This is a genomic window from Kitasatospora sp. NE20-6 (assembly GCF_045862635.1).
This window is the reverse complement of sequence record NZ_BPRL01000044.1, coordinates 1-57,671: the sequence shown is the minus strand read 5'-3', so window position 1 is coordinate 57,671 and position 57,671 is coordinate 1. Positions and strand designations below refer to the sequence as shown.

General features: G+C 70.1%; 43 protein-coding genes and 5 pseudogenes. 30 read left to right on the top strand and 18 right to left on the bottom strand.

Annotated features, from left to right (window positions below; translation table 11 throughout):
- Positions 1–438: 438 nt before the first annotated feature.
- Positions 439–1,380, top strand: a complete 942-nt coding sequence (locus tag SNE206_RS27015) for a GNAT family N-acetyltransferase (RefSeq protein WP_407916107.1) — start codon at positions 439–441, stop codon at positions 1,378–1,380.
- A 130-nt stretch (positions 1,381–1,510) separates the two neighbouring features.
- On the opposite strand, the gene SNE206_RS27010 is transcribed toward SNE206_RS27015, so the two are convergent.
- A complete protein-coding gene (locus SNE206_RS27010) occupies positions 1,511–1,681 on the bottom strand; it encodes a hypothetical protein (protein ID WP_407916106.1) in 171 nt (56 codons plus the stop codon).
- A 99-nt stretch (positions 1,682–1,780) separates the two neighbouring features.
- Here SNE206_RS27010 and SNE206_RS27005 point away from each other — a divergent pair, with 99 nt between their 5' ends.
- Positions 1,781–2,002, top strand: a complete 222-nt coding sequence (locus SNE206_RS27005) for a hypothetical protein (protein ID WP_407916105.1) — start codon at positions 1,781–1,783, stop codon at positions 2,000–2,002.
- Between the two features lie 64 nt (positions 2,003–2,066).
- Here the strand turns inward: SNE206_RS27005 and SNE206_RS27000 are convergent.
- Positions 2,067–2,264: pseudogene (locus SNE206_RS27000) on the bottom strand (IS5/IS1182 family transposase); the annotation flags it as partial.
- Between the two features lie 67 nt (positions 2,265–2,331).
- Between SNE206_RS27000 and SNE206_RS26995 the strand changes: the two are divergent.
- The 3 genes from SNE206_RS26995 (at position 2,332) to SNE206_RS26985 (ending at position 4,638) form a co-directional block, all read left to right on the top strand.
- A complete protein-coding gene (locus SNE206_RS26995) occupies positions 2,332–2,790 on the top strand; it encodes a MarR family winged helix-turn-helix transcriptional regulator (protein WP_407916104.1) in 459 nt (152 codons plus the stop codon).
- A complete protein-coding gene (locus SNE206_RS26990; protein WP_407916103.1) occupies positions 2,787–4,235 on the top strand; it encodes an MFS transporter in 1,449 nt (482 codons plus the stop codon). The genes SNE206_RS26995 and SNE206_RS26990 overlap by 4 nt, the downstream gene beginning before the upstream one ends.
- A gap of 109 nt (positions 4,236–4,344) precedes the next feature.
- Entirely contained in the window at positions 4,345–4,638 is a 294-nt protein-coding gene (locus SNE206_RS26985; protein WP_407916102.1) for a DUF1330 domain-containing protein, read from the top strand.
- Positions 4,639–4,897: 259 nt separating this feature from the next.
- Here the strand turns inward: SNE206_RS26985 and SNE206_RS26980 are convergent, their stop codons facing one another.
- Positions 4,898–5,725 (bottom strand): PucR family transcriptional regulator, encoded by an 828-nt coding sequence (locus tag SNE206_RS26980; RefSeq protein ID WP_407916101.1) that lies wholly within the window; start codon positions 5,723–5,725, stop codon positions 4,898–4,900.
- Positions 5,726–5,764: 39 nt separating this feature from the next.
- On the opposite strand from SNE206_RS26980, the gene SNE206_RS26975 reads away from it, so the two are divergent.
- Entirely contained in the window at positions 5,765–6,796 is a 1,032-nt protein-coding gene (locus SNE206_RS26975; RefSeq protein ID WP_407916100.1) for an ABC transporter substrate-binding protein, read from the top strand.
- A gap of 405 nt (positions 6,797–7,201) precedes the next feature.
- On the opposite strand, the gene SNE206_RS26970 is transcribed toward SNE206_RS26975, so the two are convergent.
- On the bottom strand, positions 7,202–8,026 hold the full coding sequence (locus tag SNE206_RS26970; protein WP_407916099.1) for a helix-turn-helix domain-containing protein: 825 nt from the start codon (positions 8,024–8,026) through the stop codon (positions 7,202–7,204).
- A 183-nt stretch (positions 8,027–8,209) separates the two neighbouring features.
- Between SNE206_RS26970 and SNE206_RS26965 the strand changes: the two genes are divergently transcribed.
- The gene (locus SNE206_RS26965; protein ID WP_407916098.1) at positions 8,210–9,250 is read left to right on the top strand and encodes an SDR family oxidoreductase; all 1,041 of its coding nucleotides are present in this window, start codon (positions 8,210–8,212) and stop codon (positions 9,248–9,250) included.
- A gap of 447 nt (positions 9,251–9,697) precedes the next feature.
- Here SNE206_RS26965 and SNE206_RS26960 read toward each other — a convergent pair whose 3' ends face one another.
- Both SNE206_RS26960 and SNE206_RS26955 read right to left on the bottom strand, forming a co-directional pair.
- A complete protein-coding gene (locus SNE206_RS26960) occupies positions 9,698–10,354 on the bottom strand; it encodes a DUF6461 domain-containing protein (protein ID WP_407916097.1) in 657 nt (218 codons plus the stop codon).
- Positions 10,355–10,624: 270 nt separating this feature from the next.
- Entirely contained in the window at positions 10,625–11,326 is a 702-nt protein-coding gene (locus SNE206_RS26955; protein WP_407916096.1) for a transglycosylase family protein, read from the bottom strand.
- A 1,368-nt stretch (positions 11,327–12,694) separates the two neighbouring features.
- Here SNE206_RS26955 and SNE206_RS26950 point away from each other — a divergent pair.
- The gene (locus tag SNE206_RS26950; RefSeq protein ID WP_407916142.1) at positions 12,695–13,117 is read left to right on the top strand and encodes a MarR family transcriptional regulator; all 423 of its coding nucleotides are present in this window, start codon (positions 12,695–12,697) and stop codon (positions 13,115–13,117) included.
- Positions 13,118–13,392: 275 nt separating this feature from the next.
- Here the strand turns inward: SNE206_RS26950 and SNE206_RS26945 are convergent, their stop codons facing one another.
- From SNE206_RS26945 to SNE206_RS26935, 3 genes are all read right to left on the bottom strand, one after another.
- Positions 13,393–14,874, bottom strand: coding sequence for a DHA2 family efflux MFS transporter permease subunit (locus tag SNE206_RS26945; protein ID WP_407916095.1), 1,482 nt, complete (start codon positions 14,872–14,874; stop codon positions 13,393–13,395).
- A gap of 324 nt (positions 14,875–15,198) precedes the next feature.
- A complete protein-coding gene (locus tag SNE206_RS26940; RefSeq protein WP_407916094.1) occupies positions 15,199–15,360 on the bottom strand; it encodes a hypothetical protein in 162 nt (53 codons plus the stop codon).
- Positions 15,357–15,641 carry a hypothetical protein gene (locus SNE206_RS26935; protein ID WP_407916093.1) on the bottom strand — a complete coding sequence of 95 codons (285 nt, stop codon included), beginning with the start codon at positions 15,639–15,641 and terminating at the stop codon, positions 15,357–15,359. The genes SNE206_RS26940 and SNE206_RS26935 overlap by 4 nt, the downstream gene beginning before the upstream one ends.
- Positions 15,642–16,241: 600 nt before the next feature.
- Here SNE206_RS26935 and SNE206_RS26930 point away from each other — a divergent pair.
- The 4 genes from SNE206_RS26930 to SNE206_RS26915 all read left to right on the top strand — a co-directional run bounded on the left by SNE206_RS26930 (position 16,242) and on the right by SNE206_RS26915 (position 20,369).
- Positions 16,242–16,484 carry an ABC transporter permease gene (locus SNE206_RS26930; protein WP_407916092.1) on the top strand — a complete coding sequence of 81 codons (243 nt, stop codon included), beginning with the start codon at positions 16,242–16,244 and terminating at the stop codon, positions 16,482–16,484.
- Between the two features lie 60 nt (positions 16,485–16,544).
- Complete coding sequence (locus tag SNE206_RS26925) at positions 16,545–17,285, top strand: PQQ-binding-like beta-propeller repeat protein (protein ID WP_407916091.1); 741 nt, start codon at positions 16,545–16,547, stop codon at positions 17,283–17,285.
- Positions 17,286–17,336: 51 nt separating this feature from the next.
- Positions 17,337–19,817, top strand: a complete 2,481-nt coding sequence (locus tag SNE206_RS26920; protein ID WP_407916090.1) for a hypothetical protein — start codon at positions 17,337–17,339, stop codon at positions 19,815–19,817.
- Positions 19,818–20,204: 387 nt separating this feature from the next.
- Positions 20,205–20,369 carry a hypothetical protein gene (locus SNE206_RS26915; RefSeq protein ID WP_407916089.1) on the top strand — a complete coding sequence of 55 codons (165 nt, stop codon included), beginning with the start codon at positions 20,205–20,207 and terminating at the stop codon, positions 20,367–20,369.
- 250 nt (positions 20,370–20,619) lie between these two features.
- Here SNE206_RS26915 and SNE206_RS26910 read toward each other — a convergent pair whose 3' ends face one another.
- Entirely contained in the window at positions 20,620–20,823 is a 204-nt protein-coding gene (locus SNE206_RS26910; RefSeq protein WP_407916088.1) for a hypothetical protein, read from the bottom strand.
- 317 nt (positions 20,824–21,140) lie between these two features.
- On the opposite strand from SNE206_RS26910, the gene SNE206_RS26905 reads away from it, so the two are divergent.
- From SNE206_RS26905 to SNE206_RS26890, 4 genes are all read left to right on the top strand, one after another.
- Positions 21,141–23,018: a hypothetical protein gene (locus tag SNE206_RS26905; protein WP_407916087.1), complete on the top strand. Its 1,878-nt coding sequence runs from the start codon at positions 21,141–21,143 to the stop codon at positions 23,016–23,018.
- Between the two features lie 425 nt (positions 23,019–23,443).
- Positions 23,444–24,259, top strand: a complete 816-nt coding sequence (locus SNE206_RS26900) for a hypothetical protein (RefSeq protein ID WP_407916086.1) — start codon at positions 23,444–23,446, stop codon at positions 24,257–24,259.
- Between the two features lie 188 nt (positions 24,260–24,447).
- Complete coding sequence (locus tag SNE206_RS26895; RefSeq protein ID WP_407916085.1) at positions 24,448–25,398, top strand: hypothetical protein; 951 nt, start codon at positions 24,448–24,450, stop codon at positions 25,396–25,398.
- A 262-nt stretch (positions 25,399–25,660) separates the two neighbouring features.
- The gene (locus tag SNE206_RS26890) at positions 25,661–26,251 is read left to right on the top strand and encodes a hypothetical protein (RefSeq protein ID WP_407916084.1); all 591 of its coding nucleotides are present in this window, start codon (positions 25,661–25,663) and stop codon (positions 26,249–26,251) included.
- Here SNE206_RS26890 and SNE206_RS26885 read toward each other — a convergent pair.
- Complete coding sequence (locus tag SNE206_RS26885) at positions 26,169–26,999, bottom strand: IS5 family transposase (RefSeq protein WP_407916083.1); 831 nt, start codon at positions 26,997–26,999, stop codon at positions 26,169–26,171. The two genes, SNE206_RS26890 and SNE206_RS26885, sit on opposite strands and share 83 nt — an antisense overlap.
- 293 nt (positions 27,000–27,292) lie before the next feature.
- Positions 27,293–28,101: pseudogene (locus SNE206_RS26880) on the bottom strand (transposase family protein).
- Between the two features lie 200 nt (positions 28,102–28,301).
- On the opposite strand from SNE206_RS26880, the pseudogene SNE206_RS26875 reads away from it, so the two are divergent.
- A pseudogene (locus SNE206_RS26875) lies at positions 28,302–28,574 on the top strand (YrhB domain-containing protein); the annotation flags it as partial.
- Between the two features lie 181 nt (positions 28,575–28,755).
- On the opposite strand, the gene SNE206_RS26870 reads toward SNE206_RS26875, so the two are convergent.
- The gene (locus tag SNE206_RS26870) at positions 28,756–29,523 is read right to left on the bottom strand and encodes a hypothetical protein (RefSeq protein WP_407916145.1); all 768 of its coding nucleotides are present in this window, start codon (positions 29,521–29,523) and stop codon (positions 28,756–28,758) included.
- A 545-nt stretch (positions 29,524–30,068) separates the two neighbouring features.
- A complete protein-coding gene (locus SNE206_RS26865) occupies positions 30,069–30,452 on the bottom strand; it encodes a hypothetical protein (protein ID WP_407916082.1) in 384 nt (127 codons plus the stop codon).
- Positions 30,453–30,730: 278 nt separating this feature from the next.
- Here SNE206_RS26865 and SNE206_RS26860 point away from each other — a divergent pair, with 278 nt between their 5' ends.
- Positions 30,731–31,198, top strand: a complete 468-nt coding sequence (locus SNE206_RS26860; protein WP_407916081.1) for a hypothetical protein — start codon at positions 30,731–30,733, stop codon at positions 31,196–31,198.
- 737 nt (positions 31,199–31,935) lie between these two features.
- Here the strand turns inward: SNE206_RS26860 and SNE206_RS26855 are convergent.
- The gene (locus SNE206_RS26855) at positions 31,936–32,430 is read right to left on the bottom strand and encodes a hypothetical protein (RefSeq protein WP_407916080.1); all 495 of its coding nucleotides are present in this window, start codon (positions 32,428–32,430) and stop codon (positions 31,936–31,938) included.
- Positions 32,431–33,116: 686 nt separating this feature from the next.
- Here SNE206_RS26855 and SNE206_RS26850 point away from each other — a divergent pair.
- Positions 33,117–34,307: an IS110 family transposase gene (locus SNE206_RS26850; protein WP_407916079.1), complete on the top strand. Its 1,191-nt coding sequence runs from the start codon at positions 33,117–33,119 to the stop codon at positions 34,305–34,307.
- Positions 34,308–34,357: 50 nt separating this feature from the next.
- Here the strand turns inward: SNE206_RS26850 and SNE206_RS26845 are convergent, their stop codons facing one another.
- From SNE206_RS26845 to SNE206_RS26835, 3 genes are all read right to left on the bottom strand, one after another.
- Positions 34,358–35,596 carry an IS256 family transposase gene (locus tag SNE206_RS26845; RefSeq protein WP_407916078.1) on the bottom strand — a complete coding sequence of 413 codons (1,239 nt, stop codon included), beginning with the start codon at positions 35,594–35,596 and terminating at the stop codon, positions 34,358–34,360.
- A 264-nt stretch (positions 35,597–35,860) separates the two neighbouring features.
- Positions 35,861–36,217 carry an ATP-binding protein gene (locus SNE206_RS26840; RefSeq protein WP_407916077.1) on the bottom strand — a complete coding sequence of 119 codons (357 nt, stop codon included), beginning with the start codon at positions 36,215–36,217 and terminating at the stop codon, positions 35,861–35,863.
- 80 nt (positions 36,218–36,297) lie between these two features.
- Complete coding sequence (locus tag SNE206_RS26835) at positions 36,298–36,459, bottom strand: hypothetical protein (RefSeq protein WP_407916076.1); 162 nt, start codon at positions 36,457–36,459, stop codon at positions 36,298–36,300.
- Between the two features lie 371 nt (positions 36,460–36,830).
- On the opposite strand from SNE206_RS26835, the gene SNE206_RS26830 reads away from it, so the two are divergent.
- The 11 genes and pseudogenes from SNE206_RS26830 to SNE206_RS26780 form a co-directional block, all read left to right on the top strand.
- Positions 36,831–37,430, top strand: coding sequence for a hypothetical protein (locus tag SNE206_RS26830; protein WP_407916075.1), 600 nt, complete (start codon positions 36,831–36,833; stop codon positions 37,428–37,430).
- Between the two features lie 138 nt (positions 37,431–37,568).
- On the top strand, positions 37,569–38,000 hold the full coding sequence (locus SNE206_RS26825; RefSeq protein ID WP_407916074.1) for a hypothetical protein: 432 nt from the start codon (positions 37,569–37,571) through the stop codon (positions 37,998–38,000).
- A 647-nt stretch (positions 38,001–38,647) separates the two neighbouring features.
- Entirely contained in the window at positions 38,648–39,556 is a 909-nt protein-coding gene (locus SNE206_RS26820; protein ID WP_407916073.1) for a LysR family transcriptional regulator, read from the top strand.
- A gap of 1,043 nt (positions 39,557–40,599) precedes the next feature.
- Positions 40,600–44,796: a LamG domain-containing protein gene (locus tag SNE206_RS26815; RefSeq protein ID WP_407916072.1), complete on the top strand. Its 4,197-nt coding sequence runs from the start codon at positions 40,600–40,602 to the stop codon at positions 44,794–44,796.
- Between the two features lie 135 nt (positions 44,797–44,931).
- The gene (locus SNE206_RS26810) at positions 44,932–51,897 is read left to right on the top strand and encodes a polymorphic toxin-type HINT domain-containing protein (RefSeq protein WP_407916071.1); all 6,966 of its coding nucleotides are present in this window, start codon (positions 44,932–44,934) and stop codon (positions 51,895–51,897) included.
- A 35-nt stretch (positions 51,898–51,932) separates the two neighbouring features.
- The gene (locus SNE206_RS26805; RefSeq protein ID WP_407916070.1) at positions 51,933–52,226 is read left to right on the top strand and encodes a hypothetical protein; all 294 of its coding nucleotides are present in this window, start codon (positions 51,933–51,935) and stop codon (positions 52,224–52,226) included.
- A gap of 681 nt (positions 52,227–52,907) precedes the next feature.
- Positions 52,908–53,129, top strand: coding sequence for a hypothetical protein (locus tag SNE206_RS26800; RefSeq protein ID WP_407916069.1), 222 nt, complete (start codon positions 52,908–52,910; stop codon positions 53,127–53,129).
- 353 nt (positions 53,130–53,482) lie between these two features.
- Positions 53,483–54,541 (top strand): ISAs1 family transposase, encoded by a 1,059-nt coding sequence (locus SNE206_RS26795; RefSeq protein WP_407916068.1) that lies wholly within the window; start codon positions 53,483–53,485, stop codon positions 54,539–54,541.
- A 168-nt stretch (positions 54,542–54,709) separates the two neighbouring features.
- Positions 54,710–56,478: pseudogene (locus SNE206_RS26790) on the top strand (reverse transcriptase/maturase family protein).
- 499 nt (positions 56,479–56,977) lie between these two features.
- Positions 56,978–57,103 carry a hypothetical protein gene (locus tag SNE206_RS26785; RefSeq protein ID WP_407916067.1) on the top strand — a complete coding sequence of 42 codons (126 nt, stop codon included), beginning with the start codon at positions 56,978–56,980 and terminating at the stop codon, positions 57,101–57,103.
- Positions 57,104–57,142: 39 nt separating this feature from the next.
- Positions 57,143–57,484, top strand: a pseudogene (locus SNE206_RS26780) (transposase); the annotation flags it as partial.
- Between the last annotated feature and the right edge of the window lie 187 nt (positions 57,485–57,671).

Genomic DNA, 57,671 nt, shown 5'->3' with positions numbered 1-57,671 from the left:
CCGTTCGCCGGGCGGCGGTGTGCGAGAACTACTTCCTCGAAGACCCGGCCCCGGCACGAGGGAGCGCCGGGGCGCGGTGGCGCTCGGTCGGTGTGGGTGGTGGTGCGGGCGGTTGTGGTCCGGCCGGCGGTTGCGGCGCCGAGGTCGTCGGCGAGCGGAGTGAGCTCGCGAGGCAGGTCGCCGAGTGCGCAGCCGGGCAGGGCGGCGGCGAGCACGCACACCGCGGCCGTCTCGGTCGGGGAAGGGCCGGGGTTCATGCCGTCGTCCGGGCGGTGCCGGTGCTGCGACTGCGGAGGCCCGTGCAGGTGGTGCGCTGCGACTGCGATCGGTTGCGCAGTTCTCGGCCGCACAGCCGGTCCGCGTTGCGATGCGTGACGCAGCCGACCGTGCTGACCTGCCTCGATCCGGCGACGGTGCGGGGAGCCGTCTGTGTGATCATTGCCGGATGTTCTTCCGCCTGCCACCGCACACCCCTCAGGCCTTGAGCGCGCGGCCGCCTACCCGGCCGATGGTCCCCTCCCCGCCCTGACCGCCGAGAAGGTCTGCGAGGAGCTCGCCGAGAACCGCATGCGCCCCGAGTGGACCTGGTTCGCCGAGGACGGGGACGGCGAAATCCTGGCCCGCGCCTTGTGGTGGGGCCGTGCCGACAGCGCGCGGCCCATCGCCCTCGACTGCCTCCAGGTCCGGGCCGGCGTGCCCGACCCGGCCGGCGTGGCAGCCGGGCTGCTCGCCGCCGGCCACGCCTCCTTCGGGAACCTCCCGGGCTACAACATCTCGCTGCCGCGCGGATGGCGCGCCGAGCCCCTCGTGACCGAGGCGGTCGCATGGCGCCAGGAGGCCGCGCACAAGAGTGGCCTGACGCGCGAGATCGAGCGGCTGCGCTACGAGTGGACCCCTCGGGCCGGGACCGCCGAGCCCACCGGGCGGCTCCTCTTCAGCGAGGGGACCGACGAGGAGTTCCTGGACGCCTTCGTGCGCCTGTCCCACGGCAGCCTCGACCTGGCGACGCAGAACGAGCTGCTCACCATGGACGCCGAGCAGCTGGCCCGCGAGGACTTCGACTTCTACCTCGGCTGCCCCGGCGAGCGCTCGTGGTGGCGCCTGGCGCATCTTCCGGACGGCGCCCTGGCCGGGATGGCCATCCCCTCGGCGACGCCCTACCACCGCAATGTGGGATACCTGGGCGTCGTACCGGAACAGCGCGGCCGGGGCCTGATCGACGAGATCCTGGCCGAGATCACCCGCTTCCACGCGGCGGCGGGCGCCGAGCGCGTCACCGCGACCACGGACACCGTCAACGTCCCGATGGCCGCGGCCTTCGACCGCGCCGGGTACGAGGTCACGGAGATCCGCCTCGTCCTGGAAAGCCCCCCTCGGTAATCCGCAGGCCCCGACCCGGACCGCGCGGACAACGCGGTTCCGGGACATTCCGAGGCTTTCGGTTCGGCGTTCTTGCAGCCCATGTCGGCCCAGGCCTTGCGGACGGTGGGACGGTCGGTGGCGATGGTGGTCAGCAGTTGCCGGCCGACGGCTTCGCCCTGGCCAAGGCGGGGCCGTCGTCGCTGATCTCCCTCTGTTTCTCCTTCGCTTGGATCTCCGACTCCGCGCGGAACTGGTTCTCCACGTGGGCAGGCACGCTCAATTTCGGCAACGTCTGGATCCTCCCCTCGAACACGGTCACCGTGCCGATCCAGGCGAACGCCGACTGGTGGTACGCGGCCGAGATCTGGGCCCCGTTCGGCGGGGGGCGGACGCGAGTGTCCAGATCTGGTGGTTCCCGATGAACACCACCGACGAGCCGACCTGCCGGCCGTTGTCGGACGAAGAACTCTCCGACGCACCGCCGCCACCGGTCCCGCCCTCCTTCCGCGTGCTCGGCGACCGGCGGGGGGAGCCCGCGTCGGCCGCGGCGGACTTCGTCGACCGGCTGACGGAGTCCTTGCGGGCCGACCTGACGGAGGAGCAGCGGGCCGACCTGACCAGACTGCTGGGCCGGCTGTAAGAGTCCCGGAGGCCGTCGCGGGCGCGGGCCCCAGTTTCTTGCATGCGCAGCGCACGAAGCCGGGGCCCTGGGGGGAGGTGGGGACGTTCGTGGAGGTCTTCACGCTCCGAGAGCCGACGATGCGGGCCGTCGGTTCGGGATTGCGGCCCTCGGCGGTGCGGACCAGGCGCCGCAGCAGGCCGCCTGGCTGCTCGAACACGCCGTCGCGCTGCCATGTGGCGAAGGAGACGCAGGCGGTCTCCCGCGGCGGGTGGTCGTGCGGTCGAGTGCCGCCGAACGCTGATCGGGAGATGCATAAAGGATTCATATAAATCCGCTATGCTTCAGGCATGAGTAGCCGAGACGCCGCGCACGGCGCTTCCGATGCCATCGGGTCAGCCCTCTACGGTCTGGCCACCAGGGCCGTGAGACGCCTTCCCCGCGACATGAGCCTGACGTCCGCCGCCACCTTGGCCACCCTGGACAAGACCGGCCCGCGACGGATCACCGATCTGGCGGTGGCCGAGGGCGTCACCCAGCCCGCGATGACCGTCCTGGTCCGGGTGATGGAGGAATCCGGGCTGGTCGAGCGGAAGGGCGATCCGTCCGACAAGCGGGTCACGCTGGTGTGCCTGACCGAGGCCGGCGCGTCGTACGTCCGGACGCGACGCCAGGCGGGCGTCGACGCGTACGCGCGGTTGATCGACGAACTCACCGGTGACGAGGTCGAGGCCTTGGCAGCAGCCCTTCCGGCGCTGCTGCACCTGGCGGAGCTCGAAAGCCACGCCCGAGAGGAGTCGGACCGGTGACCGCGGCCCAGGCCCATGACCGGCCCACGAGCACTGCCCCGATACGTTCCGAGGCACGTCTGCTGGTCCCCGCCCTGGTGTTCATCGCCCTGGTCGTGGCGGCGGTCGCCAGCCTCGGGACGCCGCTCATCACCAGCGTGGCGACCACGTTCCAGGTCTCCCTCGACAGCGCGCAGTGGACGCTGACCATCGCCCTGCTCAGCGGCGCCGTCGCCACACCCGTCCTCGGCCGGCTCGGAGCCGGTCCGCACCGGCGGGCCACGATTCTCACCACGCTGGCGATCGTCGTCGTCGGCAGCGCGCTCACCGTGCTGCCGCTGCCGTTCGCCTGGCTGCTCGTGGGCAGAGCGGCCCAAGGCGTCGGACTCGGCCTCACGGCACTGATGATGGGCGTGGCCCGCGACCACCTTCCCGAGGAGCGCAGCGCGGCCACGATCGCCCTGATCTCGGTGGTCTCCATCATCGGAGCCGGCGTCGGCTACCCGCTGGCCGCGCTGCTCGCCGAGTTCGGCGGACTGCGGGCCGCCTACGGCCTCGGCCTGCTCGTCACCGCCATCGCCTTCGTGACCGCGTGGCGCTCCATGCCCGCAGCTCCCGAAGGCCGCTCCGCTCACGTGAACGTGGCCGGTGCGCTCGTCCTGGCGGGTGGACTGCTCCTCGTCCTGTTCCTGGCCGGCGGGAGGAGCCTGTGGAGCCGGCACCTCGCCGTGGCGGTGACCCTTGCCGTCGTCGCCGTACTCCTGCTCTGCGTCTGGACCGTTTCCGAACTGCGGACCAGGACGCCCCTGGTCGACGTCCGGGCGGTGCGGCACCCGGCGGTCGCCGGGGCGAACATCGCCATGTTCGTCGGCGGGAGCGGCATGTACCTCCTGCTCACGCTCATCACCCGTTACGCGCAGACGCCGCACGGCGCCGGCTACGGCTTCGGACTGACCACCTTCGTGGCGGGGCTGGTCCTCATCCCGTTCTCCGTGCTGGGCTTCGTCGCCGGCAAGCTCACGCCGCGGGTCCGGACGCGGATCGACGGCCCCCTGCTCCTGGCCGGCAGCGCCGCCGTCGTCGGCGGCGGGTTCGTCCTGTTCGCCACCGCCCGGTCCAACCTGGCCGAACTGCTCGCGGCCATGGGCGTGCTGGGCTTCGGCGTCGGCAGCTTCTCGGCCGCCATGCCCGGCGTCATCCTGGCCGTCACCCCCAGGAGCGAGACGTCGAGCGCCATGAGCTTCAACTACGTCGTCCGCAGCGTCGGGTACTCCCTGGGCAGCGCCATCGGCGGTCTGGTCCTGGCCGCCGGCACCGCCACGGGCCGCCTCTTCCCGAACGACGACGCCTACACGACCGCGGCGCTGGTCGGCGTCGCCGCGATGGCGATCACGACGATGGTCAGCCTCGCCCTCGCCCGCCGACGTTCACCCGAGACCGATCCGATCGCGGCCCCAGCCGGTTGATCGGAGCCGTCCGGCTTCGACGCCGTCTGCGTCGGCCCGCCGGCCCGCGGCGCGCCGGTCATGGATCCGAGCATGCTTCCGATCATCGATTCCGAACACTGGAGGTACCGTGGCCAAGGGCTACTGGGTCAGCGTCTACCGCACCATCGCGGACCCCGGGAAGCTGGCTGCCTACGACAGGCTGGCCGGTCCGGCCGTCAGGGCCGCGGGCGGGCGGCCGCTCGCCCGCGACGGCCGGGTCGTCGCGCACGACGCCGGAATCGCCGGGCGCACCATCCTGATCGAGTTCGACAGCTTCGAACAGGCGGTCGCCGCACGCGCGAGTGCGGCCTACCAGGAGGCGCTGGCCGTACTCGCCGACGGCGTCGAGCGCGACTTCCGCATCACCGAAGGCCTCGGCTGACGACCGGGGCTGCGTCAGGGAGGAACCCGAAGCCGGCGGCGGGGAACACCCCGGCCCGGCGGCCCGGCGGCCCGGTGGCGCGGCGGCACGGACGTCGGCCTCGACGTCGGCGGGGGTGCGTTCGACGAGGTTACGGAGTGGTGCGGAGGTGGTCGAAGAGGCCTCCGGCCAGGACCGGGTCGAAGGGGCCGTGGTCGCCGCCCGGGCCCATCCGCGGCAACGGGCCCCGGTGCGGACGTGGCGGGGGTGGTGCTCGTGCTCAGCGGCCGGACTGCGGGGTGGTGCGGTGAGCGGTGATGTGCAGGTGCTGCAGGGCCCACCAGACGGTGACCGTGTCGTCCACGCGGTCGAGGTTCAGGCCGCTGATGTCCTCGAACCGTTTCACCCGGTAGCGCAGGGTGTTCGGGTGGAGGTGGAGGGCCTGGGCGGCCGGCCGGGCGTTCTTGTCGTGTGCGAGGTAGGCGGCGAGCGTCTCCTGGTACAGGGGGCGGTGCCGGTCCGGGATCGTTCCGAAGCACCGTTCGAGCACGTAGTCGCTCAGTTCCTTCTCGGCCATGACGGCGGCCTGGAGGGGAACGTCGGCGATGGAGATGCGGCCCGTCATCCCGAAGGCCAGTGCGACCGTCGGGGCAGTGGACGCCTGGGCGAAGGAAGTGGGGGCTGCGGCCAGGGGCAGTTCGTCCCCCACGGCGATCAGCTCGCTGCCGCGCATCTGCGGAAAGTGTGTCAGGAGCCCGGCGAGACCGCCTTCGTAGCTCTCCGCGAACCCGGCTTCGGTGAGGCGGCGACGGGTGTCCGGGTCGGTGCCCGCCGTGCGGAAGACGCGGTACGCACCGTCCGGATCGAGGCCGTGTTCGGCGGTGGACGCCTGGGGTTCGCCCGGGCCGAGGGTTCCTGAGAAGAGGCCGTGCAGGAAGGCGACGCGCTTGTCCTGGCGGTGGTGGATCAGTTCCAGCTCGACGGTGCGGTGCTGCTCGCTGGCGATGGCCAGGGCGTCGAGGACCCAGGCCCACTGCCGGGCGAAGAGTAGGTAGACCGTCTGCTGGCCCACGCCGTACCGGTCGGCCAGTGCCTGGGAGTGCTCCATGCCCAGGGTGGCGATCCTGCGGAAGCCGTACACCGTCGCGTGCAGCGGGACTCCCCGCCGGGCCCGCAGGGCTCCCGGTTCGGCGACGACCTCGTGTTCGGCCGCGTCGCCGTCACGCTCTCCCGGCCCGGCCCCGATCTGCCGACCATCCTCGCCGGATGCACCGGCATGATCGCCAACCCGGAGCGCCTCGTCGTTCCGGAGGAACTGGCCACCGTCATGGACGGCTCAGGCCCCTACCGGTACGACGCGGACGACAGCACACCCGGCTCCGTCTACGTCTTCCACCGCAGGAGCGGGTACTGGAACCCGGACTCCTACCCTTTCGAGAACGCCGTCTTCCGCGTCGTCCCCGACCCCGTCGCCCGGACCCCCTACCTCAAGGACGTGCGCGTCAGACGGGCCCTGAACCACGCCATCGACCGCGCCGCCGTCAACGCCGGACTCTTCGGGAACGCCGGCCGGCCCAGCGCCCAGATCATCCCCGCCGCCGCCACGGGCTACGACCCGGCCCTCGACAACGCGTACCCCCACGACATCGCCAAGGCGAAGCAGCTCCTCAACCAGGCCGGATACCCCAGGGGCTTCACCCTGCCGGTGCTGTCCACACCGAGCTTCCGGTGCGACACCGTCCTGCAAGCCGTCGCCGCCGACTGGGCCAGGATCGGCGTCCACGTCGATGTCACCGTGAAACCCTACGACGAGTACCTGCAGGCTCTCACCAGCCGCGCCTACCCCGCTGCCGTCCTGCCCCTCACCGGACTGCCGTCGTACACCGCTCTCGCCGAAACCTTCTCCGAACGCAGCCCGCGCAACCCCTTCCGCACCAGCGATGCCGCCCTCCTCGACGCGTTCCAGCAGGCCCACGACCCCACCGGCTCCGACGCGGCAGAAGGGCTGCACGCCCTGTCCGCCCGGCTGATCGACCAGGCCTGGTACGCAGGCGTCGGCTACGACTCTGTCCTCTGGCTCTGCAACCCGAGAAAAGTCACCGGCATCCGCATGCAACGCGGCGAGCCCGTACCGCACTTCTACGACTGGAAACCGCCGGCCGACCAGCTGCTCCGGTGATCCGGGCGAACCGCGGCGCAGGAGCTGCCGGCCGTGGACGAGAAGCCCGTCCGACGCACGAGAACAGCAGCTCGTCATCGAGACCGGGGCCACGCTTCGGACAGCACCGGGCACTCACCCGGGCCACCGCCGCAATAAGGGACTCATGGCCTGCACCGGGCCCGCGCGCACAGCCGTCACCGACGCCCTGGCCCGGACGCGCTCCGACGGACTGCTCCTCACCCAGGACGACCACCTCCCCGCGACACCGGGCCCCTGGTCCCGCGCCCGGTTCGATCGCGGCTCCACCGCTCACGGCCGTCCTGGTCACCTCGCGCGCCGCAGGGCGTCTTCGGCGCCGTCGCCGGAGGCGTCGGCCTCCTGCCGGGCCCGCCGACCGGCCTCGCGCGGCGGGGCGTGACGGGCTCAGGCCGGATGCCCGCTCATCGCCAGGAGCAGGGCCAGCTTGTCCTCGTCGGGAGTGCCGGGGGCCGGATGGAAGGCGACGAGCATCATGCCGTCGGTTCCGGTGATGTGGAGCTTCTCCCTGCTGAGGGTGATGTCCCCGACCTGCGGATGCCGGAAGCACACGGTCGCGCCGCCACGGGGACGGACATCGTGCCGGGCCCAGAGTCTCCGGAAGAGCGGGCTGGCGAGGGAGAGCTCCCCGACGAGTTCGATGCAGCGCGGATCGTCCGTGTCCGTGCCGACCGCCTCGCGGAAACCCGCCAGCAGCGCGGCCGCGGCCCCCTCCCAGTCGGGGAAAAGGCCCTGTTCGCCGGGGTCCAGGAACACGTCCCGCAGCCGGTTGCCACCCGTCACAAGGCGCGGGGAGAGGACGGTGGCGGCCGGGTTGGCGGCGAGGACGTCCAGGTGGCGCCCCTCGACGAACGCGGGAACCGGCAGCAGCGCCAGGAAGCGCGCCGTACTGGGCGGAACCGCTTCCCGCCGCCGGCGCCGGGCCCGGCGAGGACGGTCCGCGGCCAGGCCGAACAGGTGGGACCTGGTGTCGTCGTCGAGGCGCAGGACACCGGCGAGGGATTCGAGGACCTGCAGCGACGGGCGGCGGTCCCGGCCGCGTTCCAGGCGTAGGTAGTAGTCGGCACTGATGCCGGCCAGCATGGCCACTTCCTCACGCCGCAGCCCCGGAACCCGGCGTACCCCCACGACGGGGATGCCGGCCTCCTCCGGGGTGACGAGCTCGCGCCGGGCTCGCAGAAACTCTCCCAGCAGGTTCGGCTGTTCGCTCATGCCTTCACGCTATGCCGACCACGGCCCGCGTGAGGGGGTCCTGCCACTACCCCGGCTGCTCAGGGACCTGGCTCGGCACACCGGCCGGGAGCAGGATCGGAGCCGTCACCATTTCTCCGGTCGCCACCGGGCTGACCACCTGTCCCTGGCTGACCACCTGTCCCTGGAAGTGAGGCAGGCGCAATGCCGACCTCGGAACAGCGCGTCCTCGTCACCGGCGGGTCCGGCTTCATCGCCGGGCACTGCATCCTCCGACTGCTCGAACAGGGACACTTCGTTCGCACCACCGTCCGCTCCCCGGAGCGCGAACCCGCCGTGCGCGCGGCCCTCGCCGACGCAGGGATGACCCGCGGCGAGCGCCTCGAATTCGTCGCCGCCGATCTGATGAGCGACACCGGATGGGTCGACGCCGTGAGCGGATGCGACGCCGTCCTGCACGTGGCCTCGCCCGTGCACATCGGCAGGGTCAGGAACGAGCAGGACGTCATCGGCCCGGCCCGCGAGGGCACCCTGCGCGTACTGCGCGCGGCACGCGACGCGGGCGTCCGGCGAACCGTGCTGACCTCGGCGTTCCACGCGGTCGGCTTCGGGCACGGGCACACCGACCGCACGTTCACCGAGGACGACTGGTCGGTGCTCGACGGACCGGGCATGGACGCCTACGGCAGGAGCAAGACCCTGGCGGAGCGCGACGCCTGGGACTTCATGACCGCGCAGGGCGGCAGCATGGAACTCGTGGCGCTGCTGCCGGTCGCGGTCATGGGCCCCGTGCTGGGCACCCAGGTCTCGGGCGCCAACCACATCGTGCAGCGCAGCCTCAACGGTGACATGCCGGGCTATCCGAACATGTGGGTTCCCGTCGTCGACGTCCGTGACGTGGCCCTGGCCCACGTCACGGCCATGACCAGCCCCGCCGCAGCCGGCCGGCGGATCCTGCTCCCCGGTGGACCGGCGCTGTCCATGCACCGGATCGGATCGATCCTGCGATCGCACCTCGGCGACGCCGCCCACCGGGTGCCGACCCGCACCGTCCCCGATGTGCTGGTCCGGCTGGCCGCCCTCTTCTCCGCGGAGTTCCGGCCGGTCGCTGCGGACCTCAACCACGTCAAGAAGGTCTCGGACGACCGGGCCCGTCGTGTCCTGGGCTGGCAGCCCGGGTCGCCGGAAGAGGCCGTCGTCTCCTCCGCCCGCAGCATGCTCGACAAGAACCTCGTCAAGAACTGACGGCCGTACGACGCGACGCGGTGACGCCCGTCGGGGGAGGGGGCTGCACCAAGGGCGACGCCCGCGACCCCTCGTTGCCTTCTTCGTGGCTCCGCAACGGGGCTCCCGGCCTCCGGCCCGGCATGGCTGTTCCCCTCGGGTGTCCAGCCGACGGCGCTGTTCCGTGGCCGGCGGCGCGGACGGCGGTGAGGGTCGGACTCATCCGCGCCTCATGATCGCAGCCAGGCACACGGCGTCACCACCGACCAGGGGCTGTCTCTCTGGTGGTCTGCGGGCCCGGACGAGGATGGCGGCGAAGTGGGGTGCGGCTTGGTGGGGTGCGGCTTGGGGCGATGGCGAGTTCGTCGGTGCGCATGGCCGGGCCGCGCCACTGCTTGAAGCGGTTGATGCACCGCTCGACGGTGTGACGTCCACCGGTCGAGTCCGGTCGATCAACGGCTCGACCCGTCAAAGGGCCATGCTCTGGTCGGCGAGCAGGACGGCCGGCAGCGGGGCCTTCAGGACCATGGCCCGGGGGAGTGTCAGACCGAATTGCCGCTCCAGCACCCCCAGGGTGGTCCGGTGCACCTCCCGGTGCGCTCGTTCCTCGTCCGGCAGACCTTCTGTGCTCAGCAACTCCGTGACCTTGTCAACGAGTTCCGGGTCTCCGGCGACCTGGCCGTTGCCCCAGGAGTCGTCCAGGTGCAGATTGAACGAGCAGACCGTCCGGCCGTCCCGGTGGTAGTGGAAGGTCGGCGGCACCGGCTTGCCGTTCTCCTCCTCGTACTCCAGCAGGAAGACGTCGGCCCCGCCCTCGGAGATCGCCGGATCGTTCCGGAATTCCCCGAACCAGCCCCCGTACGCCACCGCGAAGGTCCACTCGCCGCTCACCCCCAGTCGCAGCCCGATCCCGTCCCAGGCGTCCCCGTACTCCGAGTCCAACTCCTCGACCAGCCCGTCCCCGGTGAGCTCCCCGACCGGCTCCACGGTCCGCTCCGACCACTGGGCCGAGGCCGCGATCCGCGCCGCCAGCACCTCCATCCCGAGCCCTCGGGCCAGGGTCACGCCGTAGCCGCCGAAGGCAATGCTCCGGGGCTCCGCGAGCCAGGCGATTCCGTCCGTCATGCAGGTGATCCTGCCGCACGACACCGACACGCCCGCCCCGGGCCGCCGGACTGCTCCGACCCGGCCGCCCGCCCGGCCCGATCAAGGAGACAGCTCCTGGGTCAGTCCGACTCCGGCTCCGACGATGATCCGCCGTGCAGAACCCAGGCGCCCTGCGACGCGCGGGCAGCGGCCGGCGCGCGGGTCCACGCACGGCGCTGGACACCCGCGGCCCACACGCCGGAGCCGGCCGCCCCTCGGAGGGGTGGCCGGCCGTGGTCCGACCAGGGGTCAGAGGTCCAGCACCTGGTTCGGGAAGATCAGGTCCGGGTCGCCGCCGATGGTCCGGATGTTCTTCGCGTACAGGCTCCGCACGTCGGTGCCGAACGTGACCGCTATCTCGCTCAGGGTGTCGCCGCTCTTGACGGTGTAGGTGCCGGTGGGGGCGCCGTTCCCCAGGGAGTTGACCGGGGCCGACGGCCCGGCCTGGGCGGGCCCGGACTCGGGAGCGGGCCTGGCCGGCTTCGGAGCCCGGGCCTTGGGCGCGGTCGGCTTGGCCGTGGTGGCGGTGTTGACCCGGGCCGGTGCGCCGCCCCTGGTCAGACCGGCCTTCCTGGAGCAGACCGGCCAGGCGCCGGGCCCCTGCGAGGCGAGCACCTTCTCGGCGACAGCGATCTGCTGCGCCCTGCTGGCCCGGTTCGCCTGCGGCGCGTACGCGGTTCCGCCGTACGCCCGCCAGGTGCCGGCGGTGAACTGCAGGCCGCCGTAGAAGCCGTTGCCGGTGTTGATCGACCAGTTGCCACCGCTCTCGCACCGGGCGACGGCGTCCCAGGTCGAGGCGGAGGCGGCCGAGGCCGAGGGGGCCGAGACGAGGCCGGCCACCGGCAGCGCCGCGACGGCGGCGCCGGCCACGACGGCCACGCGGACTCGGTTGCGCTTGGTGGTGGCCTTGGTGGAGGTGGTGGCAGGGGTGGTCTCGTGACCGGAAGTCATGAACATCCTCTCGACAAGCTCTGGGCAGGCATGGGGAACCAGGCCCCGGTGGGGCCCACGTTGCGCTCACCTCACTCGATGGGCGGCCGGGTACGTGTCCGACGTACCGTGCCGCCCCGGCCCCCCGCTCGCCGCCGGCCCGTTCCGAGCTCGGCCGGTCGGCGGGCACGGCCCTCGCACCGGGGGTCAGCCAGCGGGCCGTGCATCGGGGTGGACCCAGGTGGTGCTCGTTGCACCGCCCAAGAAGCTACGGGTGGTTGCGGTCAGTCATCAAGTAATTCCCTTACGTTGCAGGTCAGTTGATTGTTACCAGCGGTAAGGGTCGGGAAATCGGGCCGGAAATAACACCTTTTGTGAGGGTTTTCATGATCGAAAGGGCCGCCGATGCGCCCCCGATCACACCAATGCCCCGGCGAAGCCGCCCGCGTGCTCCACCCGAAGCGATCGTCATGTGACGATCCGTCACGGAATCAAGCGGAGTTCCGGATTCCGCCGCCTGCCTTGGTGGCACCGGCCACAGCCGTCACCCGTCGCGCCCGGAGAAGTCGCACAGCGTCATGGCCCGCCGGCCCGTACCCGGCGCAGCAGGTCAGCCGCCGCGCCTTCGGCGAGAGGCGCGCGCCCCGTCGACACCCCCCACCACCGCCAGGAACTGCTGCCACGTCAGCGAGGCCACGCACGCCCCGGCCACGAACGCGTCCCCGCCGCCGCACCACCCGGGCCGCCCCCCTCCCGTCACCGGCGCGGCGAAGTGCGGCGCCGTCGTCGGTCGACCGTCGTCAGGTCCGTGAACCGCAGGAACGTCCCCGCGGCGCCTCGCCCCAGCCCCCGTCGGACCCCGTCCCCGGCCTTCCGTCAGCCGCGGTGCCGGCCCCGCCGGGCACGGCCGCCGGCGCCTTCGTGGACGCCGGCCGCCGCAGCCCCGACAGTCCGTGCACCGCGACCACCACGGGCAGAAGCACCGCGACCGCCAGCGTCCACGGCTCCCACCCGGCGAGCGCCTCCGGCGGCGCGCCCCAGTACCGTCGCCAGCGCCGCGTCCAGGACGACGAAGCGACCGCGCACGCCGCGCCCACCCCGCGCGCCACCCCCGACGCCCCTCCTGCGCCACCAGCACCCCGACCGCGCCCGGCGGCACGGCCACTTCCGGGCCGCCGGGCCCTTCGAGGAGCTTGAGGTGATCCCGCGGCGACCATGCGTACCGCACGACGTCGCAGCTCAGCGGGGTAGGGGGAGGGACGTGCCGTGACCCGATCCCCTCAGGGAACCGAGTCTCCATCCGACCCGGTACGGTTCAGATCCGGATGGGCCGGATATAAGGTCGTTCGTGTGAACGGAGTGCAGCTTTTCCTGCTGGGGCGGACGCTGATGAAGATCGGTGAGGAGGCCATCCCCACCGACACCCTCGACGAACGGCCGATGAGTACACGGTCGGTGCTGATCGTGATGCTCGACATCTACGCGCACCCGGACACGACGGTCGGTGGGATCGCGGTCCGCTCCGGTCTGCCGCAGAGCGCGGTGTCCGCCTGTGTGGCCCGGTTGCGCGAGAGCGGGTCGGTGGTGGCACGGACCGATCCCCGGGACCGGCGCCGGACGTTGGTGCGGCGGAACCCCGAGGTGACCGACCGTCGTGCCGAGGTCGCCTCGACCCGTATCGACGACGCCCTCGCCACGGCGCTCGGGACCGGTGACCCGGTGGAGGTCGCCGAGGTCGTCGCCCTCCTGGAGACCCTGGCCCGGAGGTTGCCGCCGGACGTGTCGGCCCGGCTCGCGCCGGAGTCGGCCTGACCCGCGGGAGACACGGGGGCCGCGGTGAACCCCTGTTCGGCGGCGTACCGGTTCCCTGCGAGTGGTTTCACCCGGGAGCTGGTGTCCTCGACGTAGCGGGACCCGTTCCTCGGGCCCGGGTTCGAGCGTCGCAGGTCCGCCGCTGAGTATCACGTCGGGGCTCCGTGCGGTCATGGCGTCGTCTCCTCGGGGCGCAGATACGAAGGCGGTGACGTCACCGCCTGGACGGTGACGTCACCTGTGCGGCCAGGATCGGCCGTCCTGCTGAAGCAGCTCTAAACGCCGGTTGCCTTCGACGAGTCGGCGGATGCCCCGGTGGGTGCTGGGGCGGGTGTTGTCGTCGGTGTTGCGGTGGTGTTCGTCTCCTTGGCCCGGCCGCGTACCAGGAAGCAGGCCAGCGCGCCTGCCACGACCACCGTGATGGGCAGTGCCGCGGTCGTGTGCAGGGTCGCGACGAAGGCGTCCGCGTACGCCTTCCCGGTGGCCAGTTCCGCGGTGAGCCGGTTCTGGAGGAGGGCGCCCACGGCGGCCGCGCCGATGACCGAACCGATCTGCCGGATCGTGTTGTTGACCCCGGACGCCGCTCCCGCGAGCCGCGGATCGACGTTGCGCATCGCCTCGGCGGACATCGGCGCGATCACGCAGCCGATACCGAGACCGGTGACGACGGTGGCCGGGACGAAGGCGTACCAGGGGGAGGCGGGGCCGGCGATCAGCGCGATCGCCGCGATCCCCACCGCGTACAGGGTGAGTCCGGCCATCAGCAGGTACTTGCCGCCGATCCGGTCCGAGAGCCGGCCTGCGAAGGGGCCCACCGTCATCGACACCAGGGAGGACGGCGCGAGGACCAGGCCGGCCTTGATCGCGCTCAGGCCCAGGACGGACTGCAGGTAGAGGTTGAAGGGCAGAACCAGCCCGATCATCGCCATCGACACGAGGGCGACCAGCACCGTCAGCACGGAGAAGTTACGGTCCCCGAAGAGCGCGAACGGGACGAGCGGCTCACTGTCCTGACGGCCGCGCTGGTGGAGGAGGAACCCGGCGGCCAGCACCGCACCCGCGGCCGTCAGGGCCCAGATGCCCGCACCCCAGTGGTAGTGCTCGCCCTCCTGCAGCGCGAAGGTCAGGCAGAACAACGCACCGGTGGCCAGCAGCACGCCCAGGACGTCGAAGGTGTGCGTCCGGCCCGTCCGTACGTCGGGTACCAGCAGGAAGGTCAGCACCAGCGCGGCGATCCCGATCGGCACGTTCACCAGGAAGATCCAGCGCCATCCCACGGTCGAGACCAGCACCCCGCCCAGGGTCGGACCCGACAACGTGGCCAGTCCCGCCACCATGCCCCAGATCCCCATCGCCGTGCCGCGCCGCTGCGCGGGGAAGACCGACATGATCAGCGTCATCGTCTGCGGTGTGAGCAGTGCCGCGCCCAGGCCCTGCACGCCGCGGGCGGCGATCAGCATCCCCGGGCCGGTCGCCAGCCCGCAGGCGATGCTGGCGGCGGTGAACACCACCACGCCGGCGACGAGGAGGTTGCGCGGGCCCCACAGGTCGCCGAGCCGCCCGGCGGTGATGAGCAGCACCGCCAACACGAGGGCGTAGCCGCTGACGACCCACAGGGTCTGGTCCAGGGTCGCGCCCAGTGCGTCGATCATCTCGGGGATCGCGATGTTCACGATCGTCAGGTCCAGCAAGGTCATGAAGAACCCCAGTGACACGGTCACCAGTACCGCCCAGGGGTTCCCGGCCCACTTCCGCATGTGTCCGCTCCTCTCGTGCCGTTCGCCGGGAGCAAGCGTAATACATCTTTTTTGATGCATCAAGATAGATGGATATCGGAGGTGCAGGAACCCTGCCCCACCGCTCCGGCCTCACCCGGGACGTCACCGGACGAGGCCACCCGTACCGGGCCGACGGCGCACCGGACCGCCCTCGGCGCGGCCGACCCGCGGGCACACAGCCGACCCCGGAAGGCCGCCGGGCCGCCCTGCCGAGCCTGTCTGCCGGGCCCCGTCATCGCGGCAACAGCAGCAGCAGGCGGAGACGGCCCGGAGCGCCTCCGGCGGGCAACGCGCCGGGGCGGGTCAGCGCCAGTGGAGTCCGAGGTCGGCGAGTTGGTCGAGCCGGGCGCCGATGAGCTTCGCGCGGCGTGACTTCGTGGTGGAGGTCCACACCCCGAGTTTCACTTCGGCCACGCCGCTGTCGCCGTCGGGCAGCTCCTCGGTGTGGCCACGGGCGGCGGTCACCGTCCTGGTTCGCTCCCGGTGCCGGGCGAGCGCGGCCAGGCCGCGGTCGAAGGCGTTCGGTTCCCGGTGCCGGGCCTCTTCGCCGTGTTGTCCTTCTCGGCGGGGGCGGCATTCGGCCGGATGCCGAGTGCGGCCGGTCGGATCCGCTGTTCGTCCATGAGGACCTGCCGGACGATGTGCTGGCGTTGGCGTTCCATCCACCTCCCGACGTCCAGGCCGTGGACCGTCACGCCCGGCAGCAGGTCGGAGAGTTCGGCCCCGCCCTCGATGCACTCGACCACGGCCGCCCAGCGACGTTGCCAGTCGATCGGCCCGCACCAGGGTGTCCGTGAGTCCCGTCGTCCAGTGTCATCGCGCCGGCTCGGCCCTGGTCTCGCCGGCCGTCGTCGTGGCTGGGCCGACCGCCTGGACACCGAGCCGATTCCCGCCCTTTCCGGCCGCGCCGGTCGCCTGCCGTCCTGCCCCCGCCCGCTTGCCCCGCCCCCGTTCGCCTCGACCCACAGCCCCGGCGGCCGTACAGGCACCGCCTGACCTGCAAACTTGCGAGATCGCCGGACTTTGCAGCACCCCTGCCGTCCGTGATCGCGTCGCCCAGTCCCTGTGGCGCAGAACCCACCGGGCCATCGCTCGACAGATCCACTGCGAGCAACGACGCAGGAAGGCTCTCGAACCACCGCTGCAGTACAGGGCGGGGCGTTCCCGTGCGGAGCAGCAGTGAGTCACGGAAAAGGCTCGGCAAATACGCTGAGTCATCGTCACTCGCGGTGCATCTTGACAGGTGTGACAGGAGGGGCGCCTACTGAAATGGTGAAGCCACCTGCAGGCGGCAAGTCCGCCCCGGCTTTGCAGACAAAACCGTACACCGTACAAAAGGTGCGGAAATGAAAAGCAGAATGCGGCCACGGGGCTGGATCGAGACGTTCCTGGCCTTGGTGAGCGGAATCGCCTTCGTGGTAACGCTGGCCTGGCCCGACTGGATCGAATCGGTTTTCGGCGTCGACCCCGACCAGCACAGCGGCGCCCTTGAGTGGGTCATCGTCGCTCTCCTCTTCTGTGCCGCCGTCGGTTTCTCACTGCTGGCCCGCAGTGAATGGCGCCGACCCCGCCCGCTGCGCACCGAATAGACCGGAGCCGGGTTCCTTCGGTGAGCCACCGGACCCGCGCAGGTGATTGGGGGTCAGCTGGTGGAATTCCCCCGCGGGGTGGCCGACGAGCGCGGCCGACGTGCCGTGGTGCACGACCGCCACGGCACGCTCATCGCCCTGCGCCTGGTGGACGGTACGGAGCTGTGGCGCCACGGGCGGGAATTGCGGCCCCTCGCCGTGCTGGACCGGGTCGTGGTGGCCCTGCGCGTCGGCACCCAGGCCCCGGCGGCCGCGGTGGTGGTACTCGACGTCGACGACGGCGGCGAACGCTGGACCTCGCCGCCGCTGCCGCTGCCGGACTGGGTCCGGCCCACGCCGGACGACACACCCGCCTTCACGCTGCACACCGAAGCCCTCGGGCCCGACCGGCTCGCGCTCCGCTGGGTCGCACGGTCGTGGTACGGCGGGGGCGCGCCACCCGACCGGGAACGGCTGGCGGAGCAGACCCGGGAGGCGCGCGGCGGGATCCTGGTCGACCTGACCGGCCCGTCACCGGAGGTGTCCAGCGGCCTGCCCGACGCCGAGCAGGCCAACCGGGAGCCGCCGAACGCAGAACCGCCCGAGCCGGGACCGCTGGAGTCCGCCTCTGCCGGACAGCCTCCGCTCGCCCCCGACGTGGTGCGGGCCGCCCGGGTCGGCGATCTGCGGATGGAGCTCGCGGTCGGCCCGCACACCGGCGCAGTGCTGCTGCGCGCCGTGGACGTCCGCACGGACTCGACGAGGTGGGAGGTGGAACTGGACGCCACGACCGCCCGCCGTCCGCCCAGGCTTCGCCCGTAGCGGTGCCCGGGCGGCACCGCACGGCACGGCCCCACCATCCAGGAGCACGCCATGACCATCTCGGACCAGGAACTGGCCCAGGTCAAGAACATCAGCGTCGAGCAGGTCGAGTTCCTGCGCAGGAGCCGCGGCACGACCAACGACACGCTCTACGAACTGCCGGAGGCGACGCTGCGCCGGGCGCTGCTCAGGGTCGAATACCCCGACATGCCCACGGCCCGGGCACGGTTCCGGCTCCAGCAGGCCCGCGGTGACGACGGGGCCCTGCCACCGCCGAACGCCCTGGGCCGGGCGCGGGAGCAGCGGCGTTCCCTGGTGGAGCGTGTGGCCCCGCCGCCGCGGACGGCCGGTGTGCCGACCGCCGTTCCGGGCACCGGGCCCGTCGTGGGTGGGCCCGAACCGGTGGCCGGGCTGGCGCTGGCCGGTTGGAGGTGGCTCGGCCCGGGCAACATCGGCGGCCGCACCCGCGGCATCGTGGCGCACCCCGACGATCCGGAGCGGATGTGGGCCGTGAGCGCCGGCGGTGGCGTGTGGCACACGGAGGACGGCGGCAAGCAGTGGGCGGCCGTCGACGACTTCCTCGACAACCTGGCGTGCACCTGCATCGCGATGGACCCCTCGAACCCGGACACGATCTACGCCGGTACCGGGGAGGGCTTCGGGAACGTGGACGCCATCCGCGGCGGGGGACTGTTCCGCACCACCGACGGCGTCACCTGGGCACCGATCGCAGCCACCCGGAGCGCGGACTTCCGGTCCGTGAACCGGATCGCGGTCTCCTCCGACGGCACGGTGCTGCTCGTGGCCGGGGCGACGGGCCTGTTTCGCAGCTCCGACCCGGCGCGCACGACCTGGACGAAGGTACTGGACGCCAGGCTCGGGGACGTCAGGTTCGACCCCGCCGACAGCAGCCAGGCGGTCGCGGGCGCGGTGGTGGACGGCGAGGCCTGGTTCAGTCGGGACGGTGGCGTCACCTGGCAGGCCTCGGACCACGGCCCCTGGACGGGCCGGGTCGAACTGGCCTACGCGGTCAGGAACCCCGCGATCGTCTACGCCTCGGTGGAGATGAGGAGCGAGAAGAGCATCGGCCGGATCTGGAGGTCGACGGACGGCGGCGAGACCTACCGGCCCAGGCGCGTCCTGGCACAGGATGGCACCCGGGCCCCGTACCTGGGCTCGCAGGGCTGGTACAGCAACGCGATCTGGGCCGGTGACCCGACCAACGAGAACCTGCTGGTCACCGGGGGCGTCAACCTGTGGCACAGCACGGACGGTGGCGACCACCTGGCCGAGATCAGCACCTGGCAGGCCAGCCCCGAATCGGCGCACGCCGACCAGCACGCCATCGTCTCCCATCCCGACTACGACGGCGCCGGCAACCGCATGGTGTTCTTCGGGAACGACGGCGGCGTGTACAAGGCGGACCTCTCCCGGGCCGGCACCGAGCCGAAAGCACCGTTCCTGAAGGGATGGACCGAACTGGTCAACAACTACGGCGCCACCCAGTTCTACGGCGGCGCCGGCCACAGCGGTACCGGAACGATCGTCGGGGGTGCGCAGGACAACGGCTCGCTCTGCTTCACCCCCGCGGACGGAACCGAGCGCTGGACGGAGTTCTTCGGCGGCGACGGCGGCTGGTGCGCGTCGGACCCGACCGACCCGAACGTCTTCTACGGCGAGTACGTCTTCCTGAACATCCACCGCAACACCGACGGGGCGACAACCGACGACACCAAGGGCGACCGTTACATCAGCGGCCAGTTCTTCAACCGCGCGATCGGCGCATGGGACTGGAAGCCGCCACCGTTCCGCATCGAGGACGCCAGAACCAAACAAGCCCTGTTCATCGCACCGTTCGTGCTGGACCCGAACGACCCGGAACGCCTGTTCGCCGGCGGCGTGTCGCTGTGGCGGACCGACAACGCCAAGAAGCCGAACACCTTCACCTCGGGCCCCGGCTGGCAGGCGATCAAGCCCGGTACCAAGTCCCTGATCAACCCGCCGATGATGTCCCGGATCAGCGCGCTGGCGGTGACCCCCGGCGACTCCGGCACGGTCTGGGTGGGCCACGAGGACGGCCAGGTCTTCCGTTCCACCGATGCCACCTCGGCCACCCCCGCCTGGCAGCGCATGGGCGAGGCCGGCCCCGACCGGCTGCAGCCACAGCGCTACTGCACCTGCATCACCGTCCACCCGGCGCATCCGAACACCGTCCACGTCTGCTTCGGCGGCTTCGTGAACGGCAACCTCTGGGTCACCGAGGACGCCGGCGCGCACTGGCGCAACCTCGCCGCCCCGTTGCCCGCCGCCCCGATCCGGGCCCTCGCGGTGCATCCGCGCCACGATCGGTTCCTGTACTGCGGGACCGAGGTCGGCCTCTTCGCCAGTGAGGACGCCGGCACGACCTGGTCGCCGACGAACGAGGGTCCGGCCAACTGCTCGGTCGATGAGCTGTTCTGGATGGAGGACGATGCGAAGGACGTTCTGATCTGTGTGACCCATGGCCGGGGAATGTTCCGGATCGAGCTGTGACATCCCGGAGGCTGCGGCGCCGGAAGCCCTCGACCGGCCCGGGGCCGCCGCCGTAGCCGGCGTCCACGGAGACGGACTCGGCAGCCGTAGGTGAGGGCGACGCTGCCCGGGTTCGAGGCACTCGCCGACACGACGCCGTTCCGGCGCGGGGACGAACCGGGCCGGACCTGGGAGACCGGGAAGAACCGGGTGTTCGCCCACTGCAGCTGACACATCACGAACCGGTCGGAAGGGCGGCCACCAAAGATCGCGCAGGCCAAGGCCGGACCGCTCACGGGCCCACTGCCCTGCCCGGCGAGCTGCCCGACCGTCACCGACCACGGCCAAGGGCACCCCGGTGCCCCGGACCGCCCTGGACGCCGGCTCACCGGCACGGAGACCGTCATCGTGGTCGTCGTCCTGGTCATCGCCGCCGCGCCGACCGCCGCGCCGACCGCCGCCGGCCAGCCGATGTCCGGCACGATGGAACTCCCCGGTGCCGCCGCCTGCACCGCCTGCCGTACCGTCACAGGACTGCGCGAGCCCGGTCGGCCCGCCGCGGACGAGAACTGACGGACACCCATGGGACGGCGTGAGAACGCCGCCGCCGCGGGCACCAGGCAGTCCGAGGTGCTCGCAAGCCGGCTGCGCCGACACCGCGAGCGCCGCGGACTCTCCCACGTGATCGGATCCCGGCGCCAGTGTTCGAACTTCGTCGGGACAAGGTTCCACCCGTCGGACTCCGACGAGATCCCGGCCCCACCGGACCGGCGGCGGTCCCCTCGGGTGTGTGTCCGGGGGACCGCCGGTGCTTCTCCGTTTTCTAGAGGGCGGTCAGGAGGATGCCGATCAGGGCGAGGCCGAGGGTCATCGCGCTGAAGAAGGCGAGGGTGCCCCGGTCGACGGCTGCGGCCACGGGTGCGCCGCCCTGCCGGGCGGTGCCGTAGCCGAGGATGCCGATGACGGCGCTCAGCACGAGGAGCACGGTCAGGGCGAGGAACACCTGCAGGAGGGCGTGGGCGCTCATGCGGCACCTCCCCGGGTGCGGCTGCGGCGGGTCGGGCTGCTGGTGCGGAGCTGCTGCCCGTTGCCTGCGGGCGGCGTTCGGTCGAGCATGGCTGTTCCTCCCTTGTGAGGTGCGGGGCCCGCCGGGACGAAGGTGCAGGAGCCTTCCCGGCGAGCCTTGTGGGTGCTTCAGTTCTACGGTCCCGGGGAATGTCCACCAAGCCGGACAATGCTCTGACCTGGACTTTTGTGACATTGTCGAATGTCCTGACACGGGCTGGTGCCGGGGGCGAGGATTGTCCGGCGCCGCATCGGGCGCGGGAAGGCGGCGGACATTCGATGACGACGAGCCCAAGACGGAAGCCGGGGCCGAAGCTCAAGGAAGACCCGGCCGGGATGGGCTACGGGTCGCCCGAGGTCAATGCGCTCATCGCGAGGGTCCACCAGATCCTCAACCAGTCCGGCGCAGGCCCGACCTCGATCGCCAGGAGCCGGGGCATCGACAAGCAGCAGGCGGAGCGGCAGTTGCACGAGCCGCAGCCCGCCTGGCACCACATCGAGTTCGCCGTCCGGCACTGCATCGAACTGGTCGGCGGTCAGGACCGGCACGGCTGGCTGGAGGAGGTCCGCGGGCTCTGGACGAAGGCACAGCCCGCCGGCGGGCCCGCTCCGCGCACCGCCGCAGCTGCCACTGAGCCGGATTCCGGGTCCTTCACGGGGCCGGGGATTCTGGGGCCGTTGCTGGACCTTGTCCTCGAAGGGCGGCACGGCTTGGTGGCGGAGCAGGTGCTCGCCGCCATGCCCGGGACCGCCGGGGCGGTGGAGGTCCTGCAGGAGGTCGGGCGCCGCAGCCCGGCCGCCGCGGCCGCCGTGCTCCAGGAGGCGGCCGGGCAGGCGGGCCGGGAAGTGGCCGACGCCTGGATGGAGGCCCTCGCCGACAGCGCGCAGGACGTCGCCGCCGCGGTGCGGCGACACCTGCCGCCCGACGAGCCGGAGCCGGCCGAGCCGGCCGAGCCGGTCGCGCCCGCCGTGAGCGTTGCCGACCTGGACCCGCTGGCCTTCGACGGCCGGCGCCTGGCGCTGCTGGTGCGCCGTGGCGAGACGGCCCGGGCCGTCACGGACGTCCTCCTGCAGACGACGCCCGAACCGACGGACGACGACGCCCGGCCCCGGCGGCGGACGGGCCTGGACGAGGCCACGGCACGGGCGGCCATCGGTCACGAAGGTGTCCGTACCGAGGACGCCACCCGCCTGGTCCTGGCCCTGCGCCAGGGCGACGCGCACGACGCGGGCACGCTGGCCGCCGTCCTCGGGGAACTCGTCGTGCGCGACCACACCGAACTCGCAGCCCTCGTCCTGCAAGAGCTCCACCAGGAGGAGGAAGCCCTCACGGCGGCCGTCCTGCGGGACGTCCCCCGCCCCCGCGCGCTCGCCGTCCTGGCGGCCTCGACCACCACACGCCGCGGCAGGCACGGCGCCACCAGGGCGCTGGTCGTCCAGGCTCCCCCGACGGTTGCCGCCGACTTCCTGCTCGCCGCCGCGAACGCCAGCAAGACGGCGAAGGAGCCGGTCGACCTGCTGCTGGAGATGCCGCACCAGGCCGCGGTCCTGCAGCACATGGCGGCGGGCGATTACCAGCAGACCGCCCGGGTCCTCAACGCCGTGGCCGAGGACTGGGACCTGACCGGCGACGACACGCCCGAGCGGCTGATCGCCCGGTCGTTCCTGCACGTCGCCCGCACCGACCCGCCCGCGGCCGCCCGGGTCCTGCTCCAGTTCCTGCGCTTCAGCACCCGCAGCGCGGCGGACCTGCTGTTCCTCATGGAGACCGCATCCGCCGAGCGGGACGCCACCACGGTGATCGCCCGCACCGTCACCTGCACCCTCGAACTCGACCCGCAGAGGGCCGCCGTCCTGATCGCCCGCATGGCCTGCCGGGTGGACTTCCCCATCCGCCTGCTGGAACGGGTCGCCATCGGCAACCCCGCCCACAACCGCCTGCTCGCCGCCGGAATGATCGCCCAAGACCTTCCGCACGTCCGCTCCCAGATCCCGGCCATGATCCGCCAGCAGGCGATTACCCTCACCACCGAACTCCTGCAGCACCTCGGCCGACTGGAACCCGAAGCCCCCTGGAACCTGATACGCCAGGCCCTGACGGACGGAGCCACCCCAGCAGCCCTCGCCAACGCCGACGCCTACGTCGCAGGACTGTGAACGCCACGGCGGTCCATGAGCAGCACACCGGCTACCGCGGCGTGACCGCCGAACCACGCCGCGGCACAGGACACTCCTGCCGTACGTGAGCCGGCCCGACCCGGCACCACCGGAAGAGGAAGCACCCCCGCCAGGCCGGGCCCTTGAGCACAGGCCCGCCCCGGTCCACACCACGACACACCGGTCCGCCGGATCTGTCAGCGCTCGACGCGGCTGCGCACCGCGAGGGCGGCGAGGCCCAGCGTCAGGCCGTCGAACCGGCCGCCCACCGGCCCGCACCCACCCACACCGGCCCCGTACCGGCCGCCGTCCGAGCTTGTCCTTCAAAGCCGAACCGGGCCGGTTGCGGCGTGCAGCATCGGGCGGCCGACCGCCCCGCGCAAATCCGTTGGCACCGACAGCCTTCAGATGGCAAGACTGCACCGGTGAACACTCTGCCGCCGTTGCCCGGCCCGCTCCCTCTGCCGGCACCGGACGTGCGTGCCCGCCACGTCGTTCCTGACTATGCGGACATGCACGCCTTGGTGGCCGACCTGGTACTGCCCGCCGACGCGCCGATGTACGTCATGAGCGCACTGGAAACGACCCGCGAGCTCATCCGGCACTCCTACTACCGGTACGAGTTCGCCACCGTGGCCGTCACACACTCCCTGTTCGCTCTGGAACACGTCCTTGCCGAGCGTCTGGCGATCGACGAACCACTCCAGGACCTCATCGAGCAGGCCACCGGCGCAGGGCTCGTCACGGCCGAACTCGCCGCAGAACTCGACCGCAGTCGACGACTGCGCGACGAACTCACGCAGGGCACCGCGACAAGTGCCGCCCTCGATCCGACCAGGGCCATCGACATGGTGCGTGCCGTCTTCGATGCCGTTTCCCTGCTCCTTCGCCCGGCATCCGAGGCAGAAGCGGCAGTTGTCGACCTGAGCGGAACACAGGCTGAAGAACGACTCGCCCGTCTGTGGGAGGAACACCGGCATGCCCTGTACCCCGACAGCTTCCGCGGCGTCGACATCGAGGGCGTGGAGCTGATCCTCCTGGACGCCGATGTCGCCGGACTTGTCCGGAGGGAGCTGAACGGCGGGCTCGATGACCACGGCATCGCCGTTCTCTGGGCGTGCATCGCCGACCTCGACAAGATCGTGCCCCTGATCAACTCGGAGTACTGCGCCTCCTACTTCGCGAGACTTCGGACGATGGCCAAACTCGCAGCGGCGCGCTCCATCCCCACCGCGACCTGACCATGTGCGACCGGGACGTCGAGGCCCGCCCTGCCTGTCGGTGGGGGTGTCCAGTGTCGTGCGAAAACCCCTTGCTCCCCGGCCTGCCGGCTTGGTGGGATGCGGGGGCTTCGACGGTGGGAGGGGACGGCTTGGCGGTGTTCGGGTGTGCGGGCTGCGGTGCGGTCCTGACGGCGGCGGTGTCGGAGGTGGCGCTGCCGATCCACCTGGCCGACACCCACTGGGAGGAGCTGCATCCGCCGCTGCTGGAGGCGGGGACCTATGCCGTCGACCCCGAGCCGTACGGGCAGCCCTGGCGGCGGTGGGACGAGGTCGGAGCGCAGGAGGCGGTGAAGCGGGGGCGGTTCGCACCGTTCGGCGCGCTGTCCGACGGGCCGTCGGACAGCGTCCTCCTCGCGCCCGGCGACATGCGCGGCACCGGGCTGATCCTCGAGCGGGCCGGGGGCTACTGCATGGGGATCGACGGGAGGGACGGGCCGAACCTCGCCTGCCTGGGCTGCGATCTGCCGGTCGCAACGAGGATGGACGACTGCGGGTGCTGGCAGGTCGTCCGGCTCGTCCCGCAGGCGGTGGTACGGCTGCCCGGCCCGCCGGAGCGGCCGGTCATGGACTGGGCGGAGCTGCCGGCCACCGGCGCGCTGTGGCACCGGCTGAGCGAGTACCGGGACATCCCGGCGGGCGCGGCCCTCGCCCAGGTGGTGGTGGCCGCCGGGGGCGCGCCGGTCGAGGCGGCGCCCGGGCCGGTCGCGGCGCTCCTCGGCCTGGCACTCGGCGCGCTGCTGCCCGCCGGGGAGGGTGCGAAGCGGCTGGACCTGGCCGGGCCGGGGTTCGGGGAGCCGGCCGCCGACCTGGTGCTGGTGCCGGTCCATCCGCAGACCGGAGACATCTGGCAGCCGCACACCGGGGCGGTGCCGGTACCAATGGATGCTGCGCTCTGGGCCGAGCTCGCCTTTCCGCCGCACCGGACCCGGCTGCCGGTGGTCGGCGGGCTGCCGGCCGGCGTGGAGCGGGACGACCCGCTGCCGCCGCACCCGTGGTACCCGGTTCAGCCGTCCGGGGAGGCGTTCCGGTACACGCTCGCTCGGATGCCCGCCGTCAGGGAACCGTGGCTGCGGGCGATCTACGACCGCGGATACTGACCGGCCGCAAGTAGTGCGGACCCGGGCCCCGGGTTCGAGGTAGACGATGCGGCTTCGTCAGGGAGCGGCGCTCCCCGCTTCAGGGCTTCTCGATCTTTCGAAGCAGCTCGCCCTCGGTGCAGGTCTGGTCGGCGTCCAGAGTGAGAGCGTGGTGGTGAACCGGTCTGTAGCTCGATGACCAGCAGCTTTCGGGTGGTGGCGGTGTTGGGGTGGTCGGCTGCGGGCAGCCAGCGAGGAGTTGGCTTGGTCGTGGAGGTGTGGGATGCCGTCGGTGATCGCTTTGTTGGAGGTCCGGGAGGCGCGGGCCCGGGAGGATCTGGAGTCCTGGCTGGGGATGCTTCGGGAGGCCGAGGTGCAGGCGGAAGCGGCCCGGCAGCGGCTGGAGCATGCGCGGATCGCCCGCGAGGAGGTGGCGCTCATGTTCGCCGAAGGGTCGACCGCGGGCCAGGAGGGTGGCGGGGCGTCACCAGCGCCGACTGTGGTGGAGGAACCCGTGCGTGTGGTCGGGACAGTGCCCGCGGGTCCGGTGCTGAGGGAGGGCTACGATGCCCGGCCGCCGGTCTGGCGGGCGGGCCTGGGGGCCGATGCGTTGTGCGGGGCCTACCGGCAGGTCTTCGAGACGGCCCTGGCCGCACCGGGGCCGGTCACGGTGCAGGAGCTGACCCGGGCACTGGGACGGGACGCGGCGCGGTTGAACGAGGTGGAGAAGGTGCGCCATCGTGCCTATGCGCTGGAGGCGCGCGGCTGGCTGCTTCGTGAGCGGGGCCTGTTCAGGCCTGCCGCTGGTCCAGGCGCTCGGGCCGGAACTCCGGCCAGTGCAGGCGCTCCTTCGCCAGCTTCCGCGTCAGGGTGATCAGGCCGGCCCACCACACCATCTGCGTGTGGTGGTCGGGCCGGCGCTCGTGGTCGCGGTTCAGTCGCCGGGCCCGTGAGAGCCAGCCCAGCGTGCGCTCGACCGCCCACCTGCGTGCGAGCACCACGAATCCCCTGGTGCCGTCCGGGCGCTTGACGACCTCGACCCGCACTCCGTGCGCCGCGAACGCCTCCGCCAGGGTCGGGCCCTGGTAGGCGGTGTCCGCCCAGACCAGTTTCAGCAGGCGTCCGGGCTCGGCCATGAACGCGTTGATCAGTTCCGGGGCGGCCACCGAGTCGTGCACGTTCGCGGGGGTGACGGTGACCTCCAGCAGCAGACCGCCCGTGTCGGTCAGGATGTGACGCTTGCGTCCGTCGCGCCGCTTGTTGCCGTCGATCCCGCGCGTGGCGGTGGGGCAGGTCTCCGAGCCGTCCACCGACTGCGCGTCCATGATTCCCGCGCTCGGCTCGGCCACCCGGCCCTCCCGCTTGCGCTGCAGGCGACGTAGCCGCTGGTAGAGCTCGCGCACGTATCCGTGGCGCGACCAGCGGCGGAAGAAGTCGTAGACCTTGCGCGGGGCCGGCAGGTCGACGGGCATCGCCCGCCACTTCGCACCGTTGTCGACGACGTAGCGCACCGCGTCGACCATCTCACGGTGGCAGTAGGCCTCGGGGCGTCCGCCCCGGCCCTCCAGCCAGGCCGGCACCGGCATCGAGCCCTTGACCTGGGCCCATTCCGCATCCGTCATGTCGGACGGGTAGTGCGGCGCACGCCGCCCCGCCGCGATCGCCCCGTACTGGTGAACGAAGCAGTCACACGCCAGAGTGAGCGAAGTGGCATCGCCCGGCACAGGAATGGTCAACTGGTACGGCAACGGGCCTCCTGGGCCGGAGGGTTGGTCTCGACAACCGCACTCCTACCAAGAGGCCCGTTCGTCTACACCCGCTCAGCCGCCAGCATGAACGTTCAAGGCATCCCAGACCCGACCCCACCGAACACCACCCGATTCACCACCACGCTCTGAGGTTTTCTCAGCGGTGATCACTTCCAGATTCCGTTGAGGACGAGGGCGGCTCGGGCGATGTCGCCGATCCGGTTGGGGCTGAGCGTGACGTGCTGCAGGGTGCGCCAGTGTTGCTTGAACTCGGCGGCGGCGCGCTCGCCGAGGGCCCGGGCGTGCCGTATCAGGGTGCTGAACATGCGGGTATCGACGTGAAGTGCCTGTTCGGACTTGACCTTTGGACGGCGGACAGGGATGAGAATGCCGATGCCCGCACCGGTGTAGCCCTTGTCGGCCAGGGCCAGCAGACCGTCGGCAGTTGCCTTGTAGAGGGCAGGCAGGACGTGGATGCGAGCTGCGGTGATGTCGGGGGTCGAGCCGGGCTCGACGTCGGAGACCCACAACGGGGTGCCGTCCGGGGCCGACAGGAACTGGATGTTGCCGCCGAACGCCTTGTGCTTCTGGCTGAACCACAGGTCGTTGCCGTTCTCGCGGACGCCGGCCAGGCGGTCCGACTCGATCGGCGTGCCGCCCAGGATGACGTGTGTCATGCGCTCCCGCCGGCAGCGGGCGAGGACCTCGTGCAGGTCGGGGCCTGGTCGGCGAGGATGTCGATGCCCTCGTGCAGGTACTGGTAGCCGGTGGCCCGGGAGACGCCCGCGTCTCGGGCCGGGCAGTGCACGCGGCCGCGCTTGCGGAACCAGCGCAGCACCAGCACCGTCTGCCGGAACGGGCCCAGCGCCCGCGAGCCCTTCGGCGTGCCGATCCGGCGACGACGGGCGGCCAGGAGCCGGGCGAGGAACTCGACAGCGTGGCGCGGGACGTCGAGCGTGGCAACATAGGTGACCAACGTGAAGCCTCTGGTAGTTACGGACATGATCTTGTGGTGAGACCTGTCCTGCCGGGGGCTTCATCTCTGTCCACGGCCGGGGACGTTCTGTCCGATCCGCCCCGCCGCTACCGGTTCACTCCGCTTCGGGAAGATCATTTCGCTGAGAAAACCTCACTGATCCAGTCGGGATCGGAAGCCCGGTTGTGCCGTGGTGAAGAATGAGGAACGCGGTCACCAAGGAACGTGCGGTGGAACTGGTCGAGGTGCTGCTGTCGAGACAGCGGCAGGAGTCACCATGGATGGCGCGGGAGCCCGAGCGGGCCGTGGCAGACGTGTACGAGCACACCTTCGGGTGGCTGGTCTCCGTGGAGTCGGTGGAGTACATCCGCAGCCGGGATCCTGGGAAGATGCTCATAGGCCAAGGGCCGTATCTGGTGGACCGGCAGGACGGGAGCATCCACCACATCCCGGTCACCACATTCGTCGGTGACCGCTGGGAGGAGCTCTACCTCCGGCAGGTCAGGGGCCTCCGGCCGCCAGACGAGCCCGATCCGCTGCTCACGGCCGTCCGGGCACTCGTTCGCTCCGACGGGGTGATGGCCGCGATGCGCCGCCTGCGGAAGCAGGCACCGCTGTTGGGATCTCAGCAGGCGAAGGCATATGTCACGGCCGTCAAGGACGGGAAGGAGCCCCGGCGGAACTGGTCCGCCTCATACTCAGGCCTTCGGGTCGACCGGCGGTGTGGACCTCGGCGTCCGGGGCCAGCCGCAGGCCGGCCATGGCGAGGAAGTCGGCGAGTTCGATCGAGCCACCGTTGGTTCCGTCGTCCCAGCTGGTCCAGAGACTCGACTCCTCACCGTCCCAGGTGTCGGTGTCCTCGCTCGGATGCTGCTCGACGGTTCCCTCGCCGTGCCGGTACCGCAGGTACAGGTACCAGACATCCCACTGCGACGGGCAGCCCCCGCAGGTCTGCACCACCCGCGCGAGGGTCAGGTCCTCGTGCAGGTGGGCTTCGACGGCGCCCAGGTCCTGATCGTGAGCGATGACCAGATCGTCGTCGAGACCGAGCAGCCGAATGCTTCCGCTGGGGAACTGGAGCGTGAGGCCGGCGGTGAAGTTGACACGGCCGTCGTCGTAGCCGATCTCCCGGACCGAGCGGATGGGCTGTCCGACGAATTGGGTCAGCAGGACATCCGGTGAATCGTCGATCACGGAGACCTCGCCGTGCTCGACCATCGCATACGGCCGGTGCGGCTGGTCGACGCGCAGCAACAGCCCGGTTCCCGGCGTGTGGAACAGAACCGGGTCCAGTCCCTCCAGGTGAAGCCACAGGTGTAGCAGCGACGGCTCGGCGTCGGCGTACCGGTGCCAAGCCGTGGTCACCCGCATCAGCTGCTTCCCGATCAGGTCGGTGACGAACAGCTCCTCATCGTCGATCACACGCCGATGCTCGCATGACCTCTCCAACAGGACACCTGAATTCCCGCGCCACCGGCCGAGGCCGTTGCAGGACCTGACCCGTTCGGTCAGCGGTCAGCACTGAAGCACGTTCACGACCTGCCCGACCACGCCGACCACCAGCCCACCCGGGCCGTCCCCGCCGCCCTGGCCGCTGCCGGTATCCCGCTCACCCGGCTCACCGACCAGCGCAACGACTCCAGCATCAACGGCGTGTTCGCAGGGCCCAGCCTCCATGACGAGGACCGGTCCGCCGACGTCCGGTGGTTCGTCGACGGGGAGATGGAAGAGCAGCCCGTCCGGTCGGCGAAGTGCGGGGAGGTGATCCGGGCTGCCAGGAACGCCGCCCTCGACCAGGTCGCGGCCGCGCTCCGCGCCGACGGCTACCCGGTGTGGCGCGTCGAGTCCGTAGCACCCGGACCCGCCGGCCCTGCACCTCACCGCGACGTCGGCCTGATCGTCACGCCCGTGCCGGGCCCGCCCCGCGGGCGTGGCACTGCCGCTTTCCCGGGCCGCGGTGTCCGGCCTCACCACAGGTGCAGGAAGCTCCGGACATCGTCGAAGCCGTCGACGGCCCGGCCGTCCACATCCGACGGGTCCGCCTGCGCCCGCGCCGCCAGTGACTGCGCCAGCGCGAGGGCCTCATCACCCAGACGCCCGAAGCGCCGGGCGACATGCCCCAGGCACAGGCCGGCCAGACCGAGCAGAGGACTGCCCGGCACAGCCCTCGTGCCGACCCGCACACACCAGTGCTCGACGAACTCCCGATCGTCATCGCCGAGCGCACTCCCGACCAGGACGCCCGCTGCCTCGCCCTCGTGAGCGGGGTCGTGCAGGGCCCGCTCCAACACCTCGGCCACCACCTCGTGAGGCAGCGCGGAAGGGTTCTCGAAGCGCAGATGAGAATGCATCCCGTGAGGCTACGCCGCCAGCGCCGGGCTCCGGTTCACCGCTGGGGCGGGCTTCGGGCGCGGCCGCCCTGGGATCCCCGGCGCTGTGCCACGGCAGCGGTGTTCCCTTGTACGGCCGCGGCGGCCGCCCCGGCTGCAGGTCGGTCCGTGCCATCGCACTCCTACCGTGCATCCTTGGTACGGGAGAGACGAACGCGAGAGAGCTGGGCGAGTTGACGCACGAGGACGTCCACGCCGGTGAGCGCGGTACCCGCGCACGGTGCCTGCCTGAGCCGTGGATGTGCGATGTCTTCCGTCTCGACGGCAGTCTGAGGGACATCCGGGTCCTCGATGTGACCCGCGGCGGGTGGATCGCCGTCCTCGAACGCCTGCGCGCTGTGGCCGACGAGACCGAGGTGGAGCACCCCTACCCCCGGCTCGATCCCGTGCGTCCCGCCATCGCCGACCTCTTCCGTGTCTGGGCGGACGAGCCTGAGGGCCAGGGGACGAGTTTCTCCTTCCGGGCCCGTTTCGGCGCCGTCCGGTTCTTCGCCGTGCCCTACGACGAGGAGGAGATCGAGTTCTCCGTCCGGCCCGAGGACGTCCTCGACGGGGCAGGAGTGGCCGCCGTGCTGCGGTTCCTTGCCGAGATCGCGACGGCCGGCCGGCGACCGGCCCTGCTGACCGCCGAGGTCGTCCGCTACGACCCGCATCTGCCGGCGCTGATCTCCCACGACCCCGTCACCGGCCTCACCTCCCACATCTGAAAGCCGGCATCCCCCGACGCACCGCACACCGCCGGACGCCGGACGCCGGACGCCGGGGTCGGCCCTGCCGGCCCGGGACGGCGGGTTCTGCCTCCGTCCGGGCGGGCCCCGTTGCGGCTCCGTCCTTCCGCGGTTCCGTCCTTTCGCCGCTTTCGACCGTGGGGTTGACCGGTGGTCTGCCGCACCTATGGTGTGTCCTGTTCCCGCCCGGCTGCTGTCGAGTGCTGTGTGCGCTCCGGTGGTGCGGGCTTCCCCGGCACTCTTCCTGTCTCTTCACCCCGTCTGGGGCGGGAAGGGTGCCCCCGTCCCGTGACCCCTGCCCGGCCCGGGGGATGCGGGGCGGGGTGGGGGGGCGGGGGCCCACACGCCCCCCCCCCCCCCCCCCCCCCCCCCCCCCCCCGGGGGCCCCGCCCCCCAGCGGGATCCGAACGGACCCCGGCCGCCACCACACCCCACCGCCCTCCTGGTGCCCCGTACCCCGATGCGGCCCTCAGCGAGGAGGACCGCAACAGCATCAGGACCCAGCTCATCGCCGACGGCGCCGACCCGGACACACCGACTTCCCGCCGAGCGGCGCCTGAACGGCGACCACGCGACGCAGCAAGTCGACCTCGATGTGAAGGGGACGTCCGGTCGCCACAGCTACCCGGACGTCCCGCCCCGCGCCTATCGGCGCCCCCGCAACGGCGCCCGACCTGGTCCCGGGCAAGAGGACGTGAAGCCGTCCGCGCGTGGGCCTACATGCGGCGCGTCGGCAGATCTTCCCGGGCTCGCCAGAAGTCCGCGTCCCGAGAGTCGGTCAGCTGTACCGTCATGCGTTCGGCACATGCTTCGAAGGCTTGGGGCAGCGAGATCTCGTCGCCGACGACGAACGTGAGGACGCCGACGTCGTGGGTGCCGTGGTCGGCTTCGCACATGCACGCCACGTTGACCGAGGCGCTCACCTCATGCTGACCCAGCTCCGTCCAGCCCACCTGAAGCTGGAACTCCAACCAGTCACCATCGCCCGACGGCTGGACAGCGCACAAGATGAGGATCACCCACGTCTCGGACTGCGGACCCGCGAAGACCGAATACGCCGGCCACCAGTCCCACCCCTTGGCGAAGGCCCCGGCCTGAGTCCCGCCAACACCACGCGCCGCACGCCGAAGTGATTCAAGGCCAGCGGCCGACGACTGGGGGAAGAGCACGCTCAGGGGGATGTCGTCGGCGGTGCCCATGCCCATGTACATGAGTCGATCATCCGTCCCCTCCGGCGCGGACAACAAGTGCCTTCCGCCTCTCCGCAGCCCGGCCCCGGGACAGGAGCCCCGCCGCGGTGCCGCGTAGCCACCCGGCCGTCGGCGGGTGCCCTGCCGACGGTCCCGCCGTCACCAGGTAGCGCGGGGTCCGGCCACCACCCGTGTCTACCCGTACCGTGTACGCGGCCGCGGGCCCGTCGGATCCCCACGCTCCGGCCCTGCCGAGCTGATGTGTGCGCCGGACCGGGACTTGGTCGCAGCGCTGAACTGCCGCGCCCAGAAATGGCGGATGGAACGCGGCCAGCTCCAGGCACCCTCCCGCCCGCGCCACCCCGGTGGCCGCCGACGGCGCTGACCACCACCTGCCGGCATGCAGGTGGAAGCGCGCTCGTGTCGGCACCTGTCGGCGTACACGTCGAAGTGGCTCGGTCACGTCCGCTGGAGTGGTCCTACGTTGTTGGTGGGTCGGAGGGGCCGGTCGTATGGTCCTGGGATCCAGAGACTCCGGGTATGGCTATGGAGTGGTTGCCATCGATGGCTCGATACACCTGGCCGCCCGGAGTCTCACGACGACTCGGCCGCTGATTAGGAGCTGCGAGCCCCTCGGGTGCATCGCTGAGTAGGACCATGCCGGCGAGGTCGTCCGGAACACACTCAGCGAGCGACCGGAGGTACAGGTGACCCGGATCTGGGCGGGGACCGACATCGGCAAGACCCACCACCATTGCGTGGTGCTGAACGCGCAGGGCGAACGACTGCTGTCGCGCCGCGTGCTGAACGACGAGCCGGAACTGCTGGCCCTGCTCGCCGACGTGCTGGCCCTCGACGAGGACGTGGTCTGGGCCGTCGACGTCGGCGACGGCATGGCCGCACTGTGGATCAGCATGTTGCTCAACCACGGCCAGCACCTCGTCTACATACCCGGCTTGGCCGTCAACCGGGCCTCGGCCGGCTACCGAGGCATGGGCAAGACCGACGCCAGGGACGCCACGGTCATCGCTGACCAGGCTCGGATGCGCGGAGACCTGACCATCCTCCGACCGGACGACGAGCACGCCGTCGAGCTGCGAGTCCTCACCAACCGGCGGGCCGACCTGAACATAGACCGCACCCGCAGGATCAACCGTCTGCGCGGCCAACTCACCAGCATCTTCCCGGCCTTGGAGCGCGCACTCGACCTCGGCAACGTCGGGCCCCTGGTCCTGCTGAGCGGGTACCAGACCCCGGCAGCGCTACGGCGGATCGGCCGCAGGCGTCTGGAGACCTGGCTGCGAAACCGCAAGGTCCGCAGCTTCGAGGCCTTGGCCGAGACTGCCCTGGAAGCGGCCGCGCGACAACACACCGCGGTCCCCGGGGAGAAGATCACCGCGCAAGTGATCCACACCCTGGCCACTGAGGTGATGAGTCTCAACGACCAGATCACCGAGATCGACAAGCTCATCGCAGACCGCTTTCGCGACCACGAACTCGCCGAAGTGATCGCCAGCATGCCCGGCATCGGCCCGCTGCTGGGCGCCGAGTTCCTCGCGGCCACAGCCGGCGACATGAGCCGCTACGGCACCGCCGACCGCCTGGCGAGTCTCGCTGGGGTTGCCCCGGTCCCTCGCGACTCGGGCAACGTCAGCGGCAATCTGCACCGGCCCCGGCGTTACCATCGCGGGCTACAACGCGTCTTCTATTCCTCCGCGCTGATCAGCATCCGCACCTGCGACGACTCGCGCCGTTTCTACGAACGCAAACGCTCCGAGGGTAAGCGCCATACTCAGGCCGTGCTCGCCCTGGCCCGTCGACGCGTGAACGTCCTATGGGCTCTCATCCGTGACGGACAGTGCTACCAGAGCGACCCATCCGTTACTGCTGCGGCTTGACAACCTCATTAGGAGGTGTATCGACGGCCACTCGGTGATCCAGTGTCAGGCTATGCGGTGAGTGCGGTCGGGATGGTCTCGTCGGGGGTTTCTCCCTCGATCGGGTGGAGGCGGCAGCGGCCGAGGATCTCGGAGCCGATGTAGCGGCGCTGTTCGGCCCATTCGTCGCTCTGCTCGGCCAGGACCGCGCCGATCAGCCGGATGACCGAGGATCGGTCGGGGAAGATCCCGACGACGTCGGTGCGACGGCGGATCTCCTTGTTCAGCCGCTCCTGCGGGTTGTTCGACCAGATCGACTTCCAGACCGTGCGCGGGAAGGCGGCGAAGGCGAGCAGGTCCTCACGGGCGCGCTCCAAGTGCTCTGCGGCTTTGGGGAATCGCTCGTCGAGGGTGGCGATGACGGTGGCCATCTGCTTACGGACCGCGTCGGCGTCGGGCTGTTCGAAGACGGTCCGCAACAGGGTTGCGACCCAGGGCTGGGCCGACTTCGGGACCTGCGAGAGCAGGTTGCGTGCGTAGTGCGTTCGGCAGCGCTGCCACGATGCGCCCGGCAGGGTTGCGCCGATCGCGTCGACCAGGCCGGCGTGGGCGTCGGAGACGACGAGCTGGACCCCGCCCAGGCCGCGGGCGACCAGGGAGCGCAGGAATGCGAGCCAGCCGGCGCCGTCCTCGCTGGTGGCGACATCCAGGCCCAGCACCTCGCGCTGGCCCTCGTTGTTGACCCCGACCGCGACCAGGCAGTGGACGTTGACGACGCGGCCGCCCTCGCGGACCTTCTGGGTCAGGGCGTCGACCCAGACGAACGTGTAGGGGCCCTGGTCGAGGGGACGGTCACGGAACTCGGCTACCCGCTCGTCCAGGTGCTTGGCCATCTCGGACACCTGGGACTTCGACAGCTGGGTCACGCCCAGGCTCTCGGCGAGCTTCTCGACCCTGCGAGTGCTCACGCCGAGCAGGTAACAGGTCGCAACGACGCTGATCAGGGCCTGCTCGGCCCGGCGCCGGCGCTCCAGCAGCCAGCTCGGGAAGTACGAACCGGAGCGGACCCTGGGGATTGCCAGGTCGATCGTGCCGGCCCGCGTGTCCCAATCCCGATGCCGGTATCCATTGCGGGAGTTGACCCGTTCCTCACCAGGCCGTCCGTACTCGCCGCCGCAGGCCCGGTCCACGTCCGCGGACATCATCGCCTCCGCGAAGGTCTTCACCATCGCCCGCAACAAATCCGGACTCGCCGAGGCCAGGTTCTCCTCCAGCAAGGCGGCGAACGGCAGACTGTCAGGTGCGGTCATCGTGTTGGTCTCCTCTTCGTGACGTCAGACATCTCGAAGGATCAACCGGTGGCCGTCTCACGTTTCCAGACGACATCCGTTACCGGGAGGAAACCCCCGGAACGGGTGGAACCCATACACCACTTCCCAGGACGCAACCCGGCCTCCAGCCGTACCGCCTCACGGCGCTGGCGACCCTTCGTCGTCAGCCCGCCCCCATCCGCATATCGCATACCAACGGCATAGCGCGCAGAAGGCCGTCAGTCAGCTGCATAAACAGGCCAATCACCCCGAAGCGCCGAAGTCAGTAAGGACCGGTCCGAACGGAATTGCGGACTCGCCCGCATGGAGCCAGCGCAGGGCTGCCAGGTCGCGGATCTGGGCCGCGGGCAGCTTCGGGGACGCGGCGAAGTCGAACTCCTCCAGGGTGACCTGCTGCTCGAACTTCGCCTTCTGCAAGCGCCGTTGGAAGGCGACGGTCTCACGGCGGGTGATCTCGTCCTGGCAGAGGACCTGCAGGAAGTCCAGGTGGCCGAGTTCACCACCGTGGGCCTGGATCAGCCTCGCGTCCAGGGTCTCCAGCATCCCGGACAGCCGAAGCGCCTTCAGCGACTCACGCAGGGCGGTGTCCGTCACGCTCATCGAGCGGCCTCCTCGGCGTCGTCAGCGCCATCGCGGCCCGGGTCGCCCTCGGACTCGCCGGAGGTCGGGGAGCTGGCAGGTCAGGTGTTCGGCCGGTCGCGGTGAAGCTCCGCGCGACGCTCCTCGACGAAGTCCATGGCTTCGTGGATCGTGCAGCCGGACGCGTCCCGGTACGCCTTGATCGCATGGATGATCCGGCCGCTCAGGATCTCGCGGTCCACGCTCTCTGGCAGGTTTTCCATGGGCTGACCGTACCGACAGGCGTTCGACCCGCGCCGGTCAATATCACCTGGCAATCGGTCACGATCGCCTGTCAGAGGACACCGCCGCCGCCCGCCTGCGGCTGCTCCCGCCCCCCGGCCTGGCCCAGCCTGCTGCTCCTGGCCCCCGCCCACCTCCAGTCCGGCCGCCAGGCCGGCACCCCCTACGGCCGCAGGCAGCCCGCACGGGGGAGTTGGGGGACCATGTGGTGGCGCCCGCCGGGCCGCTGCCAGGTCGGGGCTCGTCGTGGTGCCGTGCTGTGTTTGTGCTGGTTTGGCTGCGGGTGGGGTGGCGGGGGTGGTGGGGTGGCCCGGTGGCTTTGTAGCCGGGGTGGAGCGGGAGGGGTTGCAGGGTGTCGGACTTTGACGAGCTGTTCGAGAAGGTGCGTGCCGAGCGGCGTGAGGCCAAGGCGTTGGCGGCCGAGCGCGGGCCCGAGCCCGTACCGGTGGTCCCGCTGGCCGGGTACGAGTTGATGCGGGCGTTGGGGAGCTGGGCGCTGAAGCGCTACCTGGACGCCGGGATCGCGCCGACCTTCCCCGCCGGCACTGCTGGGCTCTGGTCCCCGCCCCGTGTCGTGCCCCGCCCCGCTCCCGAGCCCCGCCGGTGGTGGCAGCGCCGGCCTCCGGCGGGCCCGGCGGAGTACGAGCGGGCGCCGGATCTGTGGGAGATCTTCTCCTACCAATACCGGAGTTCGGTCGAGGGGGAATATGTCCCGGGAGACCCGGGGATGTACGGCAGCGGCAGCTCCGGTTATTACGAACGGCGCCCGGTGGACGTGAAGGTGGTGATATGCGTCGACCGCGAGGGGAATCTGGCCTCCGTCCGAGAGGGACACTGCTTCACGGTACCTGCGGGGGGAAGGCTCCTGGCGGGCGTGATGATGCCGGACGACACGGTCAAAATCAATGTCATGAATACAGTTGACCGTATCGCCGGGGGCGGCATTCAGTGATGCGGTCAATTCCAACATGGAAATGAAATGAAAGGCCTTTGAGTCTAATGCGGGGGATTTCCGGAAATTCCTGACGCACTGCAGCTGACGGAACGCCGGTGACTGACGCCGCAGGAGGTGGAGGAAGCATTCCAGGGTGTGCTGAAGCTCCTTCCGTGGAGGAGGGACAAGCCGCACTACGGGCCGGTGGTCAGCCGCGAGTACAACCCCCCGGCCACCCGCGCCTGGCCGGCTGTCACCGCCTACTTCAGCACCGGGCACCTGGTGGGCGTGGCCATCGACGCGTTGCTTGGCCCCCAGGTCCTGCTGGACGGGATTCCGCTGGTGGGCCGCGCGCCGTCCCGGCTCGCCGCGGATCTCACCGCGTACACGGACGTCCGCGACATCTTCCTGCAGTACACCTACCTCGGTGACCTCGCCTCGGAGGAGCTGGGGCTATTCGGCGGCTCCCAGCGGGCCCACGACGTCCTCCTGACCAGGCCGGTGCTCGTCGGTACCTTCTGGGCGGACCGGATCGGTGACTACACGGAGACCCACCTCCCTCCGGCGGAGTGGCGAAACCGGAGGTAGCGGCCGGCGGGCAGTCAAGGTGCGGGCCCAGCGCCACGAGCACGTGGCAGATGCCTGGTGTTGGTCAAGATCGTGTGGCAATCGGTCAAGGTCACCTGTCAGAGGGACACGGGCCGCCGCCGCGCGGTGCGGGTGCAGCGGCTGCTGCTGGTCCGTCAGGGCGAGCGGCGGGGGCCGGTGCGGCTGGTCCGTTGGGCGGTACCGGCCCCCGTGGGGTCTGTAGGCCACCGTCGCCGCCTCGCCACGGTCCTGCCGCCGCAGGCACCTGGGCCCGCCGCCAGCCCCTGGCGGCGGGCCGTCAGGCTCCGGCTCCCGGCCACCCACCGGTCCGGCCGCCAGGCCGGCACCCCCACCGCGGCCGCAGGCCGCCCGCGTGTGGTGGACCAGGAGGAGTTGGAGGACCAGGTGGTGGTGCCCGGCTGTACCCCGGGCCCGCTCGTTCTTCCCCGACGGCCCGTTGGCCCCGTGCCGTTGCGCGCTATTGGGTCCCTGACGGAAACGGCCGGGTCCTTCGACGGGCTCGGACGCGGGCTGTGATTGTTCTCCCGCTCGGCCTCTGCGGTCCTCCGGTCACGGAGCACCATCAACGTCCTTCTGCTCTACGATCGTTGAGTACAACTCAACGATGTGGCGACGGGTGAGAGGCGATGGCCGCGGTGGCGATGTGGGAGCGGCACGAGACGGAGGCGTTCCTGACGCTGGCCGAGGAACTCCATTTCGGCCGCACCGCCGAGCGGCTGCACGTCACCACCGGCCGGATCAGTCAGGTGGTGCGGGCGCTGGAGCACCGCGTCGGTGCCCCGCTGTTCGAACGCACCAGCCGCACCGTGCGCCTCACCCCGATCGGGCGGCAGCTCGCCGACGACCTGCGGCCGCTGGTCAGGGCGATGGAGGAGGCCCACGACCGGGCCGTCGAGGCCGGCCGTGGCGTCACCGGCGAGCTGCGTGTCGCCTTCCTCGGCGAATGGACGGCCCCGCTGCTGCTCAAAGCCGTCGGGCTGTTCACCGAGCGCCATCCGGGCTGCCGGATAGAGGTCCGCGAGGTGCAGCTGTTCAACTCCCGGGCCAGTCTGCTGGACGGCTCCGTGGACGTACTGCTCGCCTCCTACCCGTTCGGTGGCATGGCCCGCGGCCCGGCGGTGCTGACCGAGCGGCGGGTGCTGGCGGTGGCCGCCGGGCACCCACTGGCGCGGGAGGAGTCGGTGTCACTGGAGGTGCTGGCCGAGCACCCGGTGGTGCAGTACCCGAAGGCGACGTCCGTCGGCTTCAAGCGCGACCGCACTCCCGAGCGCACCCCCGCCGGTCGCCCGGTGCCCAAGGGGCCGTCCGGCAACACCTTCTCCGAGATGCTGTCGCTGGTCGCGCTGGGGCGCGGGGTGCTGCCGGTGGGCGAGCACTCCCGGCGCTACTACCCGCGCCAGGACGTCGTGTACGTGCCGATCCACGACGCCCCGCCGATCCATCGCGGCCCGGTCTGGCGAGAGGGCAACACCACCGGACGGGTCCGGGCCTTCGTCACGGCCCTCCTGGACGCAGCCGCCACGGAGAAGACCTGACGCGAGCGGAACGGCGGCAGCTCCTCCTGCCCGCCGCCCGTCGCCACCTGCACCTCGTCGGCGGCCTGCCCCACTCACGTGGTGGCACGACGAGGGCACCGCGGAGCGCATCCACGACGCGCTGCGTGGCCGGCACCGCCTGGTGCCTGGCCCGGCCGTCCGTCGTCCAAGGCCTGCAGGCCCGTGATGACCATGCGGATGCCGTCGAACCGGTGATGCGCTGCGCAGCTGTGTGCAGCCGGGTCTCGGGCGGAGCGATGGCGGCACCGCCCGGAGAGGTGGTCCGCCGGCGGTGGTGTCCGCCGTCGTGCCGTTGCCCGTGGGGTCCTGCGGGGGTGCCGTTGCGCCGTGTCGTGCAGTGCAGCGCGGGCTGCGGCGCGGGCGGTGCACATCGTTGAGTGTGGCTATACGGACGTTTACTGATCGTGCGTTGATCGCTACAGATGGCGTGGCCATGCTGGTGGCGGCGGACAGTCGGCGGCCTGGGGGCCCGCTGCGCCGTGTGGGCACGGAGACGTGCCTGGGGCCCGGGGCCGGGAGGATTTCTCGCCGGCCGTAGCGGCTCCCGGGTGCGGCATCGTCGCGGGCCGTGGTTTCTGCGCGTGGGGCGCCTGGCTCCTTGTGGATGTGATGTGTGGCACATTGCGCGGGTCTGCTGGTCCCGGTCGGTCCCTTTCTGGTCACACACGTCTCTCTGTTCAGCCGTCAAAAACACCTGGTCAGGCGGCATTTCGTCGTTGGCGGCCGGTCCGGTGCGGTGGATGCTGCGCAGTCGAATCTTCGAGAGTGAGTGAGTGTTCGTCATGGGGTGGGTTGTGGGTGACCACGGCCGGTGGGGGTGGACCGCGGGGCGCAGAGCGCTCGCGGCATGCCTGTCCGCCGGTCTGATAGCGGGCGTCGGAGCGGCGAGCGCCGTTCCGGCCGCGGCCGCTGAAAGTACGGGAACCGGCGGCGCGAAGGCATCGCCGGCGGGTGCACCGTCGACGGGGACCGCGGAGAGCACCGCGGTCGCGGAGGCCAAGCGGACCGGAAAACCGGTCGACGTGGCGCCGCTGCGCACGGAGTCGGGTGACGTCGTCGCGCAGCCGGACGGCCGGCTGAAGTCGACCGTCTACGCGCAGCCGCAGCGGGTGCGCCGCGCAGGCGGGTGGGTGGACATCGACCCGGCGCTGCACAAACGCACGGACGGCACCCTCGCCCCGAAGGCCGCCACGGCCGACGTGGCATTCTCCGGCGGCGGCAGCACCGCCCCGCTGGTGCGCATGACCCTGGCCGGCAAAACACTGAGCCTGTCCTGGCCCAAGCCGCTGCCCAAGCCCGTCGTCGACGGCGCGACAGCCGAGTACCGGGCAGTCCTGCCCGACATCGACCTCAAACTGACCGCCACCCGCACCGGCTTCACCCAGATCTTCGTCGTCCACACCGCCCAGGCCGCCAAGAACCCCGACCTCGACACGCTGCGCCTGGCGATGAAAGGCGACGGCCTGCGGATCAAGGAGGCTGCCGACGGCTCGCTGTCCGCGGTGGACACAGGGGCCGGTGGCACGGTCTTCCAGGCACCGGCCCCGGTGATGTGGGACTCCACCACCACCGGGCCTACGGAGACGTCCACGTCGGCTGCGCCGTCGACCGCTGCCGACGGCACGAAGGCAGCAGCCACACCGACGGCCACTGACAGCGCAAAGGCGGCAAACCGGTCCGCCGCGAGCACGCCGACTTCCTCCGCTCCCGTTGCTGCGCCTGCTGCCGAGGGCGTGGAGCCGAAGCCCGGTGCGCGGGTGGCGCGGGTGGCGGTGGACTTCCCCGCCGCGCAGGACAAACTGGTCCTCACCCCGGACCAGGGGATGCTGGACGATCCGGCCACGGTGTTCCCGGTGATGATCGACCCGTCGTGGAGCACCCCGCATGCGGGTGACTGGGCGGGTGTGTCGAAGTACTACCCGACGCAGCCGTACTGGCACTACTCGTACAACTCCACCCCGGAGTACGACTTCGGCGTCGGCTACTGCGGCGACACCAACCGCTGCGCGCCCAAGGACGTGAAGCGGGTGTTCTTCCAGATCCCGACCGCGCAGTTCGTCGGGAAGCAGATCCTGTCGGCGACGTTCGGCGCGTGGGAGAGCCACTCCTACTCGTGCACGGCCAAACCGGTCGAGCTGTGGTCGACCGGCTACATCTCGAAGAACACGACGTGGAACTCGCAGAACGCGGCCGGGTTCTGGAGCCGCAAGCTGCAGACGGTGGACGCCGCGCACGGCTGGGACAACTCCTGCGCGAACGGCGCATGGGTCGAGTTCGGCGGCAGCACCTCGGACGCGGTGCGCACCTTGGCGCAGGACGCGGCGAACTGGGGCTGGCAGACGACCACTTTCGGCCTGAAGGCGGCCGACGAGACGGACCTGTACGCGTGGAAGCGCTTCACCGACGGTGCCTACCTGCAGGTGTACTACAACCTGCCGCCCCGTCAGCCCGCCATCGCCGACCTGACCATGCAGCCGGGCTCGTCCTGCTCGGCGACGGCGGTGCAGGTGCAGAAACTGCCGCAGCTCACCGCGGTCCTCAAGGATCCGGACGGTGAGGCGATCGGTGCGCAGTTCGCCATCGGCTGGGACGACGGCACCGGATGGAAGCGCAAGTGGTTCAACACCGGCGCCACCGAGTCGACCACCCCGGCGTCGGGCACGTTCAAGGCCTCGGGTTCGGCCTTCAACCTGACACTGCCCGACGGCGTGATCCCGACCGACCGGGACTTCACCTGGGAGGTGCGGGCCTGGGACGGCGCGAGCTGGGGCCAGTGGAGCTCCGACGGCACCCCGACCGCGTGCTACGTGCGGGTCGATGCCTCGATCCCGTTCGGGCCTGGTGTCATCTCGGCCGTCTACCCGATCAGCCCGTCCGCGGGCACTGCCCCGCCGACCGACGGGGTGGGCCGCTACGGCACCTTCACGATCGACGCGGTGGAGAGCAACGTCGTGAAGTACCAGTGGGGCCTCGATGCGGCCGCGTCCGCGCTGCACGAGGTGGCCACGACCTCCGGCGCCCCGCAGACGATCAACGTCCTGGTGGACAAGCCCGGCCCGCACATGCTCTCCGTCCGGTCGATCACCGGATCGGGAGTCTCGTCCGAGGCGGAGACGTACTACTTCAACGTCGCGAACGGCCGGGGTCAGCGGGGCGGCTGGGCCATGGACGAGACCACCGGAAGCACCACGCTGGCCGGCACGGCCGCCGGCACGGGCTTGCAGCTCAGCACGGGGGCCACCCTCCAGGCGCCGGGCCACACCGGCACCGCGATGGCCTTCGACGGCACCACCAACGCCTACGCCTCCGGAGCCCCCGGGCACCTGGACACCTCCAAGAGCTTCACCGTCTCGGTCTGGGCGAACATCGCCGACGCCGACCGGGTGCGCAGCGCGGTGAGCCAGGCGGGTCAGAACACCGCGTTCTTCGACCTGGGTGAGCGCGACGGCGTCTGGTCGTTCACCACCTTCACCCAGGACGTGGCGAACGGTTTCGCCTGGCAGTCCGCGCAGGGCACCGCCCCGGTCGTCCCCAACCGGTGGACCCACCTGACCGGCGTCTACGACAAGCCCGGCAACAGGGTCTACCTGTACGTCGACGGCGTCCTGACCGGCCAGGTCTACGCCCCATCCTCCTTCGCCGCCTCCGGCGCGCTGGAGCTGGGCCGGGTGCGCTACATGGGCGGCTACGTCGACCCGTGGAAGGGCTCCCTGGACGAGGTCCGCACCTGGGACCGCGCTCTCACCCAGGCCGAGATCACCCAGGTCGCCGCCGACCAGCCCCTGACCACCGGCCTTCCCGCCAGGAGCGTGTGGCACCTGGACGAGCCGACCGGTGCCACCATGGTCACCGGCACCCCGGAGAGCGACGCCGTCACCCTCAGCAACGGCGCCGCCGCAGGAGCTGCCGGCCGCACCGGCCAGGCCGTGCACTTCGACGGGACGGACGACTACGCCCGCACCACCCGTCCGGCAGCCGACGGCACACGGAGCTTCTCCGTGGCGGCCTGGGTACGCCTGCCGAAGATCGCCGCTGGTGATGTCACGACCCGGATGATTCTCAACCAGACGGGCGCCCACAGGAGCGAACTGGTCCTGTACTACGCGCCCTACACCAAGAAGTGGGTGTTCGGCCGGTACACCCAGGACGGCGCAGGCGCATCCCTGGTCACGGCCCTCCAGCCGGCCTGCACCGGACCGATCGGCAGCACTCCGTGCTTCGGTGCGACCGACGGTGAGTGGACGCACCTGGTGGGTGTCTCGGACGCCACCGCGAAGAAGATCCGCCTGTACGTCAACGGCTACCTCGTCGGTGAGTCCGACTACACCCAGACCACCCCGTGGGCCCAGCCGGGACCGCTGCAGCTCGGCGCGGTCTCCCTGGAGGGAGCCAACGCCGAGTTCTTCGGCGGCGACATCGACGACGTGAAGGTGTGGGACCGCATCATCACCGCACCGGAGATCGGCGACCTCGTCAACAGCACCTCGCAACTGCTGGGCCGATGGAAGCTGAACACTGCCACCGGAAACCCGCTCGGCTCGTCGAACGAGATCACCGGCGGCTCCGCGGTGGTCCTCGGTGGCGGTGCCGACATCAACCCCGACGGCAGTGTCCTGCCCTATGCAGGAGGCGGAACCCTACGACTCAGCGGTACCAACGCGTATGCGGAGAACACCCCGACCCTGCTGCACACCGACAGAAGTTTCAGCCTGTCCGCGTGGGCGGCCACCGCAGGTGTTCCTCTGCGGGACATGACGGTCCTGTCCGTCGCCGGCACCAGCGGCGCCTCGGTGACGCTGCGCTGGCACTACGTCGGGGTCAACAGTTCGGGACAACAAGTGGGTGAGTGGCAGGCCGCTGTCCGGTCTTCCGACACAGCGGGGGGCTACCAAACGACCATCTCGCACGCCACAAGCACCACGTGGAAGCCATGGTCGCACCTGGCGGTGGTCTATGACGGCCTCGCCGGCAGTCTGGCCCTGTACGTCAACGGCGAGTCGGACCGGTCGGGCTGCGAATCCGGCGATCTGACCTGCATCGGGTCAAGCTACTCCCTTTCTGCGTCCCGCCCGTTCGATGCGACCGGCGGCCTGCAACTCGGCCGCACCGGCGCGCCCAGTGCCTGGGGCGAGTACTTCTCGGGGGAGCTCTCCGACGTCCAGATTTACCAAGGTGTCCTGACCGATCAGCAGGTAAGCAACCTGTCGCTGCCGTTCTGACCGGAACCGGGCGCCGCACACTCCGAGTGCGCAGCCCCGGCGGGCCGGGCAGCAAATGCTGCCCGGCCCGCCCTGCAGCGGCCGCCCAGCCGACAGCGCCCCACTACTGGGGCGCCTACCCGAGGAATCATGTCCATGAATACGAACAGGGTCGCCCGGCGGCGGTCCCGGCCCAGGACGGCTGCCGTGGTGGCTGCCGTGCTGGTCGGGTCCTTGCTGCCTACGCTCCCGATGGCCGCGGCGGCGTCCGCGGCCGGCCCCGCGAAACTCGCCCCGCCCTCACCGGGCAAGCCGGTCAAGGTCAGCGACGCCAAGGTCAAGCCCCGCAAACCCGACACCACCGTCAGCAAGCCGGAAGCGAAGCACACGGTCTGGCCCGAGGCCGCAACCGCGAAGGTCACCGCACCGGCAGGCAGGCCCGTCAAGGCCGGCGACCTCCCCGTCACCCTCACCACCACGGCCGGCGACACCGCACCGTCCGCCGACATCCAGGTCCTCGACCAGGACGCGGCACGCAAGGCCGGCATCACCGGCCTCCTGCTGACCGTCACCGCCCCCACGAGCCCCGCCGGTACGAAGGCCCGGGTCGCCGTTGACTACTCCGGCTTCGCCCAGGCCTCGGGTGCCGGCTTCGGTGCCCGGCTGCACCTGGTCCAGCTCCCGGCCTGCGTCCTCACGACCCCGCAGAAGCCTGAGTGCCGGGTGCAGACCCCGCTCAAGGGTGGAAACGACACCGAACACCAGAGTGTCACCGCCGACGCCGTCCCCCTGACCGCGCCACAAGCCCCGGCCGGACAGCTGCGCGTACAGTCCGCACCCGGCGGACCGACGGTGCTGGCGGCCGCCGCAGCCAACGCAGGACCGACCGGCGACTACAAGGCGACCCCGCTGGCGGCCGCATCCACGTGGTCGACATCGCTCAACAGCGGCTCCTTCACCTGGTCCTACGGCATGCCGCTCACCGCGATGCCCGGCGGCCTCACCCCACAGGTCGGGCTCGCGTACGACTCCGGCAGCGTCGACGGCCGCACCTCCAACAGCAACAACCAGGCGTCCTGGGCCGGCGACGGCTTCACCCTGGACATCGGTTCCGTGGAGCGCACCTACAAGGCGTGCGCCGACGACGGCGCACCCAAGACCAACGGCGCCGACCCCGGCGACCAGTGCTGGGCCACCGACAACGCCACCATCTCCTTCGCCGGACGCTCGGGTGAACTGATCCCGGTGTCCGCGAACGAGTGGCGGATCAAGGGTGACGACAACACCAAGGTTGTGCGGGTCCGCGACAGCTCGCGCGGCAACGGCGACAACGACGGCGAATACTTCAGGGCCACCACCTCCGACGGCGCCAGTTACTTCTTCGGCTACAACCGGCTGCCGAACTGGACCTCGGGCAAGGCGGAGACCAAGTCCGTCTACACCGTCCCGGTCTATGGCAACAACAGCGGCGAACCCTGCTACAGCAGCAGCGGGTTCGGCTCGTCGTGGTGCCAGCAGGGCTGGCGCTGGAACCTCGACCTGGTCGTGGACGCGCACGGCAACGACATCACCTACTGGTACACCCCGGAGACGAACAACTACGGCCGCAACCTGAAGGCTTCGGACCGTACCCCCTACATCCGGGGCGGTCACCTGGAGCACATCGAGTACGGCCAGCGCCAGAGCGACCTCTACTCGACCACCGTCAAGCCGATGGCCAAGGTCGAGTTCAAGACCGCCGAGCGCTGCCTGGAGACCACCGCTTCCCTGTGCGATGCGGCGAACATCGACACCAACCGGCAGTACTGGTACGACACCCCCTGGGACCAGAACTGCAAGGACAACACCGACTGCAACACCGTCCTCAGCCCATCCTTCTTCACCCGCACCCGGCTCACCCAGGTCATCGCCTCCACCCTGCAGGGCGACGGCACCTACAAGGGCCTGGACACCTGGGACCTGGTCCACGAGTGGGGCACCGCCGGCTACGACTTCCAGCTGTTGCTGAAATCCATTCAGCACACCGGTACCGCCACTACCTCCACCATCGCGCTCCCGAAGACCACGCTTGAATACAAGCAGATGGTCAACCGGATGGACCGTACCGGCGACGGACGGCTGCCGTTCATCAAACAACGTCTGGGAACCGTCCACGACCAGCTCGGCGGTCAGATCGACGTCAACTACTCCACCGCAGCCTGCGACCCCGACGCCCTGCCCACCCCGCAGACCAACACCACCCGCTGCTTCCCCCAGCAGTACCAGCCCGACAACGACGTACCCGTGACCACCGAATGGTTCAACAAGTACGTCGTCGAATCCGTGACCGGCACCGACAACACCGGCCACGCCCCCGACGCCGTCACCCACTACACCTACCTCGGCGACCCGGCCTGGCACTTCGACGACCTCGACGGCATCACCAAGGAGAAACTCAAGACCTGGTCCCAGTGGCGCGGCTACGCCCGCGTCCGCGTCGAGACCGGCGGCACCTCGGGCATGTCGACGCAGGCCGAGCACTACTTCCTGCGCGGCATGCACGACGACCGAACCGACCCCGCCGACAAGACACAGAAGCGCACCGTCACCGTCCCCGACGGCGAAGGCACCACGCTCACGGATTATGAGGCGTGGGCCGGGTTCGAGTACCGCACCGAGCAGTACGACAAGCCCGCCGGGAAAATCCTGTCCAAGACGGTCAGCACTCCGTGGAAGAAGACCACGGCGACCCGAACCCGGGACTGGGGCACCACCACAGCCAACCTGACAGGTACTTCGGCATCCCGGACGTTCACCTCGCTCGACAACGGTGCCGGGACGGCTTGGCGGGAGACCCGGACCAACATCACGTTCGACGACTACGGCCGTACCACACAGGCGGAGGACCTCGGTAACGCCGATGCCAACGTCGCCGGTGACGACAAGTGCACCCGCACCACCTACACCGACAACACCACGGCCTGGATCCTCACCGGCACGATTCGTACCGAGACCGTCGCCGCCAACTGCGCCGCGACTGTCGACCGTGCGACGCGCCTCGACGGTACCTCGGTCGTCCTGTCCGACGTTCGTGTCCGCTTCGACGGCCAGCCCTACGGCACCGCCCCCACCAAGGGCGACCCGACAATGGTCGAAACCCTCACGGGACGCACTGCCACCACCGCGACCTATCTCGACACGCTCAACACCTACGACAACCTCTACGGCCGCATCCTGAGCACCACGGAACTGGCGAGCCGCACCGTCTACACCCTGGCCACCGAGGCCAGCAGCACCACCCCACTGCCCGAGGCGCGGTCGGACAGCACCGTCTACACCCCCGCCACCGGGCGTCCCACCCAGGCCACGGTCACATCACCCCCCACCAAGGTTGGGGACAGCACCACCACCCAGGTCACCACCAGCACCTTCGACCTGCTGCGCGGCCAGAAGGTGACGGTGATCGACGCCAACACGAAGAGGACCGACACCGCCTACGACGCACTCGGCCGCGTGCTGAAGGTGTGGCTGCCCGACCAGCAACCCACTTCCAGCACCCCGAACTACGAATACGCCTACAACCTGGCCGACCAGCAGATCACCGCTGTCTCCACGAAGACGCTCGCGAGAGACAAATCGCAGGAGACCTCCTGGACCATCTACGACGGCTTCGGCCGCGCCCGTCAGACCCAGGCCCCAGGTGACAGCGGCGGGCGTCGGATCACCGACACGTTCTACGACGAGCGGGGCCAGGCCGTCCTGGCCTATGCCCTCTACTACGCCACCGGCGCCCCTTCGAAGACCCTTGCCAATGTGGAGGAGGCCACCAACCTCGACACCCAGACCCGAAACGAGTACGACGGCCTGGGACGCGTCACCAAGTCCACCGTCCTTGCAGGCAACGGTGTGGGCACGCCGCTGGCGACGACAGTGACCGAATACGGTGGTGACCGGGTCACCGTCACCCCGCCCACCGGTGCGACACCGACCACCACGATCACCGACGCCGCCGGGCAGGTCACGGAACTGAGGCAGTACAAGGCTTCACCGCCCGGGCCCGGTACCGCCTACGACACCACCAGCTACAGCTACGACCCGGCCGGCCACATGACCGGCCTGACCGGGCCCGGTGGCTCGCAGTGGAGCTGGACCTACGACCAGCTCGGCCGGCAGACCAATGCCGTCGACCCCGACACCGGCACCACTACCAAGACCTACAACACCCGGAATGAAGTCACCTCGACCACCGATAGCCGCGGCAAGACCGTGGCCACCGTGTACGACAACATCGGCCGCGTGCTGGAGACCCGAGACGGTTCCGCCACCGGTCCGCTGCTGACCTCCCGCGCCTGGGACCCGACCGGCTTCAAGGGCCAGCTTGCCTCCAGCAGCCGCTTCGCCACCATCGCCGGCACCACGTACGAGTACAAGACTGCCTACTCCGTTTTCGACCCCCTGTACCGACCCCGCAAGACCAGCTACACCATTCCGTCCGTTCCCAACGGGCAGCAGAACCTCGCCGGTACCTACGACATCAACACCACCTACAACCCGGACGGCACCACCAATACCGCCTCCTACCCGGCCGCCGGCAACCTCGCCACAGAGAACCTCGTCTTCACCTACGACACGCTCCACCGGCCGACCAAGATCTCCGGCCTGAGCACCTACCTCACCGGCCAGACCTACGACCAGGTGGGCAGGCCGCTGCAGTCGACGCTGTCCAACGGCACCGCGGGCAAGGTGTTTCATGTCACCCACGCCTACGAGGCCGGTACCCAGCGGCTGAAGACCTCCACCACCGACACCAACGGCACGACCGTTCTCCGCCGGGCCGACTACACCTACGACCCTGCCGGCAACGTCACCTCACTCACCGACACCTCAGCCTCCGGCACCGACCGGCAGTGCTACCGGTACGACCACCTCGCCCGCCTCACCGATGCGTACACCCCCACCGCCACCACCTGCCCGGCCAGCCCGGACGGCGCAGCTCTCGGTGGTCCGGCCGCGTACTGGACCAGTTGGACGTACAACACCGACGGCACCCGCGCCGGCGAAACCCGGCACAACCCTGCCGGCAACACCGCCCAGGACGCCGCCACCACCTACACCTACCCCCGGCCCCACAGCCTGGGCCAGACCTCCACCACCACCGGCGCCCTCGGCAGCCCCGTCGACGAGACCTACCTCTACGACACCGCGGGCAACACCACCGAGCGCCACCTCAAACCCGCCACCGACCGGACCAGCGACCAGCAACTCACCTGGGACACCGAGAACCATCTCGTCAAGGTCACCGACACCGTCAAGATCACCAGCGGCAGTGCCACCACGACCAGCAAGACCACCGACTACCTCTACGACGCCGACGGCAACCGGCTCCTCGCCCACAACCTCGACACCGCCACCCCCGCAGCCGAAAACTGGACCCTCTACCTCGGCGGCACCGAACTCAAACTCACCAAGGGCATGGCCAAACTGGCCGCGACCCGCTACTATCCCCTCGGCACGGCCACAGCCGTCCGTACCGACGACAACACCCTCACCTTCCAGGCCGCAGACCACCACGGCACCGCCGAACTCAACATCAACGCCACCACCGGCAACGTCGACCAACGTCGCACCGCCCCCTTCGGTGCCACCCGCGGCACCGCACCCACCGGTTGGGCCGGTACCCGTGGCTTCCTCGGCGGAACCACCGAACCCACGGGTCTCACCCATCTTGGAGCCCGCGACTACGACCCCACCACCGGCCGCTTCATCTCCGTCGACCCGGTCCTGGTCGGTACCGATCCCCAGTCCCTCGCCGGATACACCTACAGCAACAACAGCCCCGTCACACTGAGCGACCCGAGCGGCCTCTGCCCGCGTGACAGGTGCGACGGTTACGGCCAGAACCCGGGGAGTCCCGGCGGAAGCACAGGAACTCCGTCGGACGCGGACAAACCCGACACCGGAAACGGAACGAACGGCCAGATCCAGGTCGACGACGACCTCTACATCCCGATCACCTTCTCCAATCCGAACAGGTTCCTCGAGCTCTACTACGCGAACCGCCACAGGATCGTCGACAAATACAGTCCCGACCCACCCGTTAGCGCCCAGTTCTGGCTTGCTCGTGATATCTGCCTGAGCTACAAGGGCGTATGTTCGGATGACGAAAAAGCAATCATAGGCCAGCTTTTTGGTGCTGCGCTCGGAGTCATCGCAATGACGGTGGGGGTCGAAGGGCCAGGCGGTGGCGTGAACAGCCCCATCGGAGACCTGGCGGCCTTCAAGCGGTTCATGGGCCAAAGCACCCATGGCGCGGGCAAACTTCCCAGGGCTATGGAGCCATACCTGAAGGGTTCATGCAAGAGTAATAGTTTCCCTGCAGGAACCATGGTTCTCAAGGCGGACGGCACCGCAGTTCCGATCGACGAACTTGAGATCGGCGAAGAAATCCTCGCCACCGACCCCGAGACCGGAGAAACCGGCCCTCACAAGATCGATGCCACGATCCTGACCCCGGACGACCGCCAGTTCACCACCCTCACCATCCGGACCGCCGACGGCGCGACAAGTTCCCTGACAGCAACCGACCACCACCCGTTCTGGTCAGAAAACCACCATCAGTGGCTTGACGCGGCAGGCCTTGCTCCTGGTGACTCGCTCCGTACGAACGGTGGGTCACCGGTAACCGTCACCAAGGTCAATCACTGGACAGGGCTGCAGGCCGCTTTCAACCTGACCGTCCGCGACCTCCACACGTACTATGTACTCGCTGGTGCCACGCCGGTCCTGGTGCACAATGACAATGGCTGGCAGGTGCCAGACGACTACATCGTTATTCGCGGAGGACAGAGTCCGATGCCGGGCGCTGATGTCGAATTCTCTGGATCAATGGGCACAACACTTGCTGAAGCCGGTGCCGGTGTCCCGCATGGCAGCCTTCGCGCAACGACGGCTGGCGCAATTCGTGCGGCTGGCGGCACTGTGAAGTATGCGCCCGAGCCGATTGCTGGCGAGGGTTCTCCGCTCAACTACAACCATGTGAACGTCACACTTGGAAGTGGAGATCCGTTCGGCGCCATTGAGTCAAATCCTGTGCCGAAGGCCGGCCGGTTGGCCCCTGATGCACTCGGAGGGCCGCGGTGTTGACCAGAAGGTTTACCAGTCGAGAGGAAGTTGTTTCGGTGGCCAAGACCGTGTCGTGGGGGCCAGCTGATATTACCGGTGGGCCGGTAGACGAGATATTTACCGCTCTTAGGGAGGCTTTTCTCGGCCTTCGAATCGAGCGACTCTCGGTTACTCGCTCCGGTGATGACGATAATGTCTGGTTCATTTCCCGTGAGAATGGCATGGAAGTTCAGCTGGATTCTTCGTCAAACGGCGAGCCACCATTTCTGCTTGAATCCGACACCGCGAGGGAACGGGTGGACGAGGTTGGCCTTGCCGTCGAAACGCTGACTGAGTGGTTGCGTGGCTGAATTACGCCGGGGCCCTACTGTGAGAGTTCGCAGTAGGGCCCCCGGGCGTTTTGACGGCAGCGGTTGACGGCAACGTCAGCGGACGGGTGCTGCACAAAGTGGCGGATCGTCGCCGTCGTTGGGCTCGGCCGTGGCGTCTGCGGGGTGGCGGAGGGCCTTGCCGAGGAGGTCGATGGCGTCGCGCTGGAGGCGGAGCCGGACGTGGGCATACACCGTCGCGGTCTTCGACGTGATCCAGCGGCTCCTCGACGGCCCTGACTACCCCACCACCCTCACCGCGTTCACCTGCGCCAGGGAGCGCGAACTGCGCGAGCTGTGCGCCGGCTTCAGGCTCGGCTTCGCTCACAACGCCGACCCGGGCGGGACGCCTGGCCCCGCTACGTCCTGGTGCGCCAGCTCGAGAGTCTGGTCCTGGCCGAGCTGCTCACCCACCGGCCCCGGCCCTCGACGACGCCTGGAACGGGAACCTGTCCGACGTCCTCCTGGACGAGACATGGCCCTGGCCTGGCCGCCCCGCGGCTTACTGGCCGCCGAGCGGCCCGACCCGACCCACTTCCCGCCACCCCAGCGCCCGTACCTGCGATGACTGACGCCCCCCGCCGCCCGTTCCGCCTTCGCGGCCGCCTCGGCGGCCAGCTCTGCGGCCAAGGCGCAACGCCGTCCCGGCTACACTCCGGCTCTATGGCGATGATCTACGAGACCCAGGAGTGGAAAGGCCACGGGAGGCAGAACTACTACTGGAACGAGTACGGGCTCGAAGGCGACACCGTCGTCAAGTACAAGTGCCACCGGCAGAAGTTCTTCGACGGCGATGAGAACACCTGGCTGAAGGACGAATCGGCCGTGGAGTCCTGGGGACTTGATGATCCGAGCATGCCCGATTGGCTGAGGCGGTATCTCTGACGGTCCGGGCCGGAGACCGCCCCGGCAGGCGGCCCGGTCCCGGCCGGGACGGCGGCCAGCATGTCGGTGACGGCCGGGTTCTCCTCGGCGGCCAGGTGCAGGTCCTCCGCCGCTGAGTGCGTCTCGGCCGCCGCGGCGATTGGACGGGGAGATCCGCGCCTCGGAGTATGGCTGTCGCTGACTACGCAGCTCTTCACCTGCAGCGCGTTTCCGGGGTTTGTGGGCAAGGCTTCGGCGTAGTCGTATGGCGTCCGGCTTGTGACGATCTGTCGGGTGGGCAGTCCCGGGAACGGGACAGGCACGGCTTCCAAGATCATGGAGTTCTCGACGCCCCGTGATCCAAGTGGAAGACCTTGCCTGCCGACGCATCATTGCCGATCCAGCCTGCCCTTGACCAGCTCCGAGAGCGCCTCGAGGTCGTACCCGAGGAGATCCCGGGGCTGCTGGAACGGCTGGCCGAGGTGCCGGACCCCCGTGACCCACGCGGAGTGCGCCACGCCCTGGCCGTCGTACTCACGCTGACCGCGTGCGCCGTGCTGACCGGGGCCACTTCGCTCCTGGCCGTCGGCGAGTGGATCGCCGACGCCCCGGCTCAGGTTCTGGAGCGCCTCGGCATCCGTATCGATCCGCTGCTGCCCACGCGGCTGGTGCCCGCCGAGTCGACGGTCCGCCGGCTCCTGGCCCGCATCGACGGCGACGCGCTGGACCAGGCGGTCGGCCGTTGGCTCGCCGCCCGCCGCCCGCAACCGAGCGGTGCCGATGACCTGCGCGGAGTGTCGGTGGACGGCAAGAGCCTGCGCGGAGCCGCCAAGGCGAAGGGCCGCAGGATCCACCTCCTGGCAGCCATGGAGCACACCACCGGCCTGGTGCCGGCCCAGCTGGACGTCGGCGAGAAGACCAACGAGATCACCTGCTTCCAACCCCTGCTCGACACCGTCGCAGGCCTCGCCGGGACGGTCGTCACCAGTGACGCGATGCACACCCGGCGCGAGCACGCCGAGTACCTCCTCGGCCGGAAGGCGCACTGCATCGTGATCGTCAAGGGCAACCAGTGCGCCACGAGGCGCTCTGACACATCCCCGCCGCAGGCGGGACAGACTCGAAGGGAGGTCTGCTGGGTCCGATGGCTTACCTGGAGCCGAAAGGCGAAGGGGACCAGAGCATGCCAGGAAACCGGCGGCCGGGCCCAGGTGCCTGGGACGGTGCGTCGGGGGACCCGCGCGGTATGGCGAAGGCTTGATTGCTTGAACCCCAATCTCCAGCGGCAGCAATTTACTGCGACCGGAACGGCACCTGAAACCGGTGCCCGCCGTGGCCGGGGCGTGCTGGTTCGCCCTGACCACCCTTCGCGGCGGGAGCGATGCCCAGTGAGGGCATTCAAGGAGATGAGTGGGGCGCCTGGGCCGTGCTGAACGTGTGTCAGAGACGAACGTGGGATCACCGTCCCAGTACGGCTGGCGGTGACGGAGTGCTCGTAGTAGTCGCCGGAGTGACGACCGGCCAAGGAGAACGGGAAAGCCGTTCACAGGGCGAAGGGGCACAGGTGATGCGGACACCGAACGACTGCGGAGGTATGCGAAATGCAGAGCGCTGACGCGGTGCTCGGTGTCCTGCGGGACAGGGGCAGGCGCGGCCTGCCCCTGGAACGGCTGTATCGGCAGTTGTTCAACGAACAGCTGTTTCTGATGGCCTACGGGCGCATCTACGCCAATGACGGCGCGATGACACCCGGGGCCGACGGGGATACCCCGGACGGGATGAGTCTGGGTGCGATCCGGGAGATCATCGGCCAACTGCGTGCCGAGCGCTACCGGTTCACGCCAGCCCGCCGGGTCTATATCCCCAAGACGAACGGAACCCGGCGGCCCCTGGGGCTGCCGTCCTGGCGGGACAAGCTGGTCGGCGAGGTGGTGCGCCTGCTCTTGGAGGCTTACTAAGAGCCGCAGTTCTCCGCCAGGTCGCACGGTTTCCGTCCCGGACGGGGCTGCCATACCGCACTCGACGAGATCGCTTCGACATGGACAGGCACGACCTGGTTCATCGAGGCCGACATCGCCGACTGCTTCGGCAGCCTCGACCACGAGGTCATGATCGCGATCCTGGCTGAACACATCCATGACGGACGGTTCTTGCAACTGGTGGGCGACATGCTCCGGGCGGGGTACTTGGAGGACTGGACGTGGCACGCCACGCATTCCGGCGCGCCACAGGGCGGGGTCGTCTCGCCCATCCTGTCCAACATCTACCTCGACCGGCTCGATGCTTTCGTGGAACAGCATCTGGTCCCGGCCTTCACTCGCGGAAGCGTCCGCCGGCAGAACCGGGAGTACGGGAACATCACCGCGAAGATCGGCTACTGGAGACGCAAGGGCGACCGCGACAAGGTCAAGGCTCTGCGCAAGCTCCAGCAGTCGATCCCCAGCGTCGATGTGAACGACCCCGACTACCGGCGGCTGCGCTACCTCGCTACGCCGACGATCACCTTCTGGGGTTCGTCGGCACCAAGGCCGAAGCCGAACAGATCAAGGACCGGCTCTCCGCGTTCCTGCGCGAGGAGCTGAAACTCCAACTCTCCACCGAGAAAACCTTGATCACCCATGCCCGCACCCACAAGGCGCGGTTCCTCGGCTACGACATCTGGACCCGGCAGGCTGACAGCTGGCACACCAGCGGCGGCCGCTCGCTCAACGGCTCCATCGCCCTGGGCGTCCCGCCGGAGTCCGTCGACACCAGATGCCGGACCTATCTGCGCGGACAGGGCAAACCCCTGATCCGCAACGACCTGATCCGCACCAGCGACTACAACATCGTCGCCGCCTTCGGCGCGGAGTATCGAGGTTATGTCCAGTACTTCCAGTTGGCAGGGAACATCAACCGGCTCAACAAGCTCCGCTTCGTGATGGAACGGTCGATGCTCTCCACCCTGGCCGCGAAGCACCGCCGCCCGCCGTGGGTGATGCGGGACCGTCACCGAACCACTGTCAGCACCCCGCACGGGAAACGACGGTGCTTCGAGGCAGTCCAGCGCACCCCGTCGGGCAAGGTGTTCACCGCCAGGTTTGGAGGCATCCCGCTGCGTCGGCGCAAACATGCCCGTCTGATCGACGGGGCTTGGCCGACCCGGCGCGGACGCCAGCTCATCGCCCGGCTCACCGCCCAGATCTGCGAACTGTGCGACTCCCGAGACGGGATCACCGTCCACCACGTCAAACGAGTCGCCGACCTCAACCGATACAGCTCCACGGCCGCCCCGGCCTGGGTGGAGGCCATGCGAGCCAGTCGACGGAAGACCCTGATCGTCTGCGCTCACTGCCACGCCACCATCCACCAGCAGCCGACCACGCAGTAGCACCACTGGAGAGCCGGATGCGGGGAAACTCGCACGTCCGGTTCGGGGAGCAGCCGCGCGGAGACGACCCCACCGAGGGCACCGCGCCGCGCGGCTGACTCTACGAAGAAGCTCCGCAAGCAGCTCAAGTCCCTTCCCTGGAAGGACATCCCACTCCAGGGCCGCACCAAGGACACCGGTCACGGACGCTTCGAGATCCGCCGCATCAAGGTCGCCACCGTGAACAACCTGCTCTTCCCCGGCGCCCGCCAGTCCATCCAGATCAAGCGCCGCCGCACCGACCGCAAGACCGGCAGGACCACCATCAAGACCGTCTACGCCGTCACCAGCCTGACCGCCGACCAGGCCGCCCCGGCCCAGCTCGCGAAGCTGATTCGCGACCACTGGCACATCGAGGCCCTGCATCACGTCAGGGACACCACGTTCGCCGAGGACGCTCCCCAGCCTTCGGCCGGGAGGTGCCCCCACCCAGCTCCGCACCGGCAACGCACCGCGTGCGATGGCGACCTGGCGAAACCTCGCCATCGGCGCCCTGAAGCTCGCCGGAGTCACCAACATCGCTGCCGCCCTCCGCCGCAACGCCAGAGACGTCACCCGGCCGCTCGCCCTCCTCGGCCTCACGTGATCACAAACCGGACATTACGCGACTATGCCGAAGCCTTGCGCCGCCGGCCGACAACTGCTCACCATGGTCGCCGCCGAGTACCCGACCATCAGCAAGGCCTGAGCCGACATGGGCTACAAGAACGCCGTCGTCGAACACGGCGCCGCAGTGGGAATCGACGTCGAAATCGTCCGCCGCGACCCCGTGATCAGGGGGTTCGTCGTCCAACCCCGCCGCTGGGTCGTCGAATGGAGCTTCGGCTGGCTCGTGCAACACCGCCGCCTCGCCCGCGACTACGAAACCCTCCCGGCCCGCTCCGAAGCCATGATCAACGTCGCAATGATCGGCCTCATGACCCGTCGACTCATCGGTGAATCCACCCCCACCTGGCGCGGAACCTGACCCCCCGAAACCAGGGACGAAACGCCCAGTCGCGGTCGGCCCCCTTCCCGTCGTGAGGGTGGGCCGTCTGCGGCGACCGACTTGACTCAACGGTTGACAAGATTTGACATGGCGTGTTGTATCTTGGGTGGTAGAGCGTCGGCGTATGGGGGTCAGGACGGTGGACGTGGACGGAGAGACGGTCGGG

What these genes read in the sequence shown, in the direction of transcription:
- SNE206_RS26810 (WP_407916071.1), top strand. Translation starts at nt 44,932, where the DNA reads ATGAATACGAACAGGGTCGCCCGGCGGCGGTCCCGGCCCAGGACGGCT.
- SNE206_RS26785 (WP_407916067.1), top strand. Translation starts at nt 56,978, where the DNA reads ATGGCGACCTGGCGAAACCTCGCCATCGGCGCCCTGAAGCTCGCCGGA.
- SNE206_RS26930 (WP_407916092.1), top strand. Translation starts at nt 16,242, where the DNA reads ATGAAAAGCAGAATGCGGCCACGGGGCTGGATCGAGACGTTCCTGGCC.
- SNE206_RS26920 (WP_407916090.1), top strand. Translation starts at nt 17,337, where the DNA reads ATGACCATCTCGGACCAGGAACTGGCCCAGGTCAAGAACATCAGCGTC.
- SNE206_RS26835 (WP_407916076.1), bottom strand. Translation starts at nt 36,459, where the DNA reads ATGGAAAACCTGCCAGAGAGCGTGGACCGCGAGATCCTGAGCGGCCGG.
- SNE206_RS26820 (WP_407916073.1), top strand. Translation starts at nt 38,648, where the DNA reads ATGGCCGCGGTGGCGATGTGGGAGCGGCACGAGACGGAGGCGTTCCTG.
- SNE206_RS27005 (WP_407916105.1), top strand. Translation starts at nt 1,781, where the DNA reads ATGAACACCACCGACGAGCCGACCTGCCGGCCGTTGTCGGACGAAGAA.
- SNE206_RS26840 (WP_407916077.1), bottom strand. Translation starts at nt 36,217, where the DNA reads ATGAGCGTGACGGACACCGCCCTGCGTGAGTCGCTGAAGGCGCTTCGG.
- SNE206_RS26885 (WP_407916083.1), bottom strand. Translation starts at nt 26,999, where the DNA reads ATGACGGATGCGGAATGGGCCCAGGTCAAGGGCTCGATGCCGGTGCCG.
- SNE206_RS26890 (WP_407916084.1), top strand. Translation starts at nt 25,661, where the DNA reads ATGCCGTCGGTGATCGCTTTGTTGGAGGTCCGGGAGGCGCGGGCCCGG.
- SNE206_RS26995 (WP_407916104.1), top strand. Translation starts at nt 2,332, where the DNA reads ATGAGTAGCCGAGACGCCGCGCACGGCGCTTCCGATGCCATCGGGTCA.
- SNE206_RS26980 (WP_407916101.1), bottom strand. Translation starts at nt 5,725, where the DNA reads ATGGAGCACTCCCAGGCACTGGCCGACCGGTACGGCGTGGGCCAGCAG.
- SNE206_RS26860 (WP_407916081.1), top strand. Translation starts at nt 30,731, where the DNA reads ATGTGCGATGTCTTCCGTCTCGACGGCAGTCTGAGGGACATCCGGGTC.
- SNE206_RS26970 (WP_407916099.1), bottom strand. Translation starts at nt 8,026, where the DNA reads ATGAGCGAACAGCCGAACCTGCTGGGAGAGTTTCTGCGAGCCCGGCGC.
- SNE206_RS26800 (WP_407916069.1), top strand. Translation starts at nt 52,908, where the DNA reads ATGGCGATGATCTACGAGACCCAGGAGTGGAAAGGCCACGGGAGGCAG.
- SNE206_RS26905 (WP_407916087.1), top strand. Translation starts at nt 21,141, where the DNA reads ATGACGACGAGCCCAAGACGGAAGCCGGGGCCGAAGCTCAAGGAAGAC.
- SNE206_RS26865 (WP_407916082.1), bottom strand. Translation starts at nt 30,452, where the DNA reads ATGCATTCTCATCTGCGCTTCGAGAACCCTTCCGCGCTGCCTCACGAG.
- SNE206_RS26855 (WP_407916080.1), bottom strand. Translation starts at nt 32,430, where the DNA reads ATGTACATGGGCATGGGCACCGCCGACGACATCCCCCTGAGCGTGCTC.
- SNE206_RS26845 (WP_407916078.1), bottom strand. Translation starts at nt 35,596, where the DNA reads ATGACCGCACCTGACAGTCTGCCGTTCGCCGCCTTGCTGGAGGAGAAC.
- SNE206_RS26965 (WP_407916098.1), top strand. Translation starts at nt 8,210, where the DNA reads ATGCCGACCTCGGAACAGCGCGTCCTCGTCACCGGCGGGTCCGGCTTC.
- SNE206_RS26960 (WP_407916097.1), bottom strand. Translation starts at nt 10,354, where the DNA reads ATGACGGACGGAATCGCCTGGCTCGCGGAGCCCCGGAGCATTGCCTTC.
- SNE206_RS26955 (WP_407916096.1), bottom strand. Translation starts at nt 11,326, where the DNA reads ATGACTTCCGGTCACGAGACCACCCCTGCCACCACCTCCACCAAGGCC.
- SNE206_RS26945 (WP_407916095.1), bottom strand. Translation starts at nt 14,874, where the DNA reads ATGCGGAAGTGGGCCGGGAACCCCTGGGCGGTACTGGTGACCGTGTCA.
- SNE206_RS26950 (WP_407916142.1), top strand. Translation starts at nt 12,695, where the DNA reads ATGAAGATCGGTGAGGAGGCCATCCCCACCGACACCCTCGACGAACGG.
- SNE206_RS26910 (WP_407916088.1), bottom strand. Translation starts at nt 20,823, where the DNA reads ATGAGCGCCCACGCCCTCCTGCAGGTGTTCCTCGCCCTGACCGTGCTC.